Genomic DNA, 57,671 nt, shown 5'->3' with positions numbered 1-57,671 from the left:
AAGAACTCTCATCAGAACCAGGGATTACCATCTATAATCCTGAGCCTGATCTTCCGATTATTGCTTGCAACATCATCGGACTGGATAATGATGATGTGGGTTATATCCTTGCCAGAAAGGACAATATCGTTGTCAGAACCGGTCTTCATTGTGCTCCATTGCTGCATAAGACAATTGATGATGGAGCAGGATGTGTACGAATCAGTCCTTCATGGTTTACGACTGATGAAGAATGCCAGATAGCAGCAGATGCTATAAAGGAGATTGCCCACCATGCGGATTCTCAGATCTAATCGCCATAAATATTGTGCTGACGGTTCGTTTATGAAAGAATTTATTCTAGACACAGAAGTCACTCCTGTATTTCTCGAATTTTTAAAACACTACGGAAGTCTCGAGATGCTCCCCGGTCTAGGAGAGGGCTTTTATAAATTTGAAAAGACTGATTGTTTTTCGATCAAGGGTTTTCTGAACGAATCAAGTTTTGAAGTGCGATTTAAAAAAGAAGTGATGGAGTTCACCTCTGATTTTCTCTATTCAATACTGTACTGTTACCAGAATGGCAAACCTGACTACACCACATTAAACCGTCGTGATGCTGCTCTTATGGAGCGTGTGAAAACCCGGTTACATGGAAATAAATCCTGATTTCATGCCTCTCACCGTTTTTGAAGAGTATGCTGAGGAGTATGATCAGTGGTTCTCTTATAACCGCGAGATCTATCTGGATGAATTAAGACGGATCAGGCAGGCCATCGGTGATATCCCTTCTCCTGCTCTTGAAATCGGGGTTGGCAGTGGACGGTTTGCAGAGCCGCTGGGTATTCGGTTTGGTATTGAACCGTCCTGGGCACTTGGTGTAATGGCGAAAGATAGAGGAATTGAGGTTATTCGTGCTGTGGGAGAAGCAGTTCCTGTTCAATCTTCAATCTTCCGGATGGTCGTTATGATTACCGTTCTCTGTTTTCTGAAAAAACCTGAAGAAACCTTTCGTGAGGTTCATCGGATTTTCATGCATGATGGGAAGCTTCTTGTTGCATTTATTGAAAAAGGAGGGATTATTGCAGAGCGATATCTTATCCATCCGGATAAGGGAAGGTTTCTCTCTCAGGCCAGGTTTTATAATCATGATGAGGTGATTCGCATGATCACCAGGACCGGATTTGATCTCGTATCAGTCGATTGCAGACTCGGATTTTGTATTCTGACATTTCATAAAGGAGACATAGTCTGAAAATATTCCTTGCAAGAGTCTGTTATCCCCAAATCGGATCATCACCAAAATGCTCCTGCCAGTAATCCATTGATCGGGAGATATGCCGTTTTTTATCTCCTTCATCTGGAAAGGTAACCTGGTAATTCATACAGTAATCGACAAGAATTTCATATGCCTCTTTATACCGGATCATCATCTCATGGGATTGGTCAGGTTCATGTGCAGATACATCCGGGTGCCATTCCCTGACTAATTCATGGTATCTTTTCCTGATCTCTATCATGCTGGCTTTATCAGAAAATCCAAGTAATTTAGCAGCTTGTTGAAGAGTAATGTCCGGTGTCGTTTTCATGGTGAAAAACTCTCAGGTATAATGGTGCACCATTATTGCATTGTATCGTTGGAGTAATCTTTTGATTGGATGATCTTCAGAAGTTCACCCGGGCCTGATACAATCTGGGCACCTGATGACAAGAGTCTTTTTATGGTATCTGTCGCAACTCCGCCTGTAAAATCCGGAAGATATGGTCCTGAAGAAGGAAGAATACAGATTATCTTTTTTGGATCAATCTGTTCAAGAATCCTGATATTCGGATAATTCCCCCACCCAACCGGCATAGAAGTAACTATGACAAAATCGGTTTTTTGAATCAGTTCGGTCAGTTTTTCTTCCATTTCGAGGGAAATACGGGAAAATGGTGGTTCTGCAAGAGTTGGAATATCATATTTTCTTGCAATCAGGCAGTCTGAATCATTTTCACCCAATACTCCACAACTGAGTGGATATCCGGATCTGCTCAAAATTGAGATAAGGTACGATCCTGTCCCCCCACCGGAAATCAGGTGAATCCTGGGTTTATGAATATCTGATTTTTTCCACTCTTCCTCGACATACATATAGGGTGTCCCGGTTGCAGGGTTGATATCGATAACCGGTTGTATCTTGAATACCTCGTGTATGAGTTCGGTGGTCAGAACTTCCTCAGGTTTTCCGTATGCCCGTATCCTGCCCTCATACATGAGCACAATCTGATCACAGTATGCAGCAGCCAGGTTAATATCGTGAAAAATCCCAATTACGGCTCTTTTATCTCGTGAAGTCTCACGAATAATCCTGATGAGTTCATACTGGTGATGAATGTCAATATGGGCGAAGGGTTCATCAAGGAGCAGAAGAATTGGATCCTGGGCAAGCACACGGGCGATCATGACTCTTTGTCGTTCACCTCCGGAAAGTTCTGTAACTGGTCGGTCTGCTAAAGAATCAGTGCCTGTAACTAGAAGTGCTCTTCTTACTGCATCATGATCTTCTTGTGATGGAGATTGAAACCGGTCTATATGTGGATTTCTTCCCATCATAACAACCTCATATACCGGGTATCTGAATTTTATCTCACACTCCTGGGGCACATACCCCACATGTTTTCCAAAATCACGGAATGAATAGGACTCAAGGGAATTTCCCAATAATACCACTTCTCCATTTCGGAATGAAAGGGATCGGGCTATCACCTGCATAAAGGTACTTTTCCCTGAACCATTTGGGCCAATAATACCAATAAAACTCTGTTCGTCAATTTTCAATGATATTTCTTTGAGAATATCCTCTTGTTCATATCCAGCACAGAGGGAGTTAATATCCAGGATGGTATTATTCATAAATCCGACCTCCGGCGAATCAACATGAGAAAGAAAGGTGCACCAAAAAATGCGGTCACAATCCCGACCGGAAGATCTCCAAGCCATGTTCGTGATACGGTGTCGGCACAGATCAAGAGCAGTGCACCACATCCAAGTGATGCTGGAATAAGAATCCTGTGATCCGGACCGGTAATAATCCTCATGATATGGGGAGCGACCAGACCGATAAATCCGATTGATCCAGATACAGAGACTGCAAGGCCGGTAATTCCTGCTGATACTCCAAGAAGAAGGATCTTTGTTTTTTCCGGATCTATACCGAGGGTTCGTGTCTCTGCCTCTCCACAGGACATAATGTTGAGATCCCGGGAGAAAAGAATTAGTATTCCTGCTGGTATCAAGGTGATAAGCAACAGGGGAATATCAGCCCATGATGCATTCCATAATCCACCCATAAGCCAGAACATGATCTGATGCATGTTATTTCCGGAAAAGACAAGACATACGGATACTACTGAGGAAAAAAACATGGATACTGCTATTCCGGTAAGGAGAAGATTTCCTGTGGAGATACGCCTGTTTTGTGCAGCAAGAATATAGACCAGAAATGCTGATCCGATTGCACCAAAAAACGCTGCCACTGGCACGAGAAGAGCCATTCCAGCAATTATCGCCAGTGATACGCCCACTGCACCACCTGCGGAGGTTCCTAGGGTGTAGGGGTCTGCCAGATCATTGCGAAAGAGTGTCTGCATTGCAGCCCCGGCACAAGCAAGTCCGGCCCCGACGAGTGCAGCGGCAATTGCTCTCGGTAACCTGATATCAAACAAAATCTGATAGTGGGTTTTGTCAGTCAGCGTTCCAGTTAAAAAATCAATGATAGATACCTGCACCGGACCGGTGATAACTGATACCAGAACGGCAATCAGAACAGCACAGCCAAGAACAATTAGAATGAGAGAACTTCGTATGGTATTCATAGGATCAGAGGAGACTGTTTTCAAATAATTTTTACCTAACGAAAGATAAGTACTTATGTTATGATGAACCAGTGGGTCCTCTCTAACAACGAGGAAAAAAATAAACGAAAAACATTGCCGTGGATGATTTCTCTTGTAATTATCCTCTCCTTCTGTATCATTCCCGTATATGGTGAACTACAGAATGATCCTTCTACGCCATGGCCGCGGAATATCCAGGATGATCAACAACAGGCGGTTATCATACAATCCCCACCAGAACGAATTGTCTCTCTTGCCCCATCCAATACCGAAGTTTTGTTTGCTCTGGGTCTTGATGATCGGATCGTGGGAGTTACCGATTATTGTGATTATCCACAGCAAGCTCTTGAAAAAAGTAAAATCGGAGGGTTTTCAACCGTCAGTATTGAGAAAGTTATAGCTCTAGAACCGGATCTAGTCGTGTCATCATCAGGCAATAACCAGGAAACGATTGATCGGGTAAAGGAACTTGGCATTCCGGTGTATTATGCTGATGCAGAAAACCTCGATGGAATATATAGGAATTTTGAAAACCTTGGATTTATTACAGGGACTTCGGATAAGGCTTTAAAAATCGTATCCTCATTAAAGGAACGTGAAGAAAAGGTTCGGGAAGCAGGAGCATCTCTTTCAGATAAGCCGGTTGTTGCGCACGTTATCTGGTATGATCCCATTTATGTGAGTGGAAAAGATACATTCCAGGACGAACTCATTCAGATTGCTGGAGGAGTCAACGCATTTTCAGATAAACAGTCACATGCGATTGCAAATATTGAGGAATTTATCAATAAAAACCCGGATATTCTCATGATTAATTCCGGGAGCGGTATGGGAGGCAACTCTTCCGAGATAATTGAGTATTTTAAAACTGAACCCCGGTTGTCTGGGCTATCTGCCATAACATCAGATAATATCATAACTGTTGAGAGCAGTGTTGCAGACCGGGCCGGGCCACGTCTGTGGGATCTGTTAGAAGAAATTGCTCCAAAGATCAGAGGGTTATAATTTCCTCTAACTTAAAGTGTTCTTCTGTGTTTTGATCTTTCCTACAAATTCTTCTTTTGATTTACTCGTAAATTCATGAACCAGGTAATCTGGTTTTATTACTTCGATTATTTTTTTACACCATGGATCTGAGAAGGGCCGGTGTTCATCAAGTTTTGAAACCATAGGCATGAGCAGAGAAATTTGATCCCCATATGAGAGACTTGAAAAACCGGATGGAGGTTTCCTGAAAAAGTTTTCTCTTTGATATACTCCGGATGTACTGCATTGGAAGTGTATTGCCTTCATCCGTTTTATGGTGCTCTCCGATAACCCGTCCAGTGCAGATATGACATACATAATTCCACCCTTTTCTGTCCTGATATCTCCTGCATTCATCATATGTCCGGTATCAAGGACAAAGATCCAGTTATCAAATTCGAGTTGTTCTGTAAAAAAATCCACTTCATCCTGTGATAAGAATGTCAGACCCGGCCACCAAAGGTTTTCAAACCCGATGGTCACCGGTGGCTCTCCACCGGGATAATTCATACAGACAGTATTCAGAAATGAGGCCGCAGAGGAGAGAACTTCATGGTGGGAATACCGGTGATTCCGGGTAAAAAATTCGTCCAGTTCAATGTGGGTGATATGAAAGACGGCGTATGCTGCACCAAGGTTTGCTGCTTTATCCAGATTATCACAAAATGTCCGGACGAGAGCCTCAGGTGTTGCTGCTCCATAATAATATGCCTGTTTGAATGGATCACATGCAGCAGGTACTGTTTCAGGTTCCCGCCAAAGTCGTATCCATCCAAGCCAGCCGGGGAGGTGAACTGATGAAATAAGATCCCGGGGAATCGTTTCGTCATATTCACCCCCCATCAGGAGTTCAACCCCCGAACATTCCATTTTATGAACAAAACTCCTGACATCTTCCCAGGAGTTGTTATACCGTTCCAAATCTATGGAATAGCCTGAAATATTAATAATTTCTTTCATGTTTTGATAATCGTTCAGTTTTTTCCATCAGTCATGGCAAGAATCTCCTCTACATATCGGAATCCCCCGGGTGGAATACTGAGTTGAAACATGGCTCCACACCCCTCCTTCCCAATCTCATATATGGAAATACCCGTAATGTCGAGAATGTCGCGGGTAAGAAATAATCCCATTCCGGTATTTTTTCCATGACTCCTGAGGAAAATCTTAGATTTCTCCTCTTCCGGAATGCCGGTACCGTCATCGCTCACATAAATGAATAATGAACCGTTTTTTTCTTCCGAAGAGAGCGTGATCTGTGAGATATCTCCATGGCGGATCGCATTCTCTATTAGATTATAGCAGACTTTTGGAAACAATGAATCTACATAGATCTCGATAGATTCTGGTATTGTCGAAAAAAATGTGATCCCTTGTGATTGTATAAGTGATGACAGTGCTAAAAACTCTTTTTGAACAGACATCCACTCCGGAGCAGTGGAACCAATATTCTGGTATGTTGAAGTGAATGAGATGTCGCGATCAATGAATTTTGCTGCATTCAAGGCTAGATTAATAAGATGCTGGGTTTCTGCATTCAGATCTGATTCTCCAGCAAGAGAGAGTGCACCCAGCAGTGATGTCAGGTGATTTTTAATGTCATGGCGTGTTATACCAGACATGAGATGGAGTTTTTTATTTGCCCTTTCGAGTGCCTGTTCAATTCTGATTTTTTCAGAAATGTTCCTTCCTCTTCCCAGCAGGGCTTCTTTCCCCTTGTATTCCACAATTCCAAAAGCAAATTCTATTGTTTTTATATCTCCTGTACGTGATAATACCCTTGCTGTATGTCTGAAAGTTTGTTTTTTCTCTTTGAGTGAAGTTACCATCTCCTGGATCATGGACTTTCTATCATCCGGAAGAATTATGTCCCATAAATCTATCCGGTAGAGATCTCCTTCTCCATACCCGGTCATTTCTGCACATGTCGGATTCATATAGAGTATCCGGTAATCCTGGATGATGAAAATACCATCATTACTGTTTTCAACAAGAGTGCGATATTTCAGTTCACTCTCCTCAAGTGCCCGTTGCCATTCGGCAAGAGTCTGGTAACTCTCCCGTAGTTCTTCCTGGGCAAGTTCAAGTTCTTCATATGACTGTGTAAGGGCTTCCTGCTGTCTTTGAAGTTCCTTTTCCATAGTTCTCAATTTCGTTACATCGCGAATCGTTTCTATAACACCAAAAAGTTCTCCGGTTGTTGTATGAAGGACTGAAGCAGTTTTCAGGTATGAATCTGATTCCTTGTTGAGAAAACGTCCGTCTGATAATCCGGTTATACTACTCTCGATGTAATTTAGGAATTCATAATCCTCTGGAATGGGATGAGAACCTGATAACAAATGATCTGCCAGTGTCTTTTGTCTGTCACCATAGAGAGATAATGCATGAATACCATCACGATTTCCAATGGCAGCACCCTGAGGGACTCCGGTAATTCGTTCCATCTCTTTATTCCATGCAATTACCGTTCCTGTATGATTAATTACAAACGCTGCATCTGGAAGATGATTGATAATATTCTCTAAATTTTTTCTTGAATCCCGCATTGACCGGAGAAGCCGAACCCGCTCAGTAGTATCCCGGAGAGATTCTATCGCTCCGGTAATACTCCCTTCAGAATCCCGAAGGACAGTAGCTTTAATCCAGAATATTCTCTCTATTCCATCCATCTGAATAGAGCAGGTACCGGTTATACCTGTATGATTTCGCACAATTTTCTGGTATTTTTCAGGTTCCGGAAGGTCATGAGTGAGAAGGTAATCTAATAAGAGTGGTCTTTTCTTTCCAAAAAAAGGGATTGAGTATGTATAATCCCCTGTACCCAGCATGGATTCTGCATTTACACCAGTTAATTCAACCATTGCTTCATTCCAGGCGATTACCGTACCGTTTGAATTGATAGCAAACGTTGGATCCGGAAGATGGCTGATAATATCTTTCATCTCCTGTCTAGATCGTTTAACCTCTTCAATGGATTGATGGCGTTGGATCGCACGAACCGTTACATGGGCAAGTTCACGAAATTGATCTGTACATCCACTTTTATGAAGATAATGATCTGCACCCCAGTTGAGGGCTTCAACTGCCATCTCTTCCCTGCTCTTGCCGGTAAAAAGGATAAATGGTGTCTTATCTCCTGTAGATCGAATATTAATCAAGAAGGTTATGCCATTTGATCCCGGCATTTCAAAATCTGAAATAATCGCATCATATTTCTTTTCCTGATGCATTATCAGACCGGTATCAGGATCTTCAGCCAAGTCAATTGAAAATTCACCAAATTTCGGAAGAAATAAACTGATGAGATCCCGGAATATCGGTTCATCATCAACATACAGGATAGAGTACATGGCGATCAGATCTGAAACCGGGAAAGGTTTTTCAGAACCACCCTGATTCCATCAATCATCTCTGAAACAGATCTGGATATCTCCTCCCCGGCTTTATATGAAACAGTAGTCTGTTCTGATATTAATTCAACTTCAGATCGTGTATCTTTTAATGTTTCTTCAAATTCCTGAATATTTGCAGTAATCTCTTCAACTGCAGCAGCCTGTTCTTCTGATTCTCCAGCAATTATCGATATTTGCTGGTGTAAACGGGATAACTGATCGTATATTTCATCAAAATCCTGTAAAGTATCCGTCATACTTTTTTGTCCGGATAAAGCATTATTAATTGTTTTTTCCATAACTCCCGTGACGGTTAATGACTGATTCTGTAAACCTCCAATAAGGATTGATATCTCTTCGGCTGAAGTAAATGTCTTATTCGCTAGAGATTTGACTTCTTCTGCTACCACTGAAAAACCCCTGCCTGCTTCTCCAGCACGTGCTGCCTCGATTGCTGCATTTAAAGATAGAAGATTGATCTGATCAGAGACATCACGAATCAGGTCTGTGATTTTTCCGATGTCATCCATTTTAATTCTTAAATCTCTAATAATCAATCCCAATTCTTCGGTAGACTTGGTAATTAAGTGGATAGATCCTGCAGTTTCATGAATTCTGGTAATACCTCTTTTTGTTATATCCTCCGTTTTAATCGATGTAGTACTGAGTTTTTCTGTCTGGGATGCAACGCTACTTACTGCAAGATTTAAATCTTCCATTCCTTTTCTAATCTGCCTGATTATATCAAAATTAGTCTCACTATTTTTTTGGATGTTATACACTGATTCTGTAAGGGTATGAGCTGATGACAATACAAATTCAGCATTTTTTTCTGTTTCATTCGTTTTGAGATTTAAATTGTCCATGGCTTTGGTAACCTCAGCCACTGCCTTTGAAACTTCTATTCCAATAGTATTGAGTGATTGTTTAAATGAAACAAAATTTCCAGATACTCCGATCCTCTCATCAAAAGATGCTGAGAAATTGCACGATGAGTATTGAGATGAAAGGGAAATCGCTGCCTCTAATGGTTTTTGGATCTGGTCCAGTGCCTTGTTTAGGGCAGTTAGGCATTCCTGAAATGTTCCCTTGGCAGTATCGACTGGGCAACGATATTTCAAATTCCCTTCAGTAGTGTTTTTTCCAAGAAGAGTGATATTTTCAAGGAGCTGCATGAAATTTATTCTCATTCTGGTAAGGGATGCAGCAAGGTAGTCATTATATGAGGCAAAAGGAATGTCATTCTGAAAATTTCCTTCCGACATGCAATGTATTATTTCAGCTTTTTGTTGGAATGATTCAACCATTTTCCTAAATGATTCAGCTAATCGGCCGGTTTCATCCTTTTCTCCATTTGAAATAGTGACTCGTAAATTCCCTTTTGCTATCTCTTCTGAAATATGGGTCAATTCATGAATGGGTCGTGAAACCTTCCCTGATATCCAAAACATAAGTAATATCCCAAGTATTGTTAGAACGCTCACAATGATACCAATTGATAGAATATTTCTCAATTCTTCATTCATGATAACAGATTCAGGGACCGATAAAGCAATTATCCAGGGTTTATCTGATCCATTTATTAAAAAAGGTGACAAAAGTAAAAAATTTCCTTCTGATCTGATGATTATTTTTCCCCCCTGATTCACTGATGAGAGAGCTGCAATAATTTGTTTATCCTGAGTAACCGTGCCAATTAATTCAGAATTACCTGTTGCAGCGAGTATCATACCTTCTGAATCAAAAATTGTCATCTTTCCCTTATCTTCAAAAGAATGGAAACTATCTGCATCCTTTTGTAGAGACGTCAATGGTATTTCTGTTCCGACAACGCCCGCAATTCCGTTTTCTGTAATAATTGGGACTGAAACAGAAACAATCATGGTATTAACATCCAAATATGGGGCAGAAACAAAAGGTTTGTGTGTAGTTTTCGGAATACGATAGAATATTTCGTTTTCAATGTCTGAATATGATTCAATGACCCAATTCCCGTTTTCTCTCATTACATCGGCAAGAAACCTACCGGTCCCGTCACTGGTCACATCATGAATATGGAGTGTATCTTTTCCATCAAATGAATCTGGTTCAAAGGCTATCAAAAATCCAAAATATTCAGGATTTGTAATGATTATTTGTTTTAGGAATTCTATTGTTTCATCACGGGAGAGATGATGATTCTGATTATCTAATGAAAAATATGTGGAAAGCAGGTTGGCAACCAGGAGTCCTTCACCTATTTTTTCCTGTATTTTTGTTGATTCCAAAGTACTATGGGTTAACAGCAGTTCTTCAGCTGATTGAAGGGCAAGCGCTGATAAACTGAACCCTGAGAAAATGATTACGCATAATCCAATAAGGATCATACAACATGCTGAAGATATTGCTATCTTTTTTTGAATAGAATTTAGTTGAAATATTGACATTTCTGTTCTCCTGACTAAATAAAAAATTCACTATTAAAATAAAATTTAATTCACTACAAAAATTTTGTATTACTGGGTTAATAGGCTGTTGATGTGAGTGAATATGTATGATAAAAGCATTTAAATATTTTTACTTATTGTTAAATATTTTAAAATTAATAAGATTTAATCGTATCAATATGTCCTTTCTCCAAAATTCAGAATTTATTATGTCTGGTTGAGTTTTCCTTATTTCGTGCCAAAATATTCTAAAAGTATTCAATTTCTGGAAGGAATGTATGGTTTCTTAAGAGAAATAGAATAATTACAGTGAAGTCATATGGATATTTACTTGCCTGTTTTTAGAAATTAAGGTTAAATTGTATATTATTGCATAGAATGAATTTAATGAATTTAACGGAGTGAAATTTAGGCTTGTAATGAGATAATTGCGACGGAAATCAATTTAATAAACGCCTGCTGTTTAAATGGTTGAAGGAGATGATGTGTAACCTGGTTATGATAAAATCCGCCAATAGTGACCATTGGTGTAATCATAATGCTGGCTAGAGATCGTCTGGAGAAAAAATTGTTTTTTTTAATAAAACGGTGTGAACCGACTCCATGACCCCTGTGATGTGGCTATGAAGAGATTTTATCATGGGGGTATGACTAATGCGGAATGGGAATGAATAAATTAGTATTGATATTTCACCGAAATATGAATTTATTTCCCTTAAAATCTTTCCTTTATCAAATAATTAATGGATATTGTGGAGATTGAATGAGAGGAGAAATGTATGTCGGATTGATAAAAACATAAATTTATATAATCAACTTTTTGATACTAATTTTTAAAGATGTAATTCTTCTACCTTTATGGGACAATTTGGTTTCATTCACACTCAATTTTATCTCTATTAGGAATATTTTATTATATTATTTATAATATAAATTTAATTGAATAAATATATTTATAAACTTAAAATATTATACAAATATTAACTTATAAAGATAATGGTAGATTATTATGAAAGGTCATGGCAAAAAAATCGAGAGTCATGGAGCAGTATTACTGGTCTCCATCGGAACAACCCAGGCAGAAGGAAGAGCAGTAATTGACTCCTGTGTTAAGCGAATTCAGACATCGTACCCAAAAGCAGAGGTTGCGTATTCATTCACATCCGAACCGGTCAGATTAGTCCTGCGGGAACAGAATGAATATATCCAGGGACCTCTGGCAGCAATTACGTCCCTTCTTGATAAAGGGCATTCACAGGTTGTTGTGCAGCCGTTATTTATAACATCAGGGGCACGGTACCATGAATTATATCCAATTATCACTGCCCTCAATGAACTAGCCGGGGCACATGGAGCAGTCGGCTTTGATGGTATCCTCATCAGTTCCTCACTCCTTATGAACCCCGAAGATTATGCAGACACTGCGAAAGCAATCGAGTCAATCTATTCTCCGAAAGAAAAAGATGAGGCAGTTGTCCTGGTATCCCCTACAGCAGAAGGGGGAGCCGAACCTGCACTCTGCCAATTACAGATGATTTTGGACGACATCTCACATAGTGGTCAGATCATCATCGGAACAGTGAATGGATATCCGGACTTTGAAAAGGTGAAAACACGCCTTTCTCATATCGGGGCAAAGAAAGTAAAACTGGTACCTCTCACCATTGTTCCCGGAATTCATGCATGGATAGAACTTTCCGGCGATGCAAATAATCAGTCATGGCAGAAACAGTTAGAGTCTATTGGCTGTACGGTGACGGTTGAAACCAAAGGATTAGGAGAATATGATCTGGTCATAGAACTATTCATGAACCGGCTGAAAAGAACGGCGGACTCTCATAGTTTCCTTAAATAACCTTTTTTTCGCTATCCCTCCTCAGAAGCCCATACGGGATTTATTTTAGCGTTCAGGATTTCTTATCCTGACTATCGAGGTTTTGGTCTGAAACGAAAATTAATTTTACAATAAGCGACAAAATTTTATCAAATATTATTGATAAGACTAAAAAATTTTGGAGTTAAAATTTTGGAAAAAAATGAAAATAACTCGGTTGATCAGTGCACAACTCTGCAGATGATTTATAAAACGAGCAGCGGTGAGGAGGTATTTCGGAATGAAAATTCTATTGTTGTCAGATTTCCTGGAAAGCGAAATGCAGTAACCACCTCGTATGTGAATGGCGGGTACCAGGAAGATCTTACATCTGTCTTCAACCATGAACCAAAACCCACAAAGGGACATTGTTCCCATGACCTTGAAGGAGGGAGTGTAGAGGCCTATATTGGTATCCATTCCCGTCGGCTTGGTCTTGACCCAGATACCACTGCAGCCATGATGACCGCAGCAAAGATGAAGAATGCTGCGATTTCAACGCGTTCATTCCGGAACCTGGAAGTAACCTCGATAGTAACGGCGGGAATTGAGGTAAACGGGGGGAGGGCAGGGGATCCTGCCTCATGGCATGAGGAAGAAGGACAAACGATCTATGTTGGTGGGACCATTAATACCATCATCCTTGTCAACTGCTGCCTTCCTGCTCATACTCTGACCCGTGTGATCATGACCGCTACTGAAGCAAAAACTGTCGCAATTCAGCAGTTAATGGCCCCGAGTAAATATTCTACGGGCATTGCAACCGGTTCAGGGACAGACCAGATTTGTGTCATCTCGAATTTGGAAAGTCCGCATGTGATCACCTGGGCTGGAAAACATTCCAAACTTGGTGAACTGGTTGCCAGGTGTGTCATTGATGCAACGACCGAAGCATTAGCAAAACAGACCAATCTGACTCCGGATTCTCAGAGGGATATGCTGGTTCGACTTGATCGGTTCGGGATAGATGAGAAGAAATACTGGGAGGTTGCTGCTTCCCTTGAGGGTGAGAATAAAAGAGATCTATTTATCCGGAATCTTCGTAACTTCTCTAAAACGCCCACTGTGGTTGCAATGGTCTCTTCCCTCCTCCATATTGTAGATGAAGTGAGCTGGGGACTTATTCCTGAACTGGCTGGGAAAAGTGCGGCCATTTCGGTGATGAAGACTCTTCCGGATGTGGTCAATACACAGAAAAAACCGGATTTTAACGCTATTATTGATGAAAGAAATAGTATCATTGAGAATTGGGTGCGGCTCTCTGCATGGTGTGTAAAATGTGGGTTTTCAGGAAATAACGTATGAAAGATGAGATAATTGTATTCCCCTTTTCAGCCATAGTCGGGCAGCAGGATATGAAAGATGCATTGCTCGCAAATATCATCTATCCGTCCATTGGTGGGGTGCTCATCCGGGGGGAGAAAGGGACGGCGAAATCAACAACCGTCAGAGCTGCTGCTGATCTTCTTCCTGAACGAGAGGTGATGAAAGGATGTATATTTCGTTGTGAGATCAGGGATCCTAGAAATCTGTGTGAAACATGCCGTGAAAAGATTGCTCAGGGTGAAAACCCAGTCTCTGAATATACTCGTATGCGGGTTGTGGAACTTCCTCTCTGTGCCACAGAAGACCGGGTTGCAGGTACTCTTGATATTGAACATGCCATTACCAAGGGAATCAAAAAATTTGAACCTGGAGTACTTGCGATGGCAAACGGCAATATTCTCTATGTTGATGAAGTGAACCTTCTCGATGATCATATTGTTGATCTTCTCCTTGATGCAGCAGCGATGGGAGTAAATTTTGTTGAGCGTGAAGGAATTTCATATTCCCACCCTGCACGGTTCCTTCTTGTTGGAACGATGAATCCTGAAGAAGGAGATCTTCGCCCTCAGCTTCTAGATCGGTTCGGTCTGGTGGTTGATGTTGAAGGTGAAAAGGATAACAGGGAACGGTCGGAGATCGTAAAACGAAGGCTTAATTTTGAACGTGATCCTGTTGTGTTTTGTACTTCCTTTCAGGCCGAACAGCAGGCAATCCGGGACCATATTATCAGGGCCAAACAGATCATCGCTGAATTACGGCCTGATGATCTCCTGATAAATACCGCTGTAAAAATTTCTCTCTCCCTGGGTGTTGATGGGCATCGGTCTGATATTACTCTGGTAAAGACTGCTTTAGCTTTTGCTGCACTTGATGGAAGAAAAGTAGTGAATTGTAACGATGTAATAAAAGCTGCAGGACTTTCACTCCCACACCGGATGAGAAGAAGGCCATTTGAAGAGAGTTCTATGGATTTCGCTGCTGTTCGTGGGATAATTGAGAGTTGTTACGAAAGCTCATGAATCATCTTTTCCCTTTTACCGAAATAACCGGGCAGGAACATGCCAAAAAAGCACTGTTATGTGCTCTTGTTTGTGATGATATCCGCAGTATTCTCATTCTGGGAAATCCGGGAACGGCCAAGTCTGCTCTGGTACGGTCGGTTGAGACTCTTACGGATAGGAAAAAGGTCATCACGATTCCCCAGAATGTAACCTATGACCGGCTTTTAGGGACCATTGACCTGGAAAAAGTGATTACCAGTGGTAATATGCATGTCCATCCAGGAATCTTACAGGAAGGGAATAACCAGATCCTGTATGCAGATGATATCAACCTGATGGATGAAGGAGTCATTCAGAGTATTCTCTCGACATCTGAAACCGGTCAGTATCTGCTTGAGCGGGAAGGGTTATCCCGGATGATTTCAACCCGGTTTACCTTTCTGGCAAGTATGGATCCTGCGGAAGGAGAATTGTCTTCTGGTCAGATGGATCGGTTTGACCTCTGTATCAGAACTGATCAGATAACCGAAACCGGAATGCGGGCAGAAATAATCCGTAAAGCTCTTAGTTTTGAACATTCTCCTGATGCCTTTGTCCTTGGATGTGAAAAGGAAACGGATGATCTAAAAAAAAATATCCAGGCCGCAAAGGAACGGTTTCTCTATGTAAGCATCCCTGATGGTCATGCAGATCTGATATCATCACTCTGTATCGAACTGGCAGTACAAGGATATCGGGGGGATATTGCTGTTGCCAGGACTGCAAAAGCTCTTGCAGCACTTGACCGGAGAGATGAGGTAATATTCGATGACATCAAACTTGCTGCCCTTTTTGCTCTAGAGCACCGGAGAGGTGACCGCCAGGATCGGCCTCCTCATCCGCCCCATTCTGAAAAAGAGGAGAGACCTGAGCAGGATTCCGATAAAAATAGATCAGAAAAACAAAATCAGCCTGATACGAGGTCAGATGATCAGATTGGTGAGCAGGACAAGAAAAACCAGGAAAAAAATCAAATCCCTACTCCCCCTCCTGACCGCTATTTTGATATTGGATCTCCCTTTGAGGTAATCAGGTACCTGGATGAAAATACCTGGCAGGTGACACAGAAACAAAAAAGCGGCCGGAGAAGCAGGGTAATCAGTTCTGATTCATCAGGTCATTATCGTTCATTCCGGTATCCCGGAAGATGCAGAAATGATATTGCGGTTGATGCAACCATTCGTGCAGCAGCTCCGTATCAAAGGATACGGAACAGAAACGGGCTTGCAATATCTGTGAAAAAAACCGACATCAGAGAGAAAGTCAGGGAAAAGAAAATTGCACATACGATTCTGTTTCTTGTTGATGCCAGCGGCTCGATGGGGGTGCAGAAACGTATGGTGGCAGTAAAAGGTGCAATTTTATCATTGCTCAACGATGCATACCAGAAACGTGATAGGGTTGGTCTTATGATCTTTAGGGGTGATTCTGCAGATCTTCTTCTTCCTCCAACACGAAGCCCGGAGCTTGCAGCAAAATTGCTGAAAGCAATTCCAACCGGTGGGAAAACTCCCCTTCTAAAGGGTTTAACTGAAGGATACCTGCTGCTTACTCGTGGTAAGTATGCAGCACCCGGTGAGAATAAATCCATTGTTCTTCTGACTGATGGGAGGGGAAATATGCCTCTTACTAATAAAGCCCCCGGAGAAGAGCTGGCTTTAATTGCCCGAAAAATCACCGGGACTGGTGTCAGGTTTGTGGTAGTAGATACAGAGTCCGGATTTCCCCGACTTGACAGGGCACGTATTCTTGCACGTGATCTGAATGGATCTTATTTCCGACTTGAAGATTTGAGTATTCATGGCCTTGCCGGCTGTGTTAACGAATTGATGTATTCTGAAAGGTGATGAACATGACTGAGAAAATTCTGAAAAAATTGTATATTTTTTTATTCATAGCGATTGCATTGACTATCTGCCTCCCGTGTATCGTTCTGGGAGAATCCGGTGGATTATTCCCTGATAAGGTAAATCCTGAATTTGCAAAGGGTTTTTCTGTTGAATATCACGACACATACAAGGTGATTCATATTCATGATCCCTGGGGAAGAGATACTGAAAATTATACCTACCTTCTGGTTCAGCGGGGTGAGGAGGTACCTGCTGGTTATCCCAATGCGAAGGTTTTTTTTATCCCGTTAGAGAACGTGGTAACACTTGGTGCTGTCCAGATTCCGTTTATTAGTAAACTTGGAGAAATTGCAACAATTACGGGTCACAATGGAGTAAATCTTGTTCAGGATCCTGAATTTATACAGCTGGTACAGAAAGGGGATATCATAGAGATTGGAAGTGGGGAGCTTTCAATGGGTACCATGCTTAAAATGGAAGATTTAATAGAACTTGAACCAGATGCGGTTTTTTGTGTAGCTAATGGAAATAAAGAGTACGATAATCACTATAAACTCCAGGAAGCTGGATTAAAACCGGTAATTTCTGCTGAATGGATGGAAGAAAGCCCTCTTGGACGTGCTGAATGGATCAAATTCTTCTCCCTGTTTTATAACAAGGAAAAAACCGCAAACCAGGTTTTTGATCAGGTAAAAAAGAATTACCTCGAAACGAAAGAAAAAGTCCAAAACATCTCTCAAAAACCAACTATATTCTCTGGAATTGATTACCAGGGTTCCTGGTATGCTCCGGGCGGGAGTAGTTACGTGGCTGCATTCTTCCGGGATGCTGGTGGCAATTACCTGCTTGGAGATGGGAATGACAGAGGTGACAAAACTCTCGATTTTGAATCGGTGTATGACAAGGCACAGGCAGCAGATTACTGGATAAATATTGGATATGCTGACAATATAGATGAACTCCTTGCCCTTGATCAGCGGTATCAGAAATTCAAGGCATTCCAGGAGAACAGGATTTATCACTATAATGCCCGGGTAAATGAGTATGGAGGGAATGATTACTGGCAGTCTGGAATAATCAGCCCTGATGTTGTCCTGGTCGATTTGGTAAAAATCCTTCAGCCGGATCTGCTGTCTTATCATGACCTGTATTACTACCAGCATATCAATGCAACCTGACGAGGAAGCGGTTTATGGATATGGATGGTAATGAAACGGGAGACAGTCTGAAAAGATTTTATGTTGTACTCCCGGCTATCATAGGAATTCTCTTATTTCTTTTCCTGCTTGACCTGATTATCGGATCAGTGAACATCCCTCCTGATGCATTAGTCAGGATAATCACTGGTGGAGAAGTGAAAGAGACCTGGATGAACATATTCTGGGACTGGAGAATGCCAAAAGCTATCACGGCACTTTTTGCAGGTGGAGCTCTAGCGCTTTCAGGATTATTGATGCAGACGTTTTTCAGAAATCCGCTTGCCGATCCGTATATTCTTGGTATAAGTTCGGGAGCTTCACTTGGTGTGGCATTTGTAATGTTATCTGCAGGTATTTTTGGAGCCGGAACGATATTTGCCAGTGTTGGGTTTATCGGGGATCTCAGTATTTCTGTGGCTGCAATTGTCGGAGCTTTTTTGGTATTGCTGCTAATTCTTTTGATATCTGGAAAAATTCAGAGTAATATTACGATCCTTATCCTGGGAATAATGGTATCATATATCAGCAGTGCAATAGTGACCATACTGCTACAGTTTTCTGATGAATCGGCCATGCACTCGTATTCATTCTGGACATTCGGAAGTTTTTCCGGAGTAACCTGGAGTCAGCTCCCGTTTATGGTGTTCCTTCTCCTCATCGGTTATATTCTTTCCATTTGCCTGGTAAAGCCATTGAACGCTCTTCTGCTAGGAGAGCAGTATGCAGAAAGTATGGGGATGAATTATAATGGTATCAGATATGGTATCATCATAACAACGGCTCTTATGGCAGGGGTTGTGACTGCATTTTGTGGACCAATTGGATTTCTTGGGATTGCTATACCTCATTTTTGCAGGGCAATATTTGTGACTGCTGACCACCGGATCCTTGTTCCCGGGTGTATCCTCGTAGGAGGAATCATTGCCCTGTGTACCGATCTCATCTCGCACCTCCCAGGAACGGACATTGTTCTTCCCCTGAATGCAATTACTGCTCTCTTCGGTGCTCCGGTAGTTATCTGGGTAATTGTCAGGGGGACCAGATTTGGAAGAGGGGTTATCTCATGAACAATACACCTGTCCTTACCTGTAAAAATCTTACCATAGGGTACAGAAATCAAAAATCAACAGTAAAAGAGGTTTCAAAAGATCTGAACCTGACACTGAACCGAAGAGAACTTGTATGCCTGATCGGTCCGAATGGTTCTGGAAAATCCACGCTTATCAGGACAATTACTGGTATACAACCTTCACTTCAGGGTAATGTCTTGCTCCAGGGAAAGAGTATAGATGAGTTCAGTTCTGCAGAAAAGGCAAAGACACTCAGTGTTGTTCTTACTACACCGGTCCAGACCGGGTACATGACTGCTTTTGACATTGTAGCGCTTGGCCGGTTTCCATACACAAACTGGGCTGGAAGGCTGACCCAGTCAGATCGGCATATTGTATCGACTGCTCTTACATCGGTCGGTGCAGCCACCCTTTCAAACCGGTTTATTCATGAGATGAGTGATGGGGAACGTCAGAAGGTGATGATTGCCCGGGCACTTGCCCAGGAGCCTGAACTTATGGTGCTTGACGAACCTACTGCATTCCTTGATCTTCCTCATAAAATCGAAACCATGCGGATCCTTCGACAGGTTGCACAAAAATCCGGAAAGTCAATACTATTCTCAACCCATGATCTGAACCTTGCCATCAGGTGTGCAGACCAACTCTGGATTATGAACAAAACAGGAACGATGATAGCAGGCACACCTGAAGACCTTGTCCTATCCGGTATCTTTGGATCTGCATTTGAGATAGATGGAGTACATTTTGATCCACACCGGGGAGAGTTTTCAATTCCGGTTGAAAAGAGGGGAACTTTTCAGATTGAGGGTTCCGAATCAGTTCAGCGGATATGGACTTTATATGCCCTGGAACGGATAGGATATATCCCGGCTGAAGGATCAATACCTGATTTTATTGTTCGTGTTCAGAATTTTCCGGAGGGGACAACATGGCAGATCTCTCATTCTGATTGTATTGAAAACTGCTGTAGTATTCAGCATCTTGTAGAAAAAATTCATGGATTCAGGAAGCCGGGAGGGGATCCAAATTAAGATTGCCATATATGGAAAGGGAGGAATTGGAAAATCCACGATCTCAGCGAATACTTCAGCTGCCCTTGCCATGAACGGGTATCGGATTCTCCAGGTCGGATGCGATCCCAAGCATGATTCAACCAGACTCCTGTTAGGGGGGAAGATTCCCATGACCGTTCTTGAATATATCAAAACACATGACCCGTCTGAACGGAAGGCTGAAGATATTGTGTTCCGGGGATTTGGTGATGTTGCCTGTGTTGAATCCGGTGGACCAGAGCCCGGAGTGGGATGTGCAGGTAGGGGGGTAATTACGACATTCGAACTCCTGGAAGAACTAGGCGTGCAATCATCCCTGTTTGATGTTACCCTGTATGATGTTCTTGGTGATGTTGTCTGTGGAGGATTTGCCGTTCCTATCAGAAGTGAATATGCTGATGCAGTGTATATCATAACTTCCGGGGAATTTATGTCCCTGTATGCAGCTAACAATATTCTGAAGGGGATACGGAATTTTACAGAAACCAAGAACAGAATTGCCGGAATTATTCATAATGCACGGGGTGATCTGGAAGAAGATCTACGGGTGAAGCGTTTTGCAGATGCTGTCAGCCTGCCGGTGGTTATTCAAATACCGAGAAGTGATATTTTTGCCAAGTCAGAAAAAGATGGATGTACTGTTATTCAACGATACCCGGATTCTCCTGAAGCGGTGCTCTTTCATAAATTTGCTCAACATACAATGATTCTTCATCCAGATAATGGCGGTCTTCTGTACCCTGCCGCTCCACTGAGCGATACTGATCTGGAGTGTATTGTCCTGATGCGAAATGAAATAGTTCCAAATACAAAATTTATTTTTCATCCTCATAATACAAAATCCGTTCAAAAGACACTTTCAGTATCGGTAAAAAACAAGCGTCCGCTGATAGGTTGTGCCTTTGCAGGAGCGGTTTCCGCATCATCTCAGGTAACTGATGCTGCCACCGTTATGCATGGTCCCCGAAGTTGTACCCTGATGATGTATGAAAAACTTCTTGATACCTTACAAAATTCCTCAATCCGGTTTGGTCATGAATACCGAAAAAACCTTACCAAAAGATTGTACTCCACAGATATGGCTGACGAGGATTTTATCTTTGGTGGGGAGACAAAATTAAAAGAAACCCTTGAATCTGTAATTTCGGATGGTTTCAGCCTGATTTTTATTGTAACAACCTGCCCTCCGGGAATTATTGGTGATGATATCGATAAAGTGATTGCTGGAGTCACAAAACAGCATGATGCTATCCGGATTGTTCCGATCAAAGTTGACGGAAACCTTGTAGGGGATTATGTGCAGGGTGTTATGGATGCCCATAATGCAGTAATCAGCCTGGTAGAGAAAGATATTTCCTCGGGACAGACACCGCTTGTAAATATTATCGCAGAAAAGTGGCTTGCAGAGAATGAAGAGCAGAGTATCAAGGCGGTCCTGGAGTTACTTGATAGGCTTGGGATTGGGATAAATTGCCGTTTTTTGATTCATTCTGACAGCCGGTCGTTGATACGATTTAACGAGGCATCTCTGAACCTTCCCGCTGACCGTGATGATACGGTGGCGAGTATCAAAACATTACTTGCACCGGTATCATCAGTCCCGTTTCTGGATATGCCTCTTCCAACAGGTTTTTTTGAGACAAAAGAGTGGCTTATGGCTGTAGCCCGTGTTTTTGACATGGAAGAAAAGGCTCGTGAAATAATTGAGGCGGAAGAGATAAAATACAAGAAAAAGATTGAACTTCTCAAACCGGATCTGGAGAGAAAAACTATTCTCATCTCGACATACCCCAAATCTGTAGACTGGGTGTGTGATCTTGCCTATGACCTTGGAATGTCGATTCTCAAGATCGGCCTTACCTATTCGCCGTTCTCAGAAGAATTTATCTCACGTTATTCAACTCGTTTTCCAATCGTTCATAATTATACCCTGGAAATGAGATCTGATGACATCAGGGATCTGAAACCAGACCTGGTTTTATTGACATATCCATCACTCCGTCGCTCTGATTATGCAAGAAGTGCCCACATTCCATATTGTCCGGGATTTGGATTCCTGGCAGGTATTGATCGAGCAATGATGTGGATTGATCAGATGAAGGTACCTGTAATCGAGGGGTGGAAACTTGATGGAGATGGTATCACATGATTCTTGATCCGGATGGCTTTATCGGGACTCTCCTTGCCATTGAGGGAATAGCGGATGCACGTGCAGTTATGAACGGTCCCACCGGATGCAGAGGCAATCCTGCCTATTTTTCAGACCGACATTTTCCACGAGAAAATTCCCTGAACCGGCGTTCCTTTGAAGAGCCCTTTTTCTTTGGACAATCCAGGATTCCCTGTACATATCTTGACCGTGATGACTATATTCTGGGATGTGCAGAAAAACTTAAGGCAGTTCTTCCTCTTGTGGCCGATAAAGGAGATGCTTTTCTTGCGGTTGTAAATTCCCCTGGGGCTTCACTTATTGGTGATGATATAAACCGGTTCCTCAAAGATGCATCTCTTGATGATCGGTGTATGGCTATTGAAGGGGCTCCCTATTCCCATCCTTTTTCATATGGTTTTGATTTAACTATTGCTGCTATTCTTCGCTGGTTACAGCTCAACCGGCTCCCCCGGATAAAAAACCGGGTTAATCTTCTTGGGTTTTCAATGTACCAGAAATACTGGCAGGGTAATATTGCTGAAATTATGCACCTTTGTGAACTGATGGGTCTTTGTGTTGTTTCAGTGCCAGGGGGAGGTTCCTGTGTAGCAGAACTTCGTGAATCGACTACCGCTTCCTGTAATCTTATGATCCATCCGGAATATTCCCGAAAAACGGCGGAATTTTACAAAGAAGAATTTGGGATCCCATTTGTAACCTCACCATCCGGAGCACCGGTGGGTTTTGGCCCCACAGAAGTATGGATTAACACGGTTGCAGAGGCAACGGGACAGGATCCTGCACCTGCACTTGCATATCTTCGAAAAAAACGGACTCATGCATTTCACCAGTTATCGCGGTATCACCATGAGGCAGGGTATCCGAAAGGGGCTACCTTTTCCGTTCGGGGAGATTCTTCTTTCGTGTATCCCTTAACTACGTGGCTGTATGAATATCTTGGTATGTTACCGGTATCTGTGAATTGTACTGATGGAAAAGATGGCGAGATGGTTCAATCCCTGAAAAAATTTTTAGAGTTTTACCAATTGTCCTGTTGCTTTCAGGCAGATGCAGGAGATGTGCCATTTCACCTCTATTTTGGTGATAGTCTGACCGGTAAAGATCTTGAACTCTCCGGTAGATGTGTGAAGTCGGTGGAACTGTTTAACCGGACGACAAATGATATTTATTTCACCGAAAGAACCTTTCTTGGAGGAACCGGGGCGTTATGGTTACTTGATTTTATTTTCGATACGATTCGATACAAATAGTGTTTCCAAAAAATAGGAGAGGTTATAATGTCAATAATATAATGTAGTATTAAGAATCATGTCAGAAACAATCGAATGCATTTATTCGGGGACCGTTCTCAGGCCCATAAAACCTTTAAATTTAAAAGAAGGAGAGCGGGTAGTTGTACATATAGAGAAAAAATTACCTTTCGAAACAATTAAAATTCAAACACCTGTTAGTCGCGAATACATCCGGTCACTTCGGGACGAATCATGGATACCTTTATAGATACCTCAATAATCGTCCCCGCGATAATTGAAACCCCTGATTCTGATACAATTCGCGGGTTTATTGAAACGTCTCTAAACCGACTCGTCGTATCCCCAATAATATATCAGGAAGCTCTGCATGTCGGAACAAAAATATTACTCCGTGAACGTTGTGGGATTGAATCTGTCGCTGCTGTCCGCAAATTTATACGGAAAAACGGATACGATTGTCTTTTGGATTTTATCGAACGCCTTAATATTTTGTTTATGGATTTTACAATCTATGCCGATAGCACAAATACGTTATTGATATCACAAATTGCAGCGAAATATCATCTTTTGTCTGGTGATGCTCTCATTATTGCCACCTGTATGGAAAATAATATTCAGTCCTTGGCATCCTTTGATTCAGATTTTAAAAATATTGATGGAATCTCATTACTATTTCAATAAATTAGCACTATTTTTTTCTAAACTGTTACTCTTCTGAATACATATCCGGAAATTACCACAATAAATGCAGCAAACAAGGTAAGAACAAAAATCGGAACCACTGGGATGATACCGGTTCCTAACTCCCGTATTGCATCAATTGCATAACTGAGTGGATTTACCTGAGCAATCATGCGAAGCCAGTCCGGCATCACCTCATAGGGCATCAGCGCACTTGAAGTAAAAAATAAGGGCATGGTGACCATAGCAGTAAATGCGGCAAATGAGTCATGATCATCGAGGTACAGGGCTACCGTCGTTGAAAATGCAGCGATGAAAACACCAAACAGGAAAAGTATGAGATAAATCATGCCATACTGGACCGGGTTTAATAGAGAGGCACCGATAAGGGTCGCAAGGATGAGAATAATACTTGTCTGAATGATCCCCCGGAACGTGATGAAGAGAATTTTACTGATAAGGATACTTTCACGGGGTACTGGCATGGCAAGGAATTTATTTAAAAATCCAAGCATTTTATCAAACATGAGAAGAGAACCACTGGATATTCCGGCAGTCAGAATGGTCATAACAAGGATGCCGGGAGTAATAAAATCCAGGTAATTTCCGGTAAACTGGACCGGCAGGGCAAGCCCGACAAAGAGCAGCCATGCAGCAGGGAGGACAAGGCTTGAGATTACCCCAACCCGGTACCGGATCCACCTGATGAAATCCCTTTCAATATATGTGAGTACTCCTTTCATGTTCTCCTCCGAAGCATCATCCGGTATTTCCACTCTTCAAATCCCTGCGGTTCTTCCTGCCTACCCACGGATTGCAGAAAGACATCATCAAGGGAAGGTTCACGAAGTTCCATAGATTTTATCCTGTTTCCTGAACGAGTAAGGGCATCAGCAAGAATTGCGAGGGCTTCACGTCCATTTTCAGCGGTAAATGAGATCTCATTATCCGACTGGCCAACAAAAATAATGTTTTCCTCTTCTATTGGATGGTATTCGCCCTCTATAGTGACAGAAATAATATCTTTCATCAGAAGTGATTTCAGGTCTGATGGTTTCCCGAGGGCTGCGATTTTCCCATGATTGATGATTCCGACCCGGTCGCAGAAGTGATCAGCCTCGTCCATGTAATGGGTGGTTACAAATATTGTCATTCCTTTCCGGTTCAGGGCATGAATATGTTCCCAGATTATTTTTCTGGCTCCGACATCAAGCCCAAGTGTAGGTTCGTCAAGAAAGATAACATCAGGTTCATGAACAAGGGCCTCTGCCAGTTCTAGTCTCCTTCTCATCCCTCCGGAATATGTCTTAGCCTGGTCGTCTGCACGGTCAGATAACTCCATGACACCAAGTATCTCATCGACCCGTTCCTTTGGATGTGAAATACCGTACAATTTTGCAAAGATCATCATGTTTTCCCGTCCGGTCAGGTTGGTGTCAATGGCCATATCCTGAGGAACATAACTGAGGGAACTCCTGACTTTATCCGGTTCCTTTCTGGTATCATACCCGCAGATCCATGCCTGACCCTTTGTCTGGGCAAGAAGCGTTGTCAGCATCAGGACGGTTGTGGTTTTCCCGGATCCGTTCGGTCCAAGAAGACCGAATATCTCTTTGTCAGCCTCTAGTGTTAGATCATCTACAGCACACAGAGCTCCGAAATTTTTAGTCAGGTTTTCTGTCTGTATTGCTACCATGAATCAGCATCACTCCGAAAAGTGGAAACATAAGTTTTTAATAAGAATCTCGTCGGATTATTCATTTAAATCCCCCATCCGTTCAAGATACTCCTCTGACTCGAGGTATATATCTTGTAATTTTTTTATTGTCTCATCGTCAGTCTCCCAGAATCCCCGTTCATATGCTTCAAGGAGCCTTCCTACGATGTTATGCATGGCATATGGATTATTCTCTTCAATCCACTTTCGGTTTTCTTCATCAAAGAGAAAATGTTCTGCAGCAGCCTGATACTCCCAGTCATCGACGGCATCGGAGGTCACATCCCACCCAAACGTATACTCGATGGTGTTCATGACCTCCTGCACACCTCTGAAACCGTGGGGTTTTAAACCGTCTATCCAGCGGGGATTGAGGACTCTGCTCCGGAAAATAAACCTGATCTCTTCATCAAGCAGACGGGTTTTGACATTTTTAGGATCTGAAGCTTCCCCGATTACCGATACTGGATCTTTATTCCCATATGCCTTCACACAGGCATTCATCCCGCCAAGGAAGATGTAATCATCATCAACATCAAGGATATCAAATTCACGAGATACTCGGTTTTTCACCGTCACATCCAATTGTGCAAACTGTTCTTTGAAGATTTCAGGGACTTTTTCTCCCCTGAATTTTCTGCCATAGGCATGGGCACCCCAGGTGGTATATACATCGGCCAGGTCTTTCCTGTCCTGCCAGGAAGATGCATGGACAACTTCACCTACAGCACATCCATGATTTCCGGGAGGATCACCGAATATACGAATCAGTGCCATATCCCTGGCCTCCTGTTCTGAGAGTCCTTCTTTTAATTTTGCCAACATGTCCTGCTTTAAGTGTGATGAGAGGTAATTGACCTCTTCTGATTCATCGAGGGTTGCTATGGTCTCAACGCCTTCATCAATCAGCTGTACAAGATTGGGGTAGCTGTCCCGGAACAGGCCGCTTATCCGGAGAGTTACATCAATGCGTGGTCTGCCCAGTTCTTTTGCAGGGATTACCTCAAGACCGGTCACTGCTCCGCCACGGGAAGACCATACTGGCCGTAATCCCATAAGCCAGAAGATATAGGCTATGTCATCACCACCGGTCCGCATAGTGTCCGTGGCCCATACAACGATACCGACTTTCTGCGGGTATTCTCCTTTTTCGGTGATATACCGCTCGATCATCTGGTCAGCCATGTCTTTCCCGGTCTTCCATGCTGCTGGTGTCGGTATTGTAGCCGGATCAATGGAGAAACAGTTCCTTCCCGTAGGGAGAAGGTGGACATTCCCTCTTGTCGGGTCGCCACAAGGGCCGGGTGGAACATATCCTGCATCAAGCCCTCGTATCATATTTGTGAGTTCATCGGTTGTCTGGTTTAACCGAGTCACCACATCGTCACAGATGAACGTGCAACATGTTTCAAGATCCTTATAATCCTCTCCATACTCTTTTCTAATATGAGAAATTACCTGTTCTTTGTCAAATTCAAATTCAGCCATCTTCCCGATCAACTGTTGGCAACGGGTGTCTATCAAGTCAACAAGAGCTCCGTTAGTTAATCCATGATGTTCATGAAAGCCTGATGGATTATCCAAAAGATCCTGAAGAGAGAGATCAAATGTTTCAGCGACTGATTCCCGCAGTGATGGGTTTTTCCCATTTTCAAGCCGGGTGAGGGCATAGATCATCTCCAGGAAACGTTCATCAACCGGGGGCTGTCCAAAGATATGCAGACCGTCCTTGATGATAACATCCCGCACTTCACAAATATAATCGTAGAGACGTTCCGCATTGTCAGCGATGGCTTCAATTCCTGCGTCTACTGGAATATTTAGGTCATTTGTCAGGTTTCTGGCAAGAACAATGGTCTGGACTTCTGTGATCAGGTCGGTTGCTTTCTGCTCCTCTCCGCCTCTTTTCGCCCTGATATAATCCTGAAGAATGGTATCAAGCTGCAAGAGATCTCCATATCCCTCTGCTCTCATCATCGCCGGGACCAGGTGGTCAAGCAGGACTGACCAGCTCCTCCTTTTTGCCTGAATTCCCTCACCGGGATCATTCATAATGTAGGGATAGACATGGGGCATATCTTCGAGAATGACATCCGGATAGCACTCCTCTGACAACGCATTTCCCTTTCCGGGGAGCCATTCAAGGGTTCCGTGAGTGCCCATATGGATTATCGCATGGGCACCGAAGACATGTTTCATCCACCTGTAATAAGCAAGATACTGGTGGGGCATGACCATATCATTTGAGTGAATTAATGACTCGACCTTTTCAAACAGCCCACGGGGAGGCTGGATGCCGATGAAGATATTTCCGTTTACTTGGCCAGGAATGCAAAAATCCCCGCCTGATACCAGAATCTCACCAGGTGCCTGACCCCAGTCTGCTGATATCTTCTCCTGGTTCTTCATTGGGATTTTTGTAAACCATTCAAAGTATAATTCAGGACAGACCAGATCAACGGATCGCTCCTGCATCTGCTTATCAGATATCCAGCGGGTGTCGTTGGTAAGGCCGGCAATCATCCCCTCTATCAGTTCATTTCCTGTCTCCGGAATATGATCTACGATATAACCAGTATCCTTTAATCTTCGCAGGATTCCGATGACACTCTGCGGGGTATCAAGACCTCCTGCATCACCAAGGGCTTCAGTCTCTCCGGTGTACTGGTACAGGAGGATAGCAATCTTTCTCTCATTGTTCGGGGTTCTTTTCAGGATGGACCAGCGAAGGGCCATTTCTGCAATCCGGTCAACACGTCCTGGTATGGGAATACTCACATTCTTTCTGCCTTCATATTCACCGGTTGACCCGAGGGGAATTGCAATAATCTGTCCGTCAAATTCAGGCCAGATCACTCCTGATGAGATCTCCATAACCGATAAGCCCTGGTCATCCTGAGACCAGGTTTCGTATGATCGGTACATGGTTATGGTCTGGAGCAGGGGGACATTCAGATCGATGAAAAAATTATAAACTGGTCCGTTTTTCGTCCCATCACCAGGATCAGAGAGGGATATCTGGGAAAATGACATGTTAATGATCAGGACACCAATGATGGGTTTTCCATCCCTGATCAGGTATTTTTCAATAAATTTCCTGATTCCAATTGCACCGGTGACTTCATTCGGACTGGTAACCAGGAAGAAAGGGAGGGCATTCATCCCTTTAGCTTCTAAAGATGAAATGAGAGCATTGATGGGGAGCAGATTTTTTCTGATATAATAAAACTGGTGGAGAAGAATTCCTATAGTTGGTTTTTCCTTATCCAGCCTCTTTTCATGGGATGGATAGTCGTAGATTTCAGGAAGCGACGGATGATAGAATCCTTCTGTCGGAGGATACAGGAGAGGAGGGATCTCAATATTTTCTCCTCCGATGGTTTTGCAGGCCCAAAGAATGAGAGAGATTGTATTTTCAAGCCCACTCAGTTCCAGGCAGGAATGAACAAACTCATAATCATCTGTGCTAAAAGGAAAGAGGATACGGAAGTCTTTCATCTCCTCCGGAACCGAACTGCAGACGAAGGTTGGAATATGAAGGTCTTTGGCCTTCGCAATTAAACGGTCAAATTTTTTGAAATAGGTCGCACTTCCATGATTATCTATCAGAAGGAGATGTGTATCATATAATTCATTTAGAATTCTTGCAAATTCCTTTTCTTCTGAATCAATCAGTTCGGATGTAGCCTGAAATGCATCTACGCTTCTTCCATTCTCCCTGCATGTGGATGCGGCATTCATAATCCAGGGATTTTCACCCGTTCCAGCGCTGATATAGAATATTTTCACCTGTATGTCCTCCAGTAGGGTGCTCTTTGTATCTTAATACTGAATTAACGTCATCGATAATAGATAAAGATTTTTTTATTTAAGTTAAAAAAAGATACATAATTCATATGAGTAATACTATCTGGTATCTATTTATGAAATGGCTCAGTTTTTTTTGTATTATGTCAGTTATCCTGGCGATAATTATCATCAGTTCTTTCTTTACTGGGATTATTTATAATGAAACATCATCTCCGGTTCATCTGCAGATTCTGGCAGTAAATGATTTTCATGGACACCTGTTTCCCGGGCATGACCAGCATAATCGTTCAGCAGGAGGTGCTCCGTTTCTTGCTTCGTCTCTGAAAGCAGTGATGAATACACCTGGCAATGGTAATGTCATTCTTACACTGACTGGAGATACAGTCGGGGCTTCACCACGGTATTCGGCTCTCCTTCTTGATGAACCAACAGTTCTTTTCTTCAATATCTTTGCAAATGAAAATTGCATGGGAAGGAAAGAAAAGAAACATGACTATTGTAATGTTATTTCAATCCCTGGAAACCATGAGTTCAACAATGGTCCTGATGAATTATTCAGGAAGGTCAAGGGAGGGAATGGTTCTTCAGATATTCCTCATATCGTTGATCCTTATCCTGGTATGGCTGCTGATGTAATTTGTGCCAATGTTGTCTGGAAAGAAAATGATACACCATTATTTCCGCCATATACTATCCGGTACATCGAGGGGATTCCGGTTGCCTTTATCGGTGCGGTATCTATCGAGACCCCCATCCTTGAATTGCCCATGAATGTGGAGATGGTAAAATTTCTCAATGAATCAGATGGGATTAACAGGTACATTCCATCCCTGCAGGAACAGGGAGTTCATGCATTTGTCGTTCTTTTACATGAAGGTGGAAACCAGGAGTCATATGAAGGGCCGACCCGAACGGGATGTAATGTAACCGGTCCGGTCGAAAATATTACGGCTCAACTTGACCCTGATGTTGATGTTGTTCTTGCATCTCACTCACATGATTTTACCAATGCTTATCTGCCAAACACTGGTAAGAAAGATGTCCTGGTTGTGCAGGCATACTCGTATGGAAAGGCATATGCAGATGTAAATGTATCTATTGACCGACGAAGCAGGGATATAATAAGTAAATCCGCGATTATCGTTCCGGTTTATGCAGATCAGGCTGGGGTGGAACCTGATCCGGACATCCAAAGACTGCTAGAGGATGTACAGGATACTGTAAGTCAGGTGGAATCAGAGTTCATCTCGACTACGATAATAAATATTAGCCGTATACAGAATAAAAAGGGTGAATCATCGCTTGGAAATCTGGTTGCTGATTCACAACGGGATGCCATGGGTACGGAGATTGCGTTTGTAACCTCGGGAGAACTTGCCGGCTCTCTTCATGCAGATATTCCGGCAGGGATTATCACCTGGGCAGATCTTGAGAGGGTGCTTCCACCGGATGCATCGATGGCCGAGGAGTATGGAGGATGGTACAGCCGTCCACGGGTTGCATCGCGTGAGCTGAACGGATCGCAAATCAAAGATATCCTGGAACGTCAATGGGAAGAGCCGAAACCAGAAGAGAACCTGTCCGTATCAGGTTTGGTATACTGGTATAATCTTTCACGACCTGTTGGAGACAAGGTAACCCGGATATGGGTGAATGGTAATGAAATTAGTCACAATGCCACGTATTCGGTAGCGATGAATTATTACATGGCATATGGGATGGGAGAGTTTACACCAGGGTGGGACTCGGGAGTGAATGTTACTATCGGTCCGGCTGATATCGATGCCCTGGAGTCATATTTTAGGAAGTTACCAGTTCCTTTTAATTTGATCGATGATAGCCGGGTGGTTGAGGAAAACAATAAAAAAACGTAGAGGAAATTGGTACCATGTCTGGTCATTATTTGACCCATACATGGGTAAAATTCCTCAATACTCAGAAATCTGTAGAAAAATTTTTGAAGTCCATTACAATTATTTCAACACGAATTCGCCGTTACATATGGCCTTATTCGATCTCCGGTCAATCACCGTATATTTTATTTTATCATTAACCGGTGCATATCCCCTTCCTGTAGGAAATTCCCAGATCAAATACTTCGTTCCCTGGCTGATATAATTGTCATCAGCATACATCATGAACTTGTCACCAGGTTCGATGATTTTATCAGATACATCATTTCCAACTTTTGCGAAATATCCCCCATCGGTAATGTCTGAAGGAAGGACGTTATATGTGGTACTTAATTTGTCACTTCCCGTAACAATCATACTGACACCCTTATCCTCAAGATGAATTGCAATCTCATTCAATGAGATAGAATCCCCTCCTTTATGCTCAAAGAGAATTCCATTTGCTGCAGTGTACCCGCTATCATGATCAGGATTATAATTTCCTGTATTTGTATCAGATATATTGACAATCTCTGGTTTGACAGTAAATGAAACCTGTGGTGCCTTTGATTGTTCAGAAGACAGACCTCCGGCAAAAGCACTAACCACCGCAGCGATTATAATGGTAACTACGAGCATAAGTAAAACTCCAATTACCGGAGATACAGCTTCATTTGTAATAGTTTTCATGATAACATGACCTCCTTGTCATAGATGAATTTATTGCTTGGAATATGTTTGATTTTGATTTCCACGATACTTCCGGTTTTTAAATCCGGATCCAATGTTCCTTTTTCGGTATAATAATCCAGCATTCCCAGAAGGCTTGCAGAGCCAGGATTAGTGCCGGTTGTTAATATATCCCCAACTGCCCAGGTAAAGTTACCAAAATGCATATTTGCTTCATTTGCCCAACCTTTTCCTAAATTTTGCAGGTAAGGGACCCGTGTATTGTAATTATAGCCAGGATATACGTCAACCAGATCACTGCTGGCTGTTTGTTCGTGTTTATACGTGTAACCACTACTGTTGGTAAAGTATGTTATAATAGAGAGATCCTTTGTCGAAATCGGGTTTCCGCTCATAAGTTTAAAATAAATGGGACTATTTACATTACCCATGCCACTTGTTTCATTGTATGGAAATGTAACAGAAATTGCAGCCTGTGGGGCCTCTTTTTCACCGCCTGCCATACCTCCGGCAAATCCGCTCACTATTGCAGCGATAATAATCGTCACCACGAGCATGAGGAGGACACCGATGACTGGAGAGACTGCCGATTCAGTCCTTTCAATAATATTCTTTATCATCATTTCATCTCAATTATTTTGTGCTAAGAAAATCTTTTCTTAGCTAAAGTAATTTTTTTTGCTATAAGAAAATATAATTTGCTATCGTCAGATGGCATACTATTGTATACTCTCTAGGAAAAAGCAATACTGAATGGATTAACAATCATGAGTAAGAACACGCATATACCTCTCGATTTGGGTGAAAGAGAAAAACCATAATGACTATATGATATTTGATTTTCGTGATATATTCTCATGAAATGAATTCACGATTTTATGTGACCTGACCATCATTAACTAAACTTTCTTTATGTTTAAAAAAGAAAAGTTGATGTAGCAAAATACTTTGCATACCTTACAATACCCGTCCCTTACCCCTACTCCACATAAGCACCCATGAAAACGAATTCCAATTTTATAAATACAGTAAATATAGAACTTTTCCTCTTGGTAATAGTATTATTACTGCTCCTCATCACAGCTGGTTGTATGCAGGTATCATCATCCAGGGATGAAAATACAGACCTCCCGCCTGTATCTCATAATGTGGGAGAATTATCCTCGCCCACAGTTATTCCTGGTTCGGATCAGTCCTCAAAAGGTTATAAGGTAACAGATCAGTCATTCCCACCAAATATGCCTCCACAACTTAGGGAGCAGTTGATAAGGCAGGGTCGACTTCCCTCCTCTGGAGAAAAGACCCAGGACATAAACACACCATTGACTCACACACCGGTACCAACACCCACATCGTTTGTCACCCGGCTTGGTGATACCTTGTCTGAAGATGCATTCATCCCTTCCCGTTCTTCTATTTATTTCTCTCATAATACTTCGCACAAAGGGCCTGTGAACTTATATCCTGTGTATACTGCATCTGGTATACCCTTAAACTCAACCCTCAAAGAACTGAAAATTCATGCGGAAAAGGGACCGTTTTCGGTGAGGTACACGGTACATCCGATAAGTACTCCTCTTGTTTCCTGGGCAAGAATCACGGTTCAGGATCCGTTCCTGAATATTCTGCATGAAGATGGATATAACCGTGAGTTCAGTAGTGAAAAGGAAAAAGAATTCTTTGTCTATAAAGAAGGAGACTTCAAAGTCTTGCTATCCGGGGGGTATGCAACCCTTGATATCAGCATCAATACTCCGGATGGACAGGTACAACCCCAGTCATCAGGAACGAAGAGTGGGCAGGAATATCCGGTACATATGCCGCCGCAGCTGAGGGAACGGCTAATGAGGGAGGGAAGAATTTTAGAAATGAATAGGTGATTAAAGAGTTCATGAAAATATAATGCCTGAATGAGATTTCAGGCTTCGTATGCTACAAGAACAGCTCCAAGTTTACCTTCAAGGTTCTTGATGGACTTGAGGTCATCCGGTGACAGGTTCGCATAGTACGGTTCTGCCAGGAGGTAAACACCAAGCTCTTTCTCCAGTTGCTGAATTATCTCCAGCTTTTGTCCGGTCAGGTTTGCATACATCATGACCACCAATGATGCTTACGTTATGCGAGATGATAATAATCCGCAGAATTTTTTTGGGTTTGACAAAAACATTGTTTATTTTCTATATAATTGTAAAAAATCAAAAAACTTCACGTAAAAAATCGTAACTCATCCGTTTTATTTATTCGGCCCCGACTTCCATTTAATTTATCCCCCTCCGGTAGTACCGTAAAGTATTTCTTTATGAACAATATATTTTGATCTATGTCAAAATTTGTTGGTTATGAACCAAAGCCCAAGACAGCAAAGGTAGCCGAAGATTTTGAAAACAAACTTCTAATCCGTAGAAATAACAAATCCCTCGTTGGGAGGGTTTTTGTTGACATCATGGAGGATGAATGGAAACTAGCTGTGGGATTTAACCAGATGGGTATTACAAAACTTCATGGCAGAGAGAATGAGTTTGAAGTTCTCTATACATACCATCCTACGGAAGAGTCAAAGGTGGTCCGGCTTGGAACAGATACCGTCCTTGAGAATGAATATCCTGCTAGGTCATTTTCATCACCTGATGAATTTATCATCTGGGCTATCGGACAAGAAAAAGAGATTCAACTCTCACCTGCCTGAATGCTCAAACTCTTATTTCTCTTACTTTTTTCGAATGTAATTCTGAGTTTTCATTCAGAAGAAGGAAATCCTAATGGGGATTAAAAGCGCATGCACAAAGATAGGAAAGGATACATTCAGGTTTATTGTGGAAACGGAAAGGGGAAAACAACCGCTGCATTGGGTCTTTCCCTCCGGACTCTTCTCTCTGGAGGGTCAGTGTATTTTGCCCAGTTTTGTAAAGGATCAGAGACAGCTGAAATGGGTTTGTGTTCGCTTTTTGATACCTTTGTGATGGAACAGTATGGAACAGGGAAGTTCATTACCAATAATCCCACTGAAGAGGACCGAAAGCAGGCCAGACAAGGGTTTGAACATTGCAAAAGCGTGATTTTATCCGGTTATTTTGACCTGGTCGTCCTTGATGAGATAATCCTGAGTGTCTTTTACCAGTTAATCAACGTTGAAGAGATAATCTCCATGCTTCGATCCCGAAAACCATGGGTGGAAGTGATTCTCACCGGAAGAAAGGCTCCACATGAGTTGATTGAAGCTGCAGATCTGGTCACCGAGATGAAAAAGGTGAAACATTATTTTGATACGGGGGTGAAAGCGAGAAGAGGGATAGAATATTGAACCTTATCGTTACTCAGGCTTTTTGGATTGATGGTTTAATATCGGACAGAGTATCACATACGATGATATTATATTGGCAGGCGATATCACGTGCTGCATCATCGATGTAGGGGGTGATCATGAGAATATTATCTACTTGTTTTCCCGAAATCTGGCGGTAAAAATCTACTTTTTTCAGAAAGATGAACACATCACTCTTACTTACTGAAGATTTGATCTCTACCACGATTGTCCGGTCACCCTTTATGATAACGTCAATATCTATCTCTGCCGGACGGCCAAATACTACTCCTTTGGTATCAGATGTAACAAAATTCTGTACGCTATACCCGGTACCTGCAAGGATTTCCGCGAGGCCATTTCTAAATGATTTTTCAGAATCAATTCCCCATCGCCTTCCAAGTCCTCCGTTCTTAAATCTATGGTATCTGACAAATGTTTTATTGACCTATCCGTCTCCTTTGGCGCCTTGGCTAAATCCAGAACGATTTTTTTCAATTCAGTAAAGTCTTCGCGTTTAATACCAAGTTCCTCTTTCATTGCATCCCATAATTTGAGGACCGGATCCTGCAAATCAGTTGAAAACTTTTAATCACGTTAAAAATTGAACTTATACCAGATGCCTGTATTAATATATCTACCCCATGTATGCGTAAAATAGTTCCGGATTTTTTGGCTCTCCCCGTTCATCATTTCCATCCAATAAAAACTCCAAACATATCATACTGGAATGATGAAAGGATTCGGGCAAAACCTGCGGCTTTCATTTTTCTGTAGAAACCATGTTTTGTGTCAAGAAGGGGCCATGCCTGTTCTCTTCCGGATACTGTCTCACGAATCTGATTTTCAGGCATGCCGGTCTTTCTCATATGGTTCTCCCATCTGCTTCGGTATATCGATTCAATCCAATCCTCTTCAGGTCTCATGACATCCCCGCAGATGAAAACACCGCCCGGGTTTAGTTTCTGATATATCTCATCAATGAGTTTTTCTCTGGAACTATCAGAGATGTGATGAAGGGTGAGTGTTGATATGATACAGTCAAAGGTTCCTTCAGGCAGGCCTGTAGTGATGTCACCCTCGATGAAAGTGCACCGAGATATTTCTTCTTTTCTTTTTGCTAGTTCCAGCATCTCCGGAGATTTATCGATACAGGTGATCTGGTATTCAGGATATTGGCTCAGCATGAGTGCGGTGAAATAGCCGGTTCCTGAACCAAGTTCCATAATAGAGATCTTCTGGTGTGGAATGAATGAAAGACATGTGGTAAAGAAGAGTTCAGCATTGGGAAGGATACGAAAGAGGTTTGTGTCGTACTGAGTGATGCGGTTAAGATAATGCTCGTGTGTCATATTCATATTGATTTCTCCATACATTCATACCTATTTCAAAAAATTGATGAAAAAAGTATGCATATTACTACTCAATGCCGATATTCATGGTTTGCGTTTCGATTGTAACATTAACAGGATGTGAATCACTGCTTTTTTTTTGAATGTTAAATCCATGAGTTGATGGAGTAATAAGAATGTTTGAACAATCAAGTATTTCTGTGGTTTTTGCATACAATGAAGAGCAAATACTGTCGGAATAGAGATTGGATGGATTAATCACAATTGAAAAGCCTTCAATATTTGGATAATATTTTTTTCCCTTATGAAAATCCATATCAAGAATAATTGTTCCTAAACCATTACCTCCAAATGATTCTTTATCTGTGTGTGGGGTAATATTCGTAACAATAATTGAAAAATCAGAAATATTTGTTCCATTTTTGGTTATATTATTTACCTGATAACAATTTTGTAGAAAATTCTTCTCATAGTAATAAGCATCTTCATCAGAAAAATAATATAAGAATGTCGTTCTTTTTGGCTTTTCTATTGATATTATTCCATTTTTCCAGTAATAACTTTGATTTATCCAAAAATTGTCAATAGGTTGATATTTAATTGATGAAATGTGAAGATTTGATGATTCACCAGATATCACAATGCTTATCCATTGGCCCAAATCTGTTACCTTCACATATCCTGAGGAGCGAACTGCGGAAAATAATACATCACCCCCGCCAAGAGATATCTCTTCTTTTATGGTGCCATCTTGTCCAAAAACAATTAGTCGTTCAATATCCGCTGATAATTTCGAAAAACTCTCTCCAATCTCTGATAAATGTTCCACTTCAGCCTGAATCTTCATCTGGGGGATCCATATAGCATTAAGAAGAGCAATAAATGAGACGGTAATAACCAGGAGAATCATGTACGCAATAACAACTGATACGGCAGAATCTTTCATGGCACTATTCCAGAAAATATTACGGTTTTCGTAGAAATCACTTGAATTTGGTCTCCGGATTGCAACGATGCAAAGTTGCAATCCACAGAATCACCTAAATCAAAGATTGTTTTTGAATTTGATAATGAATGAAAATTTAATTCAATTCCTCCTTTTGATTCTGAATTCATAGTATTTCGATGGTGGACAACAATCATGAGATCATTTTGTAAAAGGTAATCCCCTCCTTTATGATACATTGTCACCATCCCTTCATCAATCGGCCCCATTTTGATATTCACGGTGGGTACCCGCTCACCTGGTAACTGGTTCATCAGAGTGATTGTTACTGAAGGTATCAGAATTAAAACTAAGGTAATGAGGAGCATCTCACTAACCACCGAAGATACTGCATCGTCTTTCATACAGTCCCTTCCAATGCCGCTTTCGCTGCTTCTGTTGAAAGTTCAATCTGGTATGGAATTACATAATCAAACAGGATTATCGCCCCTAATAACAGGAGGATTGCGTGCTTAAACCCGGCAAGAATGCTGTTTGCAGATAACTGACCCGCCATCAGTCCAGAAAATAATGCAAGTACAATTCCTATTCTGAACATGTCGGTGAGGTTCCCGGCGGTATCAAAACTGATATTAAAATTCGTAAAAGACGAGACAAATGAGACATTGAGTGAATATGCTGTATAATAGTATATCCCTACGGCAAGGTAGATGATCATGACATAGGTAATTGAGATATTAAACCGGTCTTTTTTCAATTTTAGGTAGTGTTCGAAGTCATTAATAGCAATGATAAGAACGTCCTTGATTGAATCGGTCACTTGACTCGCTTTAACAAGGAGGGACATGGCTCGTTTTACAGATACAAGCCCTATCCGCTCTTCCATCCGGACCAGGGCGTTCACGGTAGTCTCTCCCCGTTTTATTTCTTCGGTGGTTATCACCAGCTCCTGAGATAATACTCCTAGTTTTGAGTTTGAGATAAGGCCGATTGCCGCCTGCAAAGTAACGCCAATGTCTTTCATATCAACAAGCTGGCGTAGAAACTCCGGAGTATGTTTCTCTACATTATTGACAAACCAGTTCCGACCCTCATATGCTAGAGTAATTGGGATCATACAGGCGATGACCGAGAGGCAGATAAATATCTCAAATGTATTAATCGGAAACCAAATGCCCAGATTTCCATTCAGGTACAGCAGAGTTACAAGCAGTGTAGCAACAATCCCGATCCCAAATCCTATGTTAAAATCAGAGATAAATGTTCGGAATGGATTTTTAATAAGGTTCTCAAGTTTGTATCGTTTTCGTTTGGCCTCGACCTCTTTGAGAAATTTCTGGTCCACTCTGGAAAATTCATCCTTGGAAATTTCTATTCCGATAAATTCAGAATCCCCTATTGGTTTTCGGGTGATATCCATCTTAATCTTCGGGAGCATGAGGTACAGGATATAGATCATCCCAAGCGATCCAGCTATCAGGCCAAAGATGATCATCGGAATATATCCCGAAAGTTCAGATTTTCCTCCCAGGTTCTGGGCGACAATGATGATGATCATCGTAATAGGGCCTGCAACAAAAGCAGTAACATATACCTCAGCCATGACCTCAATCGTTTTAAGAATCTGATCCAATTCCCTGGCTGCAGCTTCCCTAAAATAAGCCGATCGTGATGAAAGAAAGTTCGTCACATCACCACCGCTTCCTGAAAGAAGAAGCAGATCGTTGAGAAAATCCTCTAGGTTATGAGAGGGGGTTACCTTTTGGAGGTTCCCAATTGCGGAATAAAGGTCATCACCAAAGACCTCAACATCGCGGACAATAAGCCCAAACTCCCGTGAAACTTCCCCGAATAGATCTTCTGCTTCATACACACGACGGATGACATTGTAGAGCGTCATTGTTGTAGACAAGGCCTGCATGTAGGTTATCGTATATGGCAGCTCAAGGTCGATTGATGTTTTCCGTCCGTTTGCAATACTTGCAGGGTAGGTATATATCCCCAAAATTACTCCCGGAATTAGAAAAATAAAGAGGAGAAGAATATTTATCCAGGGTTCGAAATTTGGGATAAAGGATGTTTCGGTGATGAAAAGATAACAGGCGAGAACAACAAAAATGCTGGTAGAAATAAGGGATGCTCTAACCATGAGAAGAAAAAAGGAATATTGGGAATAAGGGAGATGGGCAGCCCTAAGGGATTTCCTGATGGTCGTTCCTTCAAGCCACTCATCAACCTGCTCAGGTCTGAAAATACTCATGCCATTCTCCGGAGACGGGTTATTAACTGCATCAAATGGGTAGGATCATATTTTGATTGATTATTGATACGATTCAAAAATTCCTTGCGTATCTTTAGCTGATATTCAAGTTCATATCTGGTCCAGTTATGCATGTATCTGATATTCTCAAGAGTTTTTGACTCTGCATACTTCCGGTCAAAGCCATCTGTGCTGGGATTATATTCATAGAGGGTATTCCAACCAAGTTTATCCCCTTCCTTCAAGATGATCTCATGAACGGCATCACATCGGCGAATCATTTGCCCCTTTCGATAATGGAATGTCTGAATTACCATAAGATTCAATGCACCAAACATGGCTGGAGGGACGTTTATTGGTTCATTGGTGAGACGGTTTAACGCCTCCTCAATTGTTCCGGCATGGAGGGTGGAGATTGTTGTGTGACCGCTGTTCATCGCCTGAAAAAGTGTTTGTGCTTCACTCCCTCTGACTTCTCCAACAATGATATATTCTGGTCGTTGTCTGAGTGATGCCTTCAGCAGGTCAAAAAGATCAATATTCCCCCGCTCATTGAGTGTAGCACTCTCCCTTGTCTGAACTGGCAGCCAGTTTTGGTGTGGGATTTGGAGCTCACGAGTATCTTCCAGAGATACGATCTTAGAATTATGGGGAATAAAAAAAGAGAGTGCATTCATCGCAGATGTCTTTCCACTTGCCGTTCCTCCTACAACGATGAGTGATTTCCGGTTTTCAAGTGCCAACCAAAGAAATGCCAGGAGCTCAGGGTCATATGTCCCGAATCCCAGAAGTGTTATAGGCGTCATCGGGTCTGATCGAAATTTTCTGATTGTAAATGAACTTCCTTTTGTTGATACCACATCTGAATACGTGATCTGTGCCCGTGACCCGTTTGGCAGGGCAGCATCAAGTAACGGAGATGTTAGAGACACCTGTTTATCCGCTTTTTGTGAGAGCTTTAATACAAACCGGTTAAGTTCTTCCTGGTCAAAGATTACTGATGTTGGCATACTTGCGTAAAACCGGTGGTGGACATAGACGGGGAGATGATGACCGTTGCATGAGATATCTTCCAGCATCTCATCATGCATTAGAGGGTCAATCTTTCCATACCCATTGAGATTTCGTTTCAGGTAGTAGTATAATACTGAAAGTCGGCCATCGGTAATCTTTGGATCATACGCCCTGATAACTTTCGCTGCTTCATCATAATCAAGTAAGAGATCTCCTTTATTTACTGGTTTATCATAGATAAGCACGTCACGAAGTGTTTCATGTGTCTCTTCAAGCACGATACGTTCACGGGGTGTCAGGTCTGGTTCAATGACCCGGTACATCCGGTCACCAGCCGGATCTTTAAGGACGACTGCGTACGCATGGGGACTAATAAGCCAGTATGCCTCTTCTACAATGAGGCCTTCCTGAACCTGAACATCAAGTACTGATTGTACCTCGGGTATTTCTGGGATTTGAGTCTGTACATTTAGATCTGGACGTTTTTTCCTTCTTTTGAATCCTGCACTGGGAATTTTCCAGTATAATGTTCTCCCGAATTTATCTTTCCAGGATTTTCTGGTCGATATGTTTTCATTCTCTATTTCACTTTTTTCCAGTCTTGGGACTGGTTTTTGCTTCTGCTCAGTCAGATCAAAAACTTTTGATAATATCTCTTCAGTTTTTTCTTCTCCTAAAAAAGGTTCTGATGGATTTCCTGATGATGAAAACTGCGGTGACGATGAACTCAGTGCCCCGGATTTTTGTATCCTGATTTCAGGGTATTGCCCTTCCTTCTCGCGGACAATAGAAATGTCTATTCCTCCAGTGAAATGCAGAGAGATAGTCCCGGACTTTTTGTGTAGTTTTCTCCCCCCGACCTTGCAGAAAAAAACGGATATATTTTCTAGATCCTTTGATGTTGGTTTGATGTTTGTTTTGATATTTCCAGGAACCTGTGTATGCAGAATTTGAACCGGGATGCCAGGACCCATGCAATAGATAGCCTTGACGAGAGGATCTGCGCAAAGGAGTCTGATCCACCGGGTACAATCTCGAGATAGGAGTAATCGAATTCCTATTTTTTCTCTGGATTTGACTGAAATATTTGGGTATTCTCTTTGTAAATGAGTAAGAATTTTGTTTTTTGCATCTTGAAACCTGCGTAATTCTGGTTTTTCTTCGTGTACCCAAATACGCATCTCATGGACGATGGCTTGTTCATTGTCTGATAAAGATGGATAGCCAATAATAAAGTGATAATTTCCATTTCGTTCTGGTATTAATCTTCCACATGCATATCCATTCAGATATTCAGATTTTATGATGCATTTTTCTTGTGTTTTTAGCTCTTGTTGATGAATAATTTGATTTTCAACAGTGTGTTTTTGTTTTTGGAATTCAATAGTAAAAGGGCCGTTGTCATGTGTTGATGAAGCACTGATTTTGATATTGTTATTTTTATAATTAAGAATAAGAGGAATTTTCTCTGGGGTTATTTTTACTTTCGTTCTGTTTTCTATTTTTTTTATGATCTTCTGACATTCATTCTCATTTGGAATTAATCCCGTGGTCATCATTCCGTGATGTCTATGTCGTACAATAACCGGGAGATTATATCCGGGAATAGTAATGTGAAAGAGGTCAGGATCCTGAAGAAAAGGTTGGAGTGGACCGAATCCCTTCATGTCCCGGGTAATAAAATATGTTAATACCGCTAGAGATGATTCTGAAAGTTCAGGAGCGATGGCATTTATAAGAGATTGAATTTTTTCATGATATTTTTTTTGAAAAGAACGATATGTTTCCTTGTCCTGCAAATGGATTTTTAATGATGAAATGAGTGAGGTATAGACATCCCGTTCATACTCATTTAGTAAGGGTTCCATGAGATCATATCTGTGTCCATATGGGGTGTGTGAGATACGGGCTTGAACTGGAATATCAGGGAGAGGATAGATGGAGTGCTGTACATCAATTGTTACATGGCACCTGGTTTCTATGGATTCAGTATTTTCACTCATTGATTTGTTGGATTTCTTCTCTTGGGATATCTTACATTACAGTTGGATCCTGTTGTTTGATGGATCATCTCCATTATTAAATGGGAATTCATATTTGGTGAAATCATACAAAAACATTTTTTTGTATTTTTTACAAATAAACTTTCATAAAGATCTATAACTCATAGGATATTTCTTTTTCCTTCTTTTGAAAATGATTATCTACCAATCTAATGTATTCTATGGTCGACAATAACCTGATAATATGGTGCAGCGGGTTCTCATTGTTGATGATACTCCTCATAATCTAATTATACCTGGAATGGATGGCAGAGTTATTCTCCGCGTTTTTAAGGAGTTGAATCTGATAATGCCAGTTATTAAATGTTTTTTGTAAATTGCCCTTAAATTCTGCATCAATTTCAAGAAATATAAGATCCGGATTTCATTAGACGGAAAAGCCATAATCTCCCAGTGTGCATAAGATTTGGGTACCTGATAATGACAGACAATACCATTCAGGGCAAAAGAGACCCTGAGTATCTCGTAGAGATGTCAGAATATCTAAATGCCCTTGCAAATCCTGTCCGGCTGCAGATCCTCTCCTCTCTTGAGACAAGGCCGATGGAACTCAAAGAGATCGCGGCGATCACCCGGACCAGTTATGAAAATATCAGGAAACATATCGATAAACTTCTTCTTGCCGGTCTTGTCAGAAAAGATGCAGGGATGAGTTCAGAGACCATGACCGGAATCCATCCGGTATGGAAATATTCACTTGCCCCTGGCGGTATGGAGCAGATAATAACGAATCTTTCTATGTTCTCAAAAGTTCCGTTGACTATCACTCATGCAGATCTTGCAAACCAATTGAGCACAATACGAAAAGACATCAGCACACAGTTTGGAGTAACGTCTCCCTGTCTGTATCTGACATCCGGTCCTGAAGAAGGTAAGATTTTTTCTCTTCATGGCGAGAAGATCCCCTTGGGCAGAATTGATCCAACCGACATGAGTTTCTCAAAAATGGGGAAAGGTATCGTGATGCTTTCCCAGGAATATAAATCAGTCTCACGAATTAGTCGTCCCCATGCCCGAATGTATCAGGGAAAAACCTGGGAGATTGAGGATTGTGGCAGTACTTCAGGGACGTTCATTAATACTGAACCAATACCACCTCAGACCCGTCGGGAACTGGTGGACGGCGATATTGTCATTCTTGGAACTGGGAACATGTCAGCACGGTTCCTTTTTATTGCAGAATAATTCTCTCTTTGTGACCTGGATAAAGAATGGTTCATCAAAAAACCCTCTGTATAGGTATATGCCTCATACTGGCACTCATATTCTCATGTATCCCTGTTCAGGCAGATCAGACTATTGATAATTCCAGTCCAAAAGTTAAGCCTGACTCATTTCCAGGTCCAAATGATAGTAATCGTATTCCTTTTTACCTGAATGCCAGAAATCTTAATCAATCTGCTGAGTCAGAATCACGTTTCACACCAGAGGGTCAGGGGGGAATGTTTCCCCGGGATGCGATACCTCCGGATATGATTCTCCCAATTGAAAACTGGCAGTTACCATTGATATCAATCGGTGTAAGCCTCATCATTCTTCTTATCATGAGTATAGCCGGGATTGTGATTGGATCACAGTTCCGGTATACCTGTTCTCACCGGGCTGGTATCATGCTTGCCGGGTGCCATCTGCTGAGTGCATTCCTGATTGGGGTGTTTATTTTCACTCTTTATGAGATTCGGTCTTCAAACAATGGGATGGATCCATTTGTGAGCACTATCTATGCCACATTCGGGATTATCATCTATCTTATTCTCTCATCGCTAATCCAGGCAGTATCACTCATTAAAAACCGTCCGATGGTCCCAATACATCAGGCTCACATTCTCTTTGCGGTAATTGCCATCATTCTCCTATTATCCGTCCGGTTTCCTGTGGCATTTTCTCTTCAGATAAGTATTGTAACAGCACTTACTATCATCACTCCCGGAGCAGCTTTCTCATTAATCACAAGTCATTTTGTGCAGAAAGGAGATTTCTCGAAACTAAGAGAAAATTCAGATCATACTATTACCCGATCCCTTCCTCTGGTGAACCAGGACCTCCCTCCCTCATTTCCGGAAAAACTGACAACAAAATATCATGATATATCTGTTATTGGGAGTGGGGGAATGGCAGTTGTCTATCGGGCCAATAAAAATTCTGACAATATGGTGGTTGCCCTGAAAATCCCATTCTCTGCTGATGAGACCAGTGGAAAGACATTTTTAAATGAGATGTCTGTATGGCGGGACTTATCCCACCCACACATTGCTCAAATAACAGATCAGAATATCTTTCCGGTTCCGTATGTTGAACTTGAGTATATTCCCCGATCACTCAAAGACATAACCCTCCCGGTTCCTCCAAAAAGAGCCGTCTCAATAACAGTGCAGATTGGATCAGCACTCTCCTATGCCCATGAGAACGGGGTTATCCATCGGGATATAAAACCGGGAAATGTACTTATTGCAGATGACGGGACGGTAAAACTTACTGACTGGGGCCTTTCGCGGTTCATTGAACGGGCTGATGATACCAGAAATACGAGTTTTTCACTCTTTTATGCAAGTCCGGAACAACTTGCCCCGGAAAAGTATGGGAATGGTGATCAACGAACCGATATTTATCAGCTTGGTGTATTGCTCTATGAACTTTTATGCGGGGCTCCCCCATACGGAACGCAAAATATCGGGGAACTATTTTCCCGGATTCAGAAAAACCAGTACATTCTTCCTTCAGAAGTGAACAGTAATCTCAAGCCCTTTGATGAGATAATAAAACGCTCATTACAAGCAGATCCAAACGAGCGGTATCAGAATATCTCTGATTTCATGACAACGTTGAATCAGTTAGCCGAGACCTGAAAAAAGAAAAAATGTTATGATACCTGAGTAATGGTGAACGCTTCCCCGATACCTGCTTTCAGACTTTGCACAGATACTGCATAGACCTTTCCGGTGTAAAACATTCCATCAAGCATGCCACTTTTCGTATATGTTCCTCCTTTGAGTCGTTCACAGGTTGGATTTCCATGGCAGGAACTGGTATCTACTGCAGGATTTTGAAAGGTTAGTTCAAGGATGAGCTGGTCCCGTCCGGTTGTTCCTCCTGCTGTCGGGAGTGAGGCAACCATACAGGCATTATCATTGCATGGATTCCATTCAACGGAGTTCGTTTCCCGGTTCAATTCAATATTCTGTTCCTGCCTGACCATACCATTTTTCGAGGATTCTCCCTCTTTCATCAGGGATACGCGAAGTATATCATCGTCTCCTAAATCGGTCAGTTGAAATGTGATCACCTGGGGAGTCTGCTCTCCATCATTTGTCTCAGCAAGCACACCGGTCCATACCATGAGGCAACTGGATATGCACATAATGAGAAAAATCAAACGAGTGGAAAAGTTACCAGATTGGATACGGGGATCAGGGGGTATTTCTGGATTATTCATACTATTCTCTCTAGTGGTTCGAACGTAAGAAATGATAATGAATTGTGAACCTGATGGTTGGATATTATACCTGCTGGTTTCGAGTAATTTATCCCATTCCGGGTTTACTAATTAAGATTGTTTTTGGATATGATGATATTGAATTTTGTATTTAATTGGGGATAATAATGAATATACCTGGAATAAAAAAGAGTTGTAACCCGGTACGTAAAAAAGATAACGGATTCGTGAGAGCATTTTTATCCGTATTCGGAGCTCTTGTTCTGGTTTTCCTTCTGATTCAATCAGCATCTGCAGCGACAAATGAGACCATTGATGCAGCCGGAAGGGTCACTGTAACTGATGTGGATATCGATCCTGCAGTGCTCATGACCGGCGATGTCGGTCTTATCACCTTTAGGGTAGAAAATACAGGAACATCTAATGTAGCTATCACCGATGCACAACTGATCTCCAAAGATATTGTCGTCCTGAATAGTGATGTATACAAGACAAGCCGGACTATCGGAGCCGGGACTGAAACAGAGTTTACGTTTACTATTCTTGCAAATCAGCCTGAAAACATCTACTATCCGGCTTTTTACATTAATTATAAGGATGCAGGGAGTCTTCGGTACAATGTTCCAATCCGGGTTGAAGAGCCTCATCTGGCTGTTTCAGTGTCTGGAATCCCCCAGGTCTTTTCTAGTGGGGTGAAAACAAAACTCTCTCTGATGCTTGGAAATGCAAAAAGCGTCAACATGACCGGGATTACGATTCTCCCAACCGGAGATGGTATCCAATGCAACCGGACATCAGCATTTATCGGAAATCTGGCCCCTCATTCAGAAAAAGCAATCCTATTTGAGATTACTCCATCGAAAGAAACCGATCTAAATTTTAATATCAGTTATACATGCGGAATGAATGCACATCAGACCGCATATACCATTCATATTCCGCTAGGAACCGATAAACTTGCAGCAGATCCAATAATTAACAACATTGAAGTCACATCTGGCTCTGGTGGTAATACCATTGCAGGCGACGTCTCAAATGCAGGGCTTTCGGATGCGTATGGTGTCGTTGTTGCTCTTGAGAGTGCAGCAGGCGAAGGTGGAAACCCGAACCAGAAGTATGTCATCGGAACGATCACAACCGGAGACTTTTCAAGTTTTGAGATTACCGTTCCAGGAAATCTGAAAACAGTCCCCCTCGTTATCCAATATAAAGACTCATCCGGCAACCAGTTCACGAAAAATATCTCTGTTGATACCAATCAGGCGAACGGCGGGATGGACCTGAGCCATAATGGACCTCCAGCCGGATTTTCTGAAGGAGGATCTCCCCCATCCGGAGCGCCAACCGGTTCATCATCCCAAGGTTCGAATAGAGTAAATCCGATGAATCCACTATCAGGAATGGGGTCTGGCATGAACAATCTTCCAATAACTGAGATCCTCATCGGGATTGGGATTCTGGTTGTGGCTCTTGTTGCATGGCGACTCTGGAAACGGAAGGGGAATGGACGTAAAATCCGTATCACCTTTAAATAACCGGAGACATACATGGCTGATGAAGTAGTTCGCCTGGAAAATATTTCAAAAATATATCCCCTTCTTTCAGGAGATGTTGTTGCTCTCGATAATATCTCTCTTACCATAGAGAAAGGCGAGTTTGTTGCAATTATTGGACCTTCCGGGTCTGGTAAATCAACCCTTCTCAATCAGCTTGGATGCCTTGATGTACCTACCCATGGAGACCTGCTGATTGGGGGGCGAAGTATTACCCAGATGAATGATTTTGAACTGACCCAACTCCGGTTGATGACGATCGGGTTTATCTTTCAAAAATTTAACCTTCTCCCCCTTCTTTCTGCGTATGAGAACGTGGAATACCCCTACACCCTGAAATACCGGAAAAAGGACACAACTGGCAGGGTATCAAAACTCCTCTCAATGGTTGGGATCAATGAAGACCTCGCAAAGCATAAACCAAGTGAGTTGTCAGGCGGACAACAGCAACGGGTAGCAATAGCACGTGCACTTGTCAACAATCCAAAAATACTCCTGTGTGATGAACCCACCGGAAACCTGGATTCAAAAACCGGTGTTCTGGTGATGAAAATTCTGAGAAAATTAAACGAAAAAGGAAAGACCCTGATTATCGTGACACATGATCCGGAAATTGCAGCCCAGGCAGACCGCACCATCACAATCAGGGATGGAAAAATTGTAGAAGACGGATGGTAACTCATGAAGGATATTATTTTTGCAATGGCTGTCCGTAATGTAAAAATCAACCTCCTTCGGTCGATTTTAGCTGCAGTGGGAATAACTATCGGGATTATATCGATTGCATGCATGGGTATGCTCGGAACAAACATGACTGCATCTGTTACCGACTCTCTGTCTGAAATGGCAGATAAACTCTCCGTCAGTCCATATTCCGGAAAAGGCGGAGGAGGCGGACCACCTGGTGCATCGTCTGGATCAGACAATCTTACAAAGAATGAATATAAGTCGATAGTGAAGATTGCCAGTAAATATGGGTATGTATATGGCGTTCATTCCATTCGGGGGAAGGTAAAGAAAGGAAAAGATGAATGGAATACCCAAATTTATGGTCTAGAAGTGAGTACCATGAAAACTATTCTGGATAACCTCTCTGCAGGAGGGTATCCGAGTAGTGATAACTCGGTCCTTATCGGTTCAGGATTTGCAGAGGATAATGAGTTTAAGGTTGGGAGCCGTTTTTCAATATCAAATTCTGGTGTCAAGGTATCCGGCATTATCGAGTCCAGAGGAATGTCAATGGATTTAAGTACAGATAATGCCGTTATTATGACAAAAAATATGTATGAATCACTCTATGGGGCGAAGGATGAATATAACCAGGTCAATATCGTTCTCAATGATATCAATGATGCTACGACGGTTTCCAATGAGATAGAATCGCAGATGAACCGGAGAGAGGAGACCGTACGTGTTCAGGACTCCAGTAGAATGGTATCTATGATCTCCTCCTCGGTCAGCACGATCACCAGTTTTGCAACACTGATTGCAAGTATCTCTTTACTAGTCGCTGCAGTCTCAATATTTAATATTATGATGATGTCGGTTACTGAACGTATCAGGGAGATTGGTGTTCTGCGGAGTATCGGGACTCAAAAGAAAGAAATTCTTCGTATGTTTGTCTATGAGGCAACCCTGATTGGGCTTCTTGGAGCAATCCTGGGTATGATCTTAAGTATTATCATGGGGTATTTTTTTATCCTGATAATGGTGGGAAATACGAAACATTTCTTTACCTATGACAGTCTCATCCATCTTCCATATGCCATGGGTGTTGGCCTGATAATCTGTATCCTATCCGGTTTATATCCGGCATGGCGGGGTGCCCAGATGGATCCAATAGAAGCTCTCCGTGCAGAATAAAAATAGTACCAACCGGATAGTTGTAAGATCCTACCATGGGCATCACCTTTTTTGATATATCAGATTTGAAATATCATGAAGATGTACCTGTTTTTGGTACACATACGTATACATCCAGCGTATTCCGGATAGAGTAATGGTTATCCGGAATATGGTATGCAGGGGCCTGGATTTCTATAACCAGCAGAACGAATCCACCCGCACATATTCATGAGATGAACGAAAATCACAATGTCTGATCTCTCTGATACATACCGTACCTTTTCATCTTAAATAGGCTTCCAGTAACCCCTGGGCATACGCTTCTTCTTTTTTTGTTGGGATATAGTTGAGAACCTTTGCTCGTTTTAACAGTTCTGATTTAATTTCAGCATTGCTCAGGAACCCTAGTTTTTTCACTTCAGCAATGATAAAATCAAGTTGATTAATCCCGGTTGCTTTCCCATCTACCAGGATTTGCTTGATCTGTATAGATTCTGGAACTATTCCCCCACAGACTTTACAATACACACCATCTTTGTCATCACTCATCTGCCTTCTCCCGAATCATCGTAAGCATCATCTTAAACCGGGTAGTCGCACTCAGAGCATGAGGGACATTTGCCGGAAAAATTATCGTCTCACCTTCTTTCATAGGTGAAGTAACACCATCAATCCAGACTTCACACTCGCCATCAAGGATTGTTACCACGGCATCAAACGGTGCCGTATGTTCTGAAAGTCCTTCATCTTCATCAAACGAAAAAAGGGTGATTGATCCTGTCTTTTGATTAATTATCATCCGGCTTGCAATGGTTCCGTCCTGGTACGCAATCAGGTCTTTCAGATTCAATACTTTTCCAAGTAATTCTTCTCTGTTTTTTTCTGCCACTTACTTCACTCCAACGTTATATTCCAAGTTTTTTTCGGTTTGTCATAATATGAGCAAGCATGGCATCTGCTGCCTGTACTGCATCCTGCTCCACATGGAGAATTCCTCCGGTCACTCCCGGGAGATCTTCAGTCAGTAATTTTACCAGTGATGGTGCTCCGGTAACAAATGGCACTGGATTTACATACGTATACAGACCAAATGCCAGGGCAAATATAGCATCAATGGTTGCTTTTTGTTCCATATATTCAGGAGCCGCTGCGACTACAGGCAGATCAGGAATCGGAACACCACCAAGTGCTGCCGATACTGCGGCAACCAGGTCTGCACATCTTCCGGTATCTGTACAGGTTCCAAATGCCAGGACCGGGGGCACTTTCAGTGCCTGACATACTACTTTCAGACCTGGACCTGCGAGTTCTGCTGCTTTTGGATCACATAGACCAGATACCTCCATAGCAGCACTGCCACATCCCATAGCGAGGATTAGGATGTCCCGTTTGATAAGTTCTTTTGCGATTGCAACGCTGTGAACGTCCTGTCCGTTATCACGAAGAGATGTACAGCTCACAAGTCCGGCGATCCCCTTAATGGAGCCGTTTTTAATTGCATCAAGCAGGGGATCGAGTGTTCCACCAAGAGCTCCGAGAATACTCTCCGGAGAAAAGCCGACAATTGCCTCCTGAACTGGCAGACCGGTTAATGGTTTTACCTGGCTCTTCCGTTTTGGGAAGTTTTCAATTCCCATATCAAGGATTTTTTCTGCCTGAATTTTTACATCCTCAGGGATATAATTCAGCCGCTCATCAATCCCTTCGAAGGCAACCAGATCACTCACCGGAAGTAGTTTAAACTGGTATTTTTGTGCATACATCGGATCAATCGGCATGGAGCAGTTCATATCTGCTACAAAGACATCGACCGCACCGGTTGCAAATACCGCTTCCTGCATGATCCAGTTACCGGTATACCCATAAAAGACATCATCCATCTCCCACCGTTGGATCATCTCCTGTCCGGTTTCAATGTTTGCAATGATGTGAATTCCTTTTGCACCTGCTTTCCGTGCTTTCTCCTGCCATTCAGGTTTTCGTGCAATTTCAACAAGGGCAAATCCCATAAAGGGTTCATGACCATTTGGCAGGATATTCACATAATCAGGATCCAGCACCCCAAGATCGGTCCGGAACACATGTGGCCTGGGAATTCCGAATAGTACATCCTGTAGGTATTCGAGGACTATCTGGGTCTGATATGCCATGGCGATTGACATTCTCATCGCTTTTTTCGCAAGACTGACATAATATCCGTCTACATTGGTAAGCGATGACGAGGTCGCCATCATCATTTCTGAATATATCCCTCCGGGGAAAATATCCAATGATTTCCAGACTTTTTGTCTCTCTTCCGGAGCTAATGCTTTTACGATCGCAGATTCTTCATATCCGGGAAGATGCCATTGTTTTTCAAGAAAATCACATAACCTGAATACAAGGTCCTGTTCTGATCCTGAAGTATCCACCTTCAGACGTTCTGCAAACCCTTTCAGTTTTCCAGGTTCTTTGATAGAATATGGCGTCTTTCCTTCAGCCGTTTTTCGAAGCGTCCTGATTGTTGCTGCTGCATGATACTGGTAGGTCGATGCCCCCATGACATTTCGAAGGAGCATCATCCGCATTGCCATCCCATCGGCGGTAATACCGCAGACACCCCGTTTATCTTTTGATGCATCAGCCCTGCAGGGACCATTTGAGCAGAAGTCACATCTGACTCCCCCCATGCAGAAGGCACATCGTTTATCAGGGTCGCCCAGACCTTGTGCCTCAAACCGGTCCCAGATGTTCGTAAGTCCATCTTCCTTGATCCGCTTGTAGGCGGTTTTCACTGAGGTGTGGTAGGAAATGCGGTTGTCCTCCATTGTTCTCCTCCGGAGAGTGATCTCATCGCCAGAATATAAAGAGATGAGGGTATCCAAAAAGAAACGATGATCTGATGATGAGTTCTGGTGTCAGAATATGCTATAATTCGTGTTGACAAATCAGGTTGATCGAATAACGGGTGTAAACGCATTCATGATCCATCAATGAACACGTAAAAACAGATTGGTTCGGGAATTATCTCATCGATGGACATAAAATATTCAGAATCAGATGAATATAAAATGATTCTATGACGACTATATTCCCCTTTTCTTCGGAACACATTCATATGCAACCTCTTTCACATGACACGTACCGGGAGGCTGCAAGACTCTACTCTCATGTTTTTATCTCTGATGAACCGACCACCCATCGCCATGCCCCAAATCCCACACAATTTCTTCCCTATGCTGAGTATTATGTGAGATCATTAATCTCTAAAAATTTGAGTTTTGTAAGCCTTGATACCAGGACTGGTGAGGTTATAGGATTTATTTTCTGTCTGGATTTGACAGATGATATCAGGAATGAAGGTGAAGAGATGGTGCGGTTTTTATCATCTTTTCAGGATACTGTTTTGTTAATTGATGAGCTTGAGAGGAGATTTTTAACCGTCTCTGAAATTAGGAAAGGTTCTGTATTGCATGTATTTCAGATAGGAACTGACCGGCGGTACCGGAGATGCGGAATTGCACGGGCATGCATTGAAAAAATCATGGCTCATGGTGCAGGTTTAGGATATTCATATGTAATTGCGGACTGTACGAGTGATGCTTCAACCCAGGCGTTTGGATCATGTGGATTTCACATGGCTGGAACAATACCCTATGACTCATTCAAACCAAACGGATCATCATTTTTTTCAGGTATGGATGGGGAGATTTCCCTGATGATCCGGGATATCACAAAGTGATGGAGCGATACTATTGAGTACCATCAGGTTCGTAATTATATACTAAGGGATGCCAATTAAACCGGATGACTTTTGTCAGGTCTTTATTGTTCAATCAAAAGTCCTATCACTTCTGATCTTTATTTTAATCGGTGTTCTTCTTGAATATGTCGTCCATTATTCACTCAAAATTCCATACGTTTATACGCATATTTTTTATCTGCTCATACTCCTTGCAGCGATCTGGTACAAGCGTGATGCCGTTTATCTTGCCCTGTTTTTTGGTCTTCTCCATATTGTGGTGTATTATTTTAATTCAGGGCATCTTGCCTATGAACCAGTTTTCCGTGCACTCATGCTTTGTATGATTGCGTATATTGCCGGATCCATTGTTGCATGTATGACTCATTTCAGAGATGAAGTGGCAATACAGAACGGAGAGCTTGAGAGGACAAAAGAAGCATTTAAGACTGCCAATAAAAAACTCAACCTGCTTTCAAGTATTACTCGTCACGATATTCTCAATCAGTTAACCCCGCTCCTTGGATATATGGATTTATCTGAAGAATTAACACATGATCCTGCACATCTTGAGATAATTCACAAAGAACAAAGGATCATGAACACCATTCAGAAACAGATTGAGTTTACGAGGAATTACGAGGATATCGGGGTGAAAGAACCGGTCTGGTACAATATTAAAGGATACTTTCATGAGCTTACACCTTCCTATCCGAATCATTCGATAATAATTTCAGAGTCAGTATCTTCCCTTGAGATATTTGCAGATCCTCTCTTTCCACTCATTTTTCCAAATCTGATAGATAATTCAATCCGTCACGGAGAGAAGGTCACGAGTATTACGCTGTCCTCTTATGAGGAGGGTGATTCGCTTATCCTGGTATATGAAGATAATGGAAATGGAATTCCCATTGATGAAAAAGAAAAAATTTTCGAGCGGGGATATGGAAAAAATACTGGTATGGGTCTCTTTTTAAGTCGGGAGATCCTGGCAATTACTGGTCTCTCAATGAGAGAGTCCGGTCAGTTTGGTCAGGGAGCACGGTTTGAAATATTTGTTCCCAACGGGGCATACCGGTTTATTGATTAATACCTGTAATTTTTAGATTTATCTTCATCTGGATAATTTTTCTTCATCAAAAGGTTAATCTTATTCTTCATCATATTCCCCTTTTACGATGATACGAAAGATGGTATTGGGGATTTTGGTTATCCTGTTTCTGAGCGGGTGCATAATTCCGGTCATGGGACAGACGAGTTCTCCTTCAGAAAAAACCGTTGTTATCGGAGCAATGCCCTTTAATGAGCAGTATATCCTTGCAGAAATGTTTGGTAAGCTCCTGGAAAAAAACGGGTATACGTATGAGATAAACTCAGGTTTAAATAATGTCATGCTATATCAGGGAGTCAAAAACGGACAGATAGATCTGTATGTTGACTATACCAGTGCAATTCCGACATATTTTGAAGAAGCGCCAGCATTTGAAAGTCTTGATCCTGATGTGGTGACCACTGCAGTGAAAAAGATGGTAACCGAAGATGATGTTGTATGGGGTGGAAAAGTCGGATTTCGAAATGATTACCAGATGGCAGTATCTGAAGAATTTGCATCTGAATATCCGGTAGGAACAATAAGTGATCTGGCACCTTACACATCAGAGATGGTGTTAGGTTCTGATCTTGTTTTCCATCTGGATGAACTCTATGGGCTTCCTAATCTTGAAAAAGTCTATGGATACTCTTTTCAGGATGTCGTGCCAATGGAACCCACTCTTCTGTATCAGGCGGTTGATATGGGGCAGGTTGATATCATTCCGGCAAGTTCTACTGATGCACGAATAGATCTCTTCAATCTTACGACACTTTCAGATGATAAGGCTGCCCTTGCCCCATATGACAGTATTCTGCTTGTTACATCTGGACGAGGTACTGACCCTGTCTTTATGTCCACACTTGAGCAGGTTATGGGACTGATTGATACTGAAACAATGCGTTCACTAAACCGCAAATTTGATGTGGATAAAATGGACACCGGAGCGATAGCAGAGGAATTCCTGATAAGTCAGGGACTACTCTGATTTTTTATGTTGCAAAGACCAGAAAAGTCATCAGTTCCCTGGGAATACATCACCACTATAAAACTCGATTCTGTGAGTAAATCCTATAATGGAGTCCCAGCTGTCCAGGATATCTCACTTACTATCCAGGGCGGAGAACTTCTTGTTCTTATGGGAGGGAGTGGGTCAGGAAAAACAACAACTATCCGAATGATAAACCGGCTCATCGAACCAGATAATGGTGTTATATACATCAATGATATTCCGGTTTCTTCTCTTCATCCCCTCTCATTGCGCCGGTCAATCGGATATGTAATACAACAAATTGGTCTCCTCCCTCATCTATCGGTATCCGCTAATATCGGACTGCCTTTACGTATTTCTGGAGCACAAGAGGATGAGATATCACAGAAAATTAAAAATTTGCTCTCCCTGGTCAGGTTGGATCCTGAAATGTTTCAGAACAGAAAGCCTGCAGAACTCTCCGGGGGTGAACAACAGCGGGTCGGCCTGGCACGGGCACTTGCTACAAACCCACCACTCCTTCTCATGGATGAGCCATTCGGAGCACTTGACCCGCTCCTGAGACGAAAACTACAAAAAGAGTTTCTTGAAATTAAAAAAAATCTTGGAATTACCATTATTTTTGTTACTCATGATATCCATGAGGCATTTCTTCTCGGTGATCGAATAGCCCTCTTCCATGAGGGACGGCTCCATACGGTGGGAACACCACAGGATCTCATCGGATCTGCCCGTTCTGATCCGGTTCTTTCTTATTTTATTGGAGATGACCATCTCTCGTATAGAACCAGCCTTCCTGCAATTTCTTTTGCACTCCGCTCTGGATCATTCATACTGTTCCCCCTGGCAGAATACTCACAAATAAACCAGTCTGATTATGGAACGAAGGTTATCCTGTACAAAGGTGAAGAGGGCATTTATCATGCATCCACTCCTGGATCAATGCATACTCTTTCTCCGGTTTCATTGGTAGATGAGGATGCAACGGTTCAGGATGTCGTTACAGCATACACGAATGCCAGATCACACGTTGCAGTCATGCATACTTCGGTAAACTCACAGGAAATGAGTGATTCTCAAATCAGGATAATTCTCCTGGATGATATCCTGCAGTTCCTTTTTGGTTCACCTGAATGATACAAAACATGTTTTCTATGGTCAGTTCTGTCTGGACTCAGTTCAATCTTACTGGTCTTACTCTCATTCATCTCAGTCTCTTTGGAACTGCTCTTATCCTTATTCTAGTAATCGGACTGCCTCTTGGTATCATTGCTGCCCTATCCCCCCGGTTTTCGATTATCATCCAGATACTCAATATCATTGAGATGATCCCTGACATCGCCCTTCTGCTCCTTTTGATACCTCTCACCGGTATTGGTGCAACGCCAACCATTGCAGCAGCAGTGCTTTACTCTCTCCTCCCCATTGTCCGCAATACGATGACAGGTCTTACCATCATAAGGCCTGAACTCCTGGAGGTGGGAAGCTCACTTGGGATGACGAGTATTGAGATTTTACGACATATCCGGCTTCCACTCAGCCTCCCTCTTATTGCCGGGGGTGTTCGGACAGCGGTTGTATACAGTATGGGTATAGTAACGCTAGGCGGTATAATTGGAGCCAGGGGACTTGGTGCAGCTTTACAGGCCGGGATAACCCGGAATAATATGACGCTAATTTTGGTTACTGGTTTATGGATTGGACTATTGGCAGTTTTTATGGATGCATGTGCCGGACTTTGTGAACGATTCCTGACTAACCGATATGG

The 57,671-nt window shown here is 42.2% G+C and carries 53 protein-coding genes (2 of these 53 only partly in view); 29 read left to right on the top strand and 24 right to left on the bottom strand.

The features are described from left to right. The 3 genes in view from KSK55_RS05100 to KSK55_RS05090 are tightly spaced (each overlapping or abutting the next) and all read left to right on the top strand, a layout consistent with a single transcriptional unit that may run on beyond the window. A protein-coding gene (locus KSK55_RS05100; RefSeq protein ID WP_306128295.1) for an aminotransferase class V-fold PLP-dependent enzyme crosses the window boundary here: on the top strand, nucleotides 1-293 show its 3' portion. 871 nt of this gene lie to the left of the window's left edge; the window shows 293 of its 1,164 coding nt (coding positions 872-1,164); its start codon lies off the left edge, out of view; the stop codon is at nucleotides 291-293. Next, nucleotides 274-648, top strand: a complete 375-nt coding sequence (locus tag KSK55_RS05095; protein ID WP_218608449.1) for a hypothetical protein — start codon at nucleotides 274-276, stop codon at nucleotides 646-648. The genes KSK55_RS05100 and KSK55_RS05095 overlap by 20 nt, the downstream gene beginning before the upstream one ends. Then, on the top strand, nucleotides 632-1,234 hold the full coding sequence (locus tag KSK55_RS05090; RefSeq protein ID WP_256664189.1) for a class I SAM-dependent methyltransferase: 603 nt from the start codon (nucleotides 632-634) through the stop codon (nucleotides 1,232-1,234). The genes KSK55_RS05095 and KSK55_RS05090 overlap by 17 nt, the downstream gene beginning before the upstream one ends. A 22-nt stretch (nucleotides 1,235-1,256) precedes the next feature. Here KSK55_RS05090 and KSK55_RS05085 read toward each other — a convergent pair whose 3' ends face one another. From KSK55_RS05085 to KSK55_RS05075, 3 genes are read right to left on the bottom strand one after another with little or no spacing between them, the layout of a single operon-like run. After that, nucleotides 1,257-1,568 carry a J domain-containing protein gene (locus KSK55_RS05085; RefSeq protein WP_218608448.1) on the bottom strand — a complete coding sequence of 104 codons (312 nt, stop codon included), beginning with the start codon at nucleotides 1,566-1,568 and terminating at the stop codon, nucleotides 1,257-1,259. Between the two features lie 32 nt (nucleotides 1,569-1,600). Beyond that, complete coding sequence (locus KSK55_RS05080) at nucleotides 1,601-2,875, bottom strand: ABC transporter ATP-binding protein (protein WP_218608447.1); 1,275 nt, start codon at nucleotides 2,873-2,875, stop codon at nucleotides 1,601-1,603. Next, the gene (locus tag KSK55_RS05075) at nucleotides 2,872-3,837 is read right to left on the bottom strand and encodes a FecCD family ABC transporter permease (protein ID WP_218608446.1); all 966 of its coding nucleotides are present in this window, start codon (nucleotides 3,835-3,837) and stop codon (nucleotides 2,872-2,874) included. Before KSK55_RS05075 ends, KSK55_RS05080 begins: the two co-directional genes overlap by 4 nt. A gap of 60 nt (nucleotides 3,838-3,897) precedes the next feature. On the opposite strand from KSK55_RS05075, the gene KSK55_RS05070 reads away from it, so the two are divergent. Continuing rightward, nucleotides 3,898-4,863, top strand: coding sequence for an ABC transporter substrate-binding protein (locus KSK55_RS05070; protein ID WP_218608445.1), 966 nt, complete (start codon nucleotides 3,898-3,900; stop codon nucleotides 4,861-4,863). Nucleotides 4,864-4,869: 6 nt separating this feature from the next. Here KSK55_RS05070 and KSK55_RS05065 read toward each other — a convergent pair whose 3' ends face one another. The 4 genes from KSK55_RS05065 to KSK55_RS16395 all read right to left on the bottom strand — a co-directional run bounded on the left by KSK55_RS05065 (nucleotide 4,870) and on the right by KSK55_RS16395 (nucleotide 11,242). Continuing rightward, nucleotides 4,870-5,844: an apurinic/apyrimidinic endonuclease family protein gene (locus KSK55_RS05065; protein WP_218608444.1), complete on the bottom strand. Its 975-nt coding sequence runs from the start codon at nucleotides 5,842-5,844 to the stop codon at nucleotides 4,870-4,872. A gap of 14 nt (nucleotides 5,845-5,858) precedes the next feature. Then, a complete protein-coding gene (locus KSK55_RS05060) occupies nucleotides 5,859-8,237 on the bottom strand; it encodes a PAS domain S-box protein (protein ID WP_218608443.1) in 2,379 nt (792 codons plus the stop codon). 5 nt (nucleotides 8,238-8,242) lie between these two features. Continuing rightward, complete coding sequence (locus KSK55_RS05055; protein ID WP_218608442.1) at nucleotides 8,243-10,705, bottom strand: methyl-accepting chemotaxis protein; 2,463 nt, start codon at nucleotides 10,703-10,705, stop codon at nucleotides 8,243-8,245. 408 nt (nucleotides 10,706-11,113) lie between these two features. Further along, nucleotides 11,114-11,242 carry a hypothetical protein gene (locus KSK55_RS16395; RefSeq protein WP_256664188.1) on the bottom strand — a complete coding sequence of 43 codons (129 nt, stop codon included), beginning with the start codon at nucleotides 11,240-11,242 and terminating at the stop codon, nucleotides 11,114-11,116. 472 nt (nucleotides 11,243-11,714) lie between these two features. Here KSK55_RS16395 and KSK55_RS05050 point away from each other — a divergent pair, with 472 nt between their 5' ends. From KSK55_RS05050 to KSK55_RS05000, 11 genes are all read left to right on the top strand, one after another. Continuing rightward, nucleotides 11,715-12,560 (top strand): sirohydrochlorin cobaltochelatase, encoded by an 846-nt coding sequence (locus tag KSK55_RS05050; protein ID WP_218608441.1) that lies wholly within the window; start codon nucleotides 11,715-11,717, stop codon nucleotides 12,558-12,560. A gap of 171 nt (nucleotides 12,561-12,731) precedes the next feature. Next, a complete protein-coding gene (locus KSK55_RS05045) occupies nucleotides 12,732-13,883 on the top strand; it encodes an adenosylcobinamide amidohydrolase (RefSeq protein WP_256664187.1) in 1,152 nt (383 codons plus the stop codon). Then, complete coding sequence (locus KSK55_RS05040; protein WP_218608440.1) at nucleotides 13,880-14,923, top strand: ATP-binding protein; 1,044 nt, start codon at nucleotides 13,880-13,882, stop codon at nucleotides 14,921-14,923. The genes KSK55_RS05045 and KSK55_RS05040 overlap by 4 nt, the downstream gene beginning before the upstream one ends. Then, the gene (locus KSK55_RS05035; RefSeq protein WP_218608439.1) at nucleotides 14,920-16,791 is read left to right on the top strand and encodes a VWA domain-containing protein; all 1,872 of its coding nucleotides are present in this window, start codon (nucleotides 14,920-14,922) and stop codon (nucleotides 16,789-16,791) included. Before KSK55_RS05040 ends, KSK55_RS05035 begins: the two co-directional genes overlap by 4 nt. Nucleotides 16,792-16,796: 5 nt before the next feature. Beyond that, a complete protein-coding gene (locus tag KSK55_RS05030; protein WP_218608438.1) occupies nucleotides 16,797-17,972 on the top strand; it encodes an ABC transporter substrate-binding protein in 1,176 nt (391 codons plus the stop codon). 14 nt (nucleotides 17,973-17,986) lie between these two features. Next, nucleotides 17,987-19,060 carry an iron ABC transporter permease gene (locus tag KSK55_RS05025; protein WP_256664186.1) on the top strand — a complete coding sequence of 358 codons (1,074 nt, stop codon included), beginning with the start codon at nucleotides 17,987-17,989 and terminating at the stop codon, nucleotides 19,058-19,060. Then, nucleotides 19,057-20,097 (top strand): ABC transporter ATP-binding protein, encoded by a 1,041-nt coding sequence (locus tag KSK55_RS05020; protein WP_218608437.1) that lies wholly within the window; start codon nucleotides 19,057-19,059, stop codon nucleotides 20,095-20,097. The genes KSK55_RS05025 and KSK55_RS05020 overlap by 4 nt, the downstream gene beginning before the upstream one ends. After that, nucleotides 20,063-22,267, top strand: coding sequence for a nitrogenase component 1 (locus KSK55_RS05015; protein WP_218608436.1), 2,205 nt, complete (start codon nucleotides 20,063-20,065; stop codon nucleotides 22,265-22,267). Before KSK55_RS05020 ends, KSK55_RS05015 begins: the two co-directional genes overlap by 35 nt. Further along, a complete protein-coding gene (locus KSK55_RS05010; RefSeq protein WP_218608435.1) occupies nucleotides 22,264-23,541 on the top strand; it encodes a nitrogenase component 1 in 1,278 nt (425 codons plus the stop codon). Before KSK55_RS05015 ends, KSK55_RS05010 begins: the two co-directional genes overlap by 4 nt. A gap of 58 nt (nucleotides 23,542-23,599) precedes the next feature. Continuing rightward, nucleotides 23,600-23,791: an antitoxin family protein gene (locus tag KSK55_RS16705; protein ID WP_218608434.1), complete on the top strand. Its 192-nt coding sequence runs from the start codon at nucleotides 23,600-23,602 to the stop codon at nucleotides 23,789-23,791. Further along, on the top strand, nucleotides 23,776-24,225 hold the full coding sequence (locus KSK55_RS05000) for a PIN domain-containing protein (RefSeq protein WP_218608433.1): 450 nt from the start codon (nucleotides 23,776-23,778) through the stop codon (nucleotides 24,223-24,225). Before KSK55_RS16705 ends, KSK55_RS05000 begins: the two co-directional genes overlap by 16 nt. 17 nt (nucleotides 24,226-24,242) lie before the next feature. On the opposite strand, the gene KSK55_RS04995 is transcribed toward KSK55_RS05000, so the two are convergent. Genes KSK55_RS04995 through cobN form a run of 3 tightly spaced genes read right to left on the bottom strand, consistent with a single transcriptional unit; the run spans nucleotide 24,243 to nucleotide 29,731 of the window. Next, nucleotides 24,243-24,968, bottom strand: a complete 726-nt coding sequence (locus tag KSK55_RS04995; RefSeq protein WP_218608432.1) for an ABC transporter permease — start codon at nucleotides 24,966-24,968, stop codon at nucleotides 24,243-24,245. Further along, complete coding sequence (locus tag KSK55_RS04990; RefSeq protein ID WP_218608431.1) at nucleotides 24,965-25,921, bottom strand: ATP-binding cassette domain-containing protein; 957 nt, start codon at nucleotides 25,919-25,921, stop codon at nucleotides 24,965-24,967. The genes KSK55_RS04995 and KSK55_RS04990 overlap by 4 nt, the downstream gene beginning before the upstream one ends. A gap of 57 nt (nucleotides 25,922-25,978) precedes the next feature. Then, on the bottom strand, nucleotides 25,979-29,731 hold the full coding sequence (cobN, locus tag KSK55_RS04985) for a cobaltochelatase subunit CobN (RefSeq protein WP_218608430.1): 3,753 nt from the start codon (nucleotides 29,729-29,731) through the stop codon (nucleotides 25,979-25,981). 161 nt (nucleotides 29,732-29,892) lie between these two features. On the opposite strand from cobN, the gene KSK55_RS04980 reads away from it, so the two are divergent. Beyond that, nucleotides 29,893-31,626 carry a bifunctional metallophosphatase/5'-nucleotidase gene (locus tag KSK55_RS04980; protein WP_218608429.1) on the top strand — a complete coding sequence of 578 codons (1,734 nt, stop codon included), beginning with the start codon at nucleotides 29,893-29,895 and terminating at the stop codon, nucleotides 31,624-31,626. Between the two features lie 99 nt (nucleotides 31,627-31,725). On the opposite strand, the gene KSK55_RS04975 is transcribed toward KSK55_RS04980, so the two are convergent. Together KSK55_RS04975 and KSK55_RS04970 are read right to left on the bottom strand one after the other, a co-directional pair. After that, nucleotides 31,726-32,334: a type IV pilin N-terminal domain-containing protein gene (locus KSK55_RS04975; RefSeq protein ID WP_218608428.1), complete on the bottom strand. Its 609-nt coding sequence runs from the start codon at nucleotides 32,332-32,334 to the stop codon at nucleotides 31,726-31,728. After that, nucleotides 32,331-32,957 (bottom strand): type IV pilin N-terminal domain-containing protein, encoded by a 627-nt coding sequence (locus KSK55_RS04970; RefSeq protein ID WP_256664184.1) that lies wholly within the window; start codon nucleotides 32,955-32,957, stop codon nucleotides 32,331-32,333. Before KSK55_RS04970 ends, KSK55_RS04975 begins: the two co-directional genes overlap by 4 nt. A 468-nt stretch (nucleotides 32,958-33,425) precedes the next feature. On the opposite strand from KSK55_RS04970, the gene KSK55_RS04965 reads away from it, so the two are divergent. Continuing rightward, nucleotides 33,426-34,214: a hypothetical protein gene (locus KSK55_RS04965; RefSeq protein ID WP_218608427.1), complete on the top strand. Its 789-nt coding sequence runs from the start codon at nucleotides 33,426-33,428 to the stop codon at nucleotides 34,212-34,214. A 38-nt stretch (nucleotides 34,215-34,252) separates the two neighbouring features. Here the strand turns inward: KSK55_RS04965 and KSK55_RS04960 are convergent, their stop codons facing one another. Then, the gene (locus KSK55_RS04960; RefSeq protein WP_218608426.1) at nucleotides 34,253-34,435 is read right to left on the bottom strand and encodes a hypothetical protein; all 183 of its coding nucleotides are present in this window, start codon (nucleotides 34,433-34,435) and stop codon (nucleotides 34,253-34,255) included. Between the two features lie 219 nt (nucleotides 34,436-34,654). On the opposite strand from KSK55_RS04960, the gene KSK55_RS04955 reads away from it, so the two are divergent. After that, on the top strand, nucleotides 34,655-35,020 hold the full coding sequence (locus KSK55_RS04955) for a hypothetical protein (protein ID WP_218608425.1): 366 nt from the start codon (nucleotides 34,655-34,657) through the stop codon (nucleotides 35,018-35,020). A gap of 90 nt (nucleotides 35,021-35,110) precedes the next feature. Continuing rightward, nucleotides 35,111-35,635: a cob(I)yrinic acid a,c-diamide adenosyltransferase gene (cobO, locus tag KSK55_RS04950; protein WP_218608424.1), complete on the top strand. Its 525-nt coding sequence runs from the start codon at nucleotides 35,111-35,113 to the stop codon at nucleotides 35,633-35,635. A 13-nt stretch (nucleotides 35,636-35,648) separates the two neighbouring features. Here cobO and KSK55_RS16700 read toward each other — a convergent pair whose 3' ends face one another. From KSK55_RS16700 to KSK55_RS04915, 7 genes are all read right to left on the bottom strand, one after another. Further along, a complete protein-coding gene (locus KSK55_RS16700) occupies nucleotides 35,649-36,020 on the bottom strand; it encodes a DUF3782 domain-containing protein (RefSeq protein ID WP_218608878.1) in 372 nt (123 codons plus the stop codon). Continuing rightward, nucleotides 35,921-36,175 carry a hypothetical protein gene (locus tag KSK55_RS04940; protein WP_218608423.1) on the bottom strand — a complete coding sequence of 85 codons (255 nt, stop codon included), beginning with the start codon at nucleotides 36,173-36,175 and terminating at the stop codon, nucleotides 35,921-35,923. Before KSK55_RS04940 ends, KSK55_RS16700 begins: the two co-directional genes overlap by 100 nt. Nucleotides 36,176-36,324: 149 nt before the next feature. Beyond that, complete coding sequence (locus KSK55_RS04935) at nucleotides 36,325-36,993, bottom strand: class I SAM-dependent methyltransferase (RefSeq protein WP_218608422.1); 669 nt, start codon at nucleotides 36,991-36,993, stop codon at nucleotides 36,325-36,327. 61 nt (nucleotides 36,994-37,054) lie between these two features. Continuing rightward, complete coding sequence (locus KSK55_RS04930) at nucleotides 37,055-37,834, bottom strand: hypothetical protein (protein WP_218608421.1); 780 nt, start codon at nucleotides 37,832-37,834, stop codon at nucleotides 37,055-37,057. Nucleotides 37,835-37,929: 95 nt separating this feature from the next. After that, nucleotides 37,930-38,337 carry a type IV pilin domain-containing protein gene (locus KSK55_RS04925; protein WP_218608420.1) on the bottom strand — a complete coding sequence of 136 codons (408 nt, stop codon included), beginning with the start codon at nucleotides 38,335-38,337 and terminating at the stop codon, nucleotides 37,930-37,932. Further along, the gene (locus KSK55_RS04920; RefSeq protein WP_218608419.1) at nucleotides 38,334-40,193 is read right to left on the bottom strand and encodes a type II secretion system F family protein; all 1,860 of its coding nucleotides are present in this window, start codon (nucleotides 40,191-40,193) and stop codon (nucleotides 38,334-38,336) included. The genes KSK55_RS04925 and KSK55_RS04920 overlap by 4 nt, the downstream gene beginning before the upstream one ends. Then, nucleotides 40,190-43,210 (bottom strand): ATPase, T2SS/T4P/T4SS family, encoded by a 3,021-nt coding sequence (locus KSK55_RS04915; RefSeq protein WP_218608418.1) that lies wholly within the window; start codon nucleotides 43,208-43,210, stop codon nucleotides 40,190-40,192. The genes KSK55_RS04920 and KSK55_RS04915 overlap by 4 nt, the downstream gene beginning before the upstream one ends. Nucleotides 43,211-43,690: 480 nt before the next feature. Between KSK55_RS04915 and KSK55_RS04910 the strand changes: the two genes are divergently transcribed. Both KSK55_RS04910 and KSK55_RS04905 read left to right on the top strand, forming a co-directional pair. After that, the gene (locus tag KSK55_RS04910) at nucleotides 43,691-44,455 is read left to right on the top strand and encodes an FHA domain-containing protein (RefSeq protein WP_218608417.1); all 765 of its coding nucleotides are present in this window, start codon (nucleotides 43,691-43,693) and stop codon (nucleotides 44,453-44,455) included. A 26-nt stretch (nucleotides 44,456-44,481) separates the two neighbouring features. Next, nucleotides 44,482-46,116, top strand: a complete 1,635-nt coding sequence (locus KSK55_RS04905; protein ID WP_218608416.1) for a serine/threonine-protein kinase — start codon at nucleotides 44,482-44,484, stop codon at nucleotides 46,114-46,116. A gap of 14 nt (nucleotides 46,117-46,130) precedes the next feature. Here the strand turns inward: KSK55_RS04905 and KSK55_RS04900 are convergent, their stop codons facing one another. Beyond that, a complete protein-coding gene (locus tag KSK55_RS04900; protein WP_218608415.1) occupies nucleotides 46,131-46,703 on the bottom strand; it encodes a hypothetical protein in 573 nt (190 codons plus the stop codon). A gap of 167 nt (nucleotides 46,704-46,870) precedes the next feature. Here KSK55_RS04900 and KSK55_RS04895 point away from each other — a divergent pair, with 167 nt between their 5' ends. The 3 genes from KSK55_RS04895 to KSK55_RS04885 are packed head-to-tail and all read left to right on the top strand — an operon-like array spanning nucleotide 46,871 to nucleotide 50,119. Next, a complete protein-coding gene (locus KSK55_RS04895; RefSeq protein ID WP_218608414.1) occupies nucleotides 46,871-48,238 on the top strand; it encodes a COG1361 S-layer family protein in 1,368 nt (455 codons plus the stop codon). Nucleotides 48,239-48,250: 12 nt separating this feature from the next. After that, a complete protein-coding gene (locus KSK55_RS04890) occupies nucleotides 48,251-48,934 on the top strand; it encodes an ABC transporter ATP-binding protein (protein WP_256664182.1) in 684 nt (227 codons plus the stop codon). 3 nt (nucleotides 48,935-48,937) lie between these two features. After that, nucleotides 48,938-50,119 (top strand): ABC transporter permease, encoded by a 1,182-nt coding sequence (locus KSK55_RS04885; RefSeq protein ID WP_218608413.1) that lies wholly within the window; start codon nucleotides 48,938-48,940, stop codon nucleotides 50,117-50,119. Between the two features lie 264 nt (nucleotides 50,120-50,383). Here the strand turns inward: KSK55_RS04885 and KSK55_RS04880 are convergent, their stop codons facing one another. From KSK55_RS04880 to cooS, 3 genes are read right to left on the bottom strand one after another with little or no spacing between them, the layout of a single operon-like run. Further along, a complete protein-coding gene (locus KSK55_RS04880) occupies nucleotides 50,384-50,650 on the bottom strand; it encodes an NAC family transcription factor (protein WP_214419066.1) in 267 nt (88 codons plus the stop codon). Next, nucleotides 50,643-50,990 (bottom strand): cupin domain-containing protein, encoded by a 348-nt coding sequence (locus KSK55_RS04875; protein ID WP_214419065.1) that lies wholly within the window; start codon nucleotides 50,988-50,990, stop codon nucleotides 50,643-50,645. The genes KSK55_RS04880 and KSK55_RS04875 overlap by 8 nt, the downstream gene beginning before the upstream one ends. Before the next feature lie 16 nt (nucleotides 50,991-51,006). After that, on the bottom strand, nucleotides 51,007-52,908 hold the full coding sequence (cooS, locus tag KSK55_RS04870) for an anaerobic carbon-monoxide dehydrogenase catalytic subunit (protein WP_218608412.1): 1,902 nt from the start codon (nucleotides 52,906-52,908) through the stop codon (nucleotides 51,007-51,009). 290 nt (nucleotides 52,909-53,198) lie between these two features. Between cooS and KSK55_RS04865 the strand changes: the two genes are divergently transcribed. From KSK55_RS04865 to KSK55_RS04845, 5 genes are all read left to right on the top strand, one after another. After that, nucleotides 53,199-53,822, top strand: a complete 624-nt coding sequence (locus KSK55_RS04865) for a GNAT family N-acetyltransferase (protein ID WP_218608411.1) — start codon at nucleotides 53,199-53,201, stop codon at nucleotides 53,820-53,822. A gap of 49 nt (nucleotides 53,823-53,871) precedes the next feature. Then, nucleotides 53,872-54,912, top strand: a complete 1,041-nt coding sequence (locus KSK55_RS04860; RefSeq protein WP_218608410.1) for a sensor histidine kinase — start codon at nucleotides 53,872-53,874, stop codon at nucleotides 54,910-54,912. An 88-nt stretch (nucleotides 54,913-55,000) separates the two neighbouring features. Then, nucleotides 55,001-55,900 (top strand): glycine betaine ABC transporter substrate-binding protein, encoded by a 900-nt coding sequence (locus tag KSK55_RS04855; protein WP_218608409.1) that lies wholly within the window; start codon nucleotides 55,001-55,003, stop codon nucleotides 55,898-55,900. A 6-nt stretch (nucleotides 55,901-55,906) separates the two neighbouring features. Continuing rightward, complete coding sequence (locus KSK55_RS04850; RefSeq protein WP_218608408.1) at nucleotides 55,907-57,040, top strand: ATP-binding cassette domain-containing protein; 1,134 nt, start codon at nucleotides 55,907-55,909, stop codon at nucleotides 57,038-57,040. Continuing rightward, nucleotides 57,037-57,671: the 5' portion of an ABC transporter permease gene (locus KSK55_RS04845; RefSeq protein WP_218608407.1), read on the top strand. 13 nt of this gene lie beyond the right edge of the window; 635 of the gene's 648 nt are visible here — the first part of the coding sequence; its start codon is at nucleotides 57,037-57,039; the stop codon falls past the right edge of the window. Before KSK55_RS04850 ends, KSK55_RS04845 begins: the two co-directional genes overlap by 4 nt.

The sequence above is a fragment of the Methanospirillum hungatei genome (genome assembly GCF_019263745.1).
Lineage (GTDB): Archaea > Halobacteriota > Methanomicrobia > Methanomicrobiales > Methanospirillaceae > Methanospirillum > Methanospirillum purgamenti.
The sequence above is the reverse complement of the archived record's forward strand: the minus strand, read 5'-3'. Positions and strand labels throughout refer to the sequence as shown.

What these genes read in the sequence shown, in the direction of transcription:
- KSK55_RS05020 (WP_218608437.1), top strand. Translation starts at nt 19,057, where the DNA reads ATGAACAATACACCTGTCCTTACCTGTAAAAATCTTACCATAGGGTAC.
- KSK55_RS05050 (WP_218608441.1), top strand. Translation starts at nt 11,715, where the DNA reads ATGAAAGGTCATGGCAAAAAAATCGAGAGTCATGGAGCAGTATTACTG.
- KSK55_RS05080 (WP_218608447.1), bottom strand. Translation starts at nt 2,875, where the DNA reads ATGAATAATACCATCCTGGATATTAACTCCCTCTGTGCTGGATATGAA.
- KSK55_RS04915 (WP_218608418.1), bottom strand. Translation starts at nt 43,210, where the DNA reads ATGAGTGAAAATACTGAATCCATAGAAACCAGGTGCCATGTAACAATT.
- KSK55_RS04980 (WP_218608429.1), top strand. Translation starts at nt 29,893, where the DNA reads ATGTCAGTTATCCTGGCGATAATTATCATCAGTTCTTTCTTTACTGGG.
- KSK55_RS04855 (WP_218608409.1), top strand. Translation starts at nt 55,001, where the DNA reads ATGATACGAAAGATGGTATTGGGGATTTTGGTTATCCTGTTTCTGAGC.
- KSK55_RS05060 (WP_218608443.1), bottom strand. Translation starts at nt 8,237, where the DNA reads ATGTACTCTATCCTGTATGTTGATGATGAACCGATATTCCGGGATCTC.
- KSK55_RS04850 (WP_218608408.1), top strand. Translation starts at nt 55,907, where the DNA reads ATGTTGCAAAGACCAGAAAAGTCATCAGTTCCCTGGGAATACATCACC.
- KSK55_RS04905 (WP_218608416.1), top strand. Translation starts at nt 44,482, where the DNA reads ATGGTTCATCAAAAAACCCTCTGTATAGGTATATGCCTCATACTGGCA.
- KSK55_RS04955 (WP_218608425.1), top strand. Translation starts at nt 34,655, where the DNA reads ATGTCAAAATTTGTTGGTTATGAACCAAAGCCCAAGACAGCAAAGGTA.
- KSK55_RS04925 (WP_218608420.1), bottom strand. Translation starts at nt 38,337, where the DNA reads ATGAAAGACGATGCAGTATCTTCGGTGGTTAGTGAGATGCTCCTCATT.
- KSK55_RS04990 (WP_218608431.1), bottom strand. Translation starts at nt 25,921, where the DNA reads ATGGTAGCAATACAGACAGAAAACCTGACTAAAAATTTCGGAGCTCTG.
- KSK55_RS04895 (WP_218608414.1), top strand. Translation starts at nt 46,871, where the DNA reads ATGAATATACCTGGAATAAAAAAGAGTTGTAACCCGGTACGTAAAAAA.
- KSK55_RS04900 (WP_218608415.1), bottom strand. Translation starts at nt 46,703, where the DNA reads ATGAATAATCCAGAAATACCCCCTGATCCCCGTATCCAATCTGGTAAC.
- KSK55_RS05015 (WP_218608436.1), top strand. Translation starts at nt 20,063, where the DNA reads ATGGATTCAGGAAGCCGGGAGGGGATCCAAATTAAGATTGCCATATAT.
- KSK55_RS04890 (WP_256664182.1), top strand. Translation starts at nt 48,251, where the DNA reads ATGGCTGATGAAGTAGTTCGCCTGGAAAATATTTCAAAAATATATCCC.
- KSK55_RS04965 (WP_218608427.1), top strand. Translation starts at nt 33,426, where the DNA reads ATGCAGGTATCATCATCCAGGGATGAAAATACAGACCTCCCGCCTGTA.
- KSK55_RS05040 (WP_218608440.1), top strand. Translation starts at nt 13,880, where the DNA reads ATGAAAGATGAGATAATTGTATTCCCCTTTTCAGCCATAGTCGGGCAG.
- KSK55_RS05085 (WP_218608448.1), bottom strand. Translation starts at nt 1,568, where the DNA reads ATGAAAACGACACCGGACATTACTCTTCAACAAGCTGCTAAATTACTT.
- KSK55_RS04860 (WP_218608410.1), top strand. Translation starts at nt 53,872, where the DNA reads ATGCCAATTAAACCGGATGACTTTTGTCAGGTCTTTATTGTTCAATCA.
- KSK55_RS16395 (WP_256664188.1), bottom strand. Translation starts at nt 11,242, where the DNA reads ATGATTACACCAATGGTCACTATTGGCGGATTTTATCATAACCAGGTT.
- KSK55_RS05000 (WP_218608433.1), top strand. Translation starts at nt 23,776, where the DNA reads ATGGATACCTTTATAGATACCTCAATAATCGTCCCCGCGATAATTGAA.
- KSK55_RS05070 (WP_218608445.1), top strand. Translation starts at nt 3,898, where the DNA reads ATGATGAACCAGTGGGTCCTCTCTAACAACGAGGAAAAAAATAAACGA.
- KSK55_RS05090 (WP_256664189.1), top strand. Translation starts at nt 632, where the DNA reads ATGGAAATAAATCCTGATTTCATGCCTCTCACCGTTTTTGAAGAGTAT.
- KSK55_RS05075 (WP_218608446.1), bottom strand. Translation starts at nt 3,837, where the DNA reads ATGAATACCATACGAAGTTCTCTCATTCTAATTGTTCTTGGCTGTGCT.
- KSK55_RS04935 (WP_218608422.1), bottom strand. Translation starts at nt 36,993, where the DNA reads ATGAATATGACACACGAGCATTATCTTAACCGCATCACTCAGTACGAC.
- KSK55_RS16705 (WP_218608434.1), top strand. Translation starts at nt 23,600, where the DNA reads ATGTCAGAAACAATCGAATGCATTTATTCGGGGACCGTTCTCAGGCCC.
- KSK55_RS04970 (WP_256664184.1), bottom strand. Translation starts at nt 32,957, where the DNA reads ATGATGATAAAGAATATTATTGAAAGGACTGAATCGGCAGTCTCTCCA.
- KSK55_RS05095 (WP_218608449.1), top strand. Translation starts at nt 274, where the DNA reads ATGCGGATTCTCAGATCTAATCGCCATAAATATTGTGCTGACGGTTCG.
- KSK55_RS05055 (WP_218608442.1), bottom strand. Translation starts at nt 10,705, where the DNA reads ATGTCAATATTTCAACTAAATTCTATTCAAAAAAAGATAGCAATATCT.
- KSK55_RS04910 (WP_218608417.1), top strand. Translation starts at nt 43,691, where the DNA reads ATGACAGACAATACCATTCAGGGCAAAAGAGACCCTGAGTATCTCGTA.
- KSK55_RS04885 (WP_218608413.1), top strand. Translation starts at nt 48,938, where the DNA reads ATGAAGGATATTATTTTTGCAATGGCTGTCCGTAATGTAAAAATCAAC.
- KSK55_RS04865 (WP_218608411.1), top strand. Translation starts at nt 53,199, where the DNA reads ATGCAACCTCTTTCACATGACACGTACCGGGAGGCTGCAAGACTCTAC.
- cobO (WP_218608424.1), top strand. Translation starts at nt 35,111, where the DNA reads ATGCACAAAGATAGGAAAGGATACATTCAGGTTTATTGTGGAAACGGA.
- cooS (WP_218608412.1), bottom strand. Translation starts at nt 52,908, where the DNA reads ATGGAGGACAACCGCATTTCCTACCACACCTCAGTGAAAACCGCCTAC.
- KSK55_RS04920 (WP_218608419.1), bottom strand. Translation starts at nt 40,193, where the DNA reads ATGAGTATTTTCAGACCTGAGCAGGTTGATGAGTGGCTTGAAGGAACG.
- KSK55_RS05010 (WP_218608435.1), top strand. Translation starts at nt 22,264, where the DNA reads ATGATTCTTGATCCGGATGGCTTTATCGGGACTCTCCTTGCCATTGAG.
- KSK55_RS04930 (WP_218608421.1), bottom strand. Translation starts at nt 37,834, where the DNA reads ATGAAGATTCAGGCTGAAGTGGAACATTTATCAGAGATTGGAGAGAGT.
- KSK55_RS05025 (WP_256664186.1), top strand. Translation starts at nt 17,987, where the DNA reads ATGGATATGGATGGTAATGAAACGGGAGACAGTCTGAAAAGATTTTAT.
- KSK55_RS04940 (WP_218608423.1), bottom strand. Translation starts at nt 36,175, where the DNA reads ATGAAAGAGGAACTTGGTATTAAACGCGAAGACTTTACTGAATTGAAA.
- KSK55_RS05030 (WP_218608438.1), top strand. Translation starts at nt 16,797, where the DNA reads ATGACTGAGAAAATTCTGAAAAAATTGTATATTTTTTTATTCATAGCG.
- KSK55_RS04975 (WP_218608428.1), bottom strand. Translation starts at nt 32,334, where the DNA reads ATGAAAACTATTACAAATGAAGCTGTATCTCCGGTAATTGGAGTTTTA.
- KSK55_RS04995 (WP_218608432.1), bottom strand. Translation starts at nt 24,968, where the DNA reads ATGAAAGGAGTACTCACATATATTGAAAGGGATTTCATCAGGTGGATC.
- KSK55_RS04880 (WP_214419066.1), bottom strand. Translation starts at nt 50,650, where the DNA reads ATGAGTGATGACAAAGATGGTGTGTATTGTAAAGTCTGTGGGGGAATA.
- KSK55_RS05035 (WP_218608439.1), top strand. Translation starts at nt 14,920, where the DNA reads ATGAATCATCTTTTCCCTTTTACCGAAATAACCGGGCAGGAACATGCC.
- KSK55_RS05065 (WP_218608444.1), bottom strand. Translation starts at nt 5,844, where the DNA reads ATGAAAGAAATTATTAATATTTCAGGCTATTCCATAGATTTGGAACGG.